General features: G+C 56.6%; 52 protein-coding genes and 3 pseudogenes (1 of these 55 running past the window's edge). 24 read left to right on the forward strand and 31 right to left on the reverse strand.

Annotation, left to right across the window (positions count from 1 at the left end; all coding sequences use genetic code 11):
* A partial coding sequence (gene ligD / locus EYC79_RS01780) for a non-homologous end-joining DNA ligase (protein WP_205654281.1) occupies positions 1-772 on the forward strand: 772 nt, incomplete at its 5' end.
* Between the two features lie 6 nt (positions 773-778).
* On the opposite strand, the gene ku (EYC79_RS01785) is transcribed toward ligD, so the two are convergent.
* Both ku (EYC79_RS01785) and ku (EYC79_RS01790) read right to left on the reverse strand, forming a co-directional pair.
* Positions 779-1,588: a non-homologous end joining protein Ku gene (ku, locus tag EYC79_RS01785; protein WP_113175552.1), complete on the reverse strand. Its 810-nt coding sequence runs from the start codon at positions 1,586-1,588 to the stop codon at positions 779-781.
* Between the two features lie 12 nt (positions 1,589-1,600).
* Entirely contained in the window at positions 1,601-2,497 is an 897-nt protein-coding gene (gene ku / locus EYC79_RS01790; protein WP_113175553.1) for a non-homologous end joining protein Ku, read from the reverse strand.
* Positions 2,498-2,699: 202 nt separating this feature from the next.
* On the opposite strand from ku (EYC79_RS01790), the gene EYC79_RS01795 reads away from it, so the two are divergent.
* From EYC79_RS01795 to EYC79_RS01805, 3 genes are read left to right on the forward strand one after another with little or no spacing between them, the layout of a single operon-like run.
* Positions 2,700-2,876, forward strand: coding sequence for a hypothetical protein (locus EYC79_RS01795; RefSeq protein WP_111851005.1), 177 nt, complete (start codon positions 2,700-2,702; stop codon positions 2,874-2,876).
* Positions 2,877-2,884: 8 nt separating this feature from the next.
* On the forward strand, positions 2,885-3,685 hold the full coding sequence (xth, locus tag EYC79_RS01800) for an exodeoxyribonuclease III (protein WP_130977020.1): 801 nt from the start codon (positions 2,885-2,887) through the stop codon (positions 3,683-3,685).
* Positions 3,682-3,906: a hypothetical protein gene (locus tag EYC79_RS01805; protein ID WP_113175555.1), complete on the forward strand. Its 225-nt coding sequence runs from the start codon at positions 3,682-3,684 to the stop codon at positions 3,904-3,906. Before xth ends, EYC79_RS01805 begins: the two co-directional genes overlap by 4 nt.
* Positions 3,907-3,953: 47 nt before the next feature.
* Here the strand turns inward: EYC79_RS01805 and budC are convergent, their stop codons facing one another.
* The gene (budC, locus tag EYC79_RS01810) at positions 3,954-4,715 is read right to left on the reverse strand and encodes a meso-2,3-butanediol dehydrogenase (RefSeq protein WP_113175556.1); all 762 of its coding nucleotides are present in this window, start codon (positions 4,713-4,715) and stop codon (positions 3,954-3,956) included.
* Positions 4,716-4,900: 185 nt separating this feature from the next.
* Between budC and EYC79_RS01815 the strand changes: the two genes are divergently transcribed.
* Together EYC79_RS01815 and EYC79_RS01820 are read left to right on the forward strand one after the other, a co-directional pair.
* The gene (locus EYC79_RS01815; RefSeq protein ID WP_113175557.1) at positions 4,901-5,698 is read left to right on the forward strand and encodes an alpha/beta hydrolase; all 798 of its coding nucleotides are present in this window, start codon (positions 4,901-4,903) and stop codon (positions 5,696-5,698) included.
* 179 nt (positions 5,699-5,877) lie between these two features.
* The gene (locus EYC79_RS01820; protein ID WP_205654283.1) at positions 5,878-6,051 is read left to right on the forward strand and encodes a hypothetical protein; all 174 of its coding nucleotides are present in this window, start codon (positions 5,878-5,880) and stop codon (positions 6,049-6,051) included.
* Positions 6,052-6,595: 544 nt separating this feature from the next.
* Here the strand turns inward: EYC79_RS01820 and EYC79_RS23995 are convergent.
* From EYC79_RS23995 to EYC79_RS23680, 4 genes are all read right to left on the reverse strand, one after another.
* Positions 6,596-6,931 carry a GCG_CRPN prefix-to-repeats domain-containing protein gene (locus tag EYC79_RS23995; RefSeq protein WP_113175561.1) on the reverse strand — a complete coding sequence of 112 codons (336 nt, stop codon included), beginning with the start codon at positions 6,929-6,931 and terminating at the stop codon, positions 6,596-6,598.
* A gap of 120 nt (positions 6,932-7,051) precedes the next feature.
* Positions 7,052-7,288, reverse strand: coding sequence for a DUF6894 family protein (locus tag EYC79_RS01840; protein ID WP_113175562.1), 237 nt, complete (start codon positions 7,286-7,288; stop codon positions 7,052-7,054).
* 84 nt (positions 7,289-7,372) lie between these two features.
* On the reverse strand, positions 7,373-8,032 hold the full coding sequence (locus EYC79_RS01845) for an SOS response-associated peptidase (RefSeq protein ID WP_113175563.1): 660 nt from the start codon (positions 8,030-8,032) through the stop codon (positions 7,373-7,375).
* Positions 8,033-8,270: 238 nt separating this feature from the next.
* Positions 8,271-8,471 carry a dehydrogenase gene (locus EYC79_RS23680; RefSeq protein WP_113175582.1) on the reverse strand — a complete coding sequence of 67 codons (201 nt, stop codon included), beginning with the start codon at positions 8,469-8,471 and terminating at the stop codon, positions 8,271-8,273.
* A 305-nt stretch (positions 8,472-8,776) separates the two neighbouring features.
* Here EYC79_RS23680 and EYC79_RS01855 point away from each other — a divergent pair, with 305 nt between their 5' ends.
* The 5 genes from EYC79_RS01855 to EYC79_RS01875 all read left to right on the forward strand — a co-directional run bounded on the left by EYC79_RS01855 (position 8,777) and on the right by EYC79_RS01875 (position 15,584).
* Positions 8,777-9,259 carry a thermonuclease family protein gene (locus EYC79_RS01855; RefSeq protein WP_113175564.1) on the forward strand — a complete coding sequence of 161 codons (483 nt, stop codon included), beginning with the start codon at positions 8,777-8,779 and terminating at the stop codon, positions 9,257-9,259.
* Positions 9,260-9,369: 110 nt separating this feature from the next.
* On the forward strand, positions 9,370-9,510 hold the full coding sequence (locus tag EYC79_RS23370) for a hypothetical protein (protein ID WP_162734147.1): 141 nt from the start codon (positions 9,370-9,372) through the stop codon (positions 9,508-9,510).
* 632 nt (positions 9,511-10,142) lie between these two features.
* Entirely contained in the window at positions 10,143-10,895 is a 753-nt protein-coding gene (locus EYC79_RS01865; RefSeq protein ID WP_113175565.1) for an ImuA family protein, read from the forward strand.
* On the forward strand, positions 10,816-12,327 hold the full coding sequence (locus EYC79_RS01870) for a Y-family DNA polymerase (protein ID WP_130977022.1): 1,512 nt from the start codon (positions 10,816-10,818) through the stop codon (positions 12,325-12,327). The genes EYC79_RS01865 and EYC79_RS01870 overlap by 80 nt, the downstream gene beginning before the upstream one ends.
* A complete protein-coding gene (locus EYC79_RS01875; protein ID WP_113175567.1) occupies positions 12,324-15,584 on the forward strand; it encodes an error-prone DNA polymerase in 3,261 nt (1,086 codons plus the stop codon). Before EYC79_RS01870 ends, EYC79_RS01875 begins: the two co-directional genes overlap by 4 nt.
* A gap of 524 nt (positions 15,585-16,108) precedes the next feature.
* Here EYC79_RS01875 and EYC79_RS23685 read toward each other — a convergent pair.
* Positions 16,109-16,219: pseudogene (locus EYC79_RS23685) on the reverse strand (AtaL-like protein); the annotation flags it as partial.
* Between the two features lie 34 nt (positions 16,220-16,253).
* Positions 16,254-17,123, reverse strand: coding sequence for an SDR family oxidoreductase (locus tag EYC79_RS01890; RefSeq protein ID WP_111850991.1), 870 nt, complete (start codon positions 17,121-17,123; stop codon positions 16,254-16,256).
* A 119-nt stretch (positions 17,124-17,242) separates the two neighbouring features.
* Here EYC79_RS01890 and EYC79_RS01895 point away from each other — a divergent pair, with 119 nt between their 5' ends.
* Positions 17,243-18,133, forward strand: a complete 891-nt coding sequence (locus EYC79_RS01895) for a LysR family transcriptional regulator (RefSeq protein WP_111850990.1) — start codon at positions 17,243-17,245, stop codon at positions 18,131-18,133.
* 27 nt (positions 18,134-18,160) lie between these two features.
* Positions 18,161-18,279: pseudogene (locus EYC79_RS24000) on the forward strand (LysR family transcriptional regulator); the annotation flags it as partial.
* A 40-nt stretch (positions 18,280-18,319) separates the two neighbouring features.
* Here EYC79_RS24000 and EYC79_RS01905 read toward each other — a convergent pair.
* The gene (locus EYC79_RS01905; protein ID WP_111851028.1) at positions 18,320-19,222 is read right to left on the reverse strand and encodes an AraC family transcriptional regulator; all 903 of its coding nucleotides are present in this window, start codon (positions 19,220-19,222) and stop codon (positions 18,320-18,322) included.
* 96 nt (positions 19,223-19,318) lie between these two features.
* On the opposite strand from EYC79_RS01905, the gene EYC79_RS01910 reads away from it, so the two are divergent.
* Entirely contained in the window at positions 19,319-20,077 is a 759-nt protein-coding gene (locus tag EYC79_RS01910; protein WP_111850989.1) for an SDR family oxidoreductase, read from the forward strand.
* Between the two features lie 39 nt (positions 20,078-20,116).
* Positions 20,117-21,061 carry an alpha/beta hydrolase family protein gene (locus EYC79_RS01915; protein ID WP_111850988.1) on the forward strand — a complete coding sequence of 315 codons (945 nt, stop codon included), beginning with the start codon at positions 20,117-20,119 and terminating at the stop codon, positions 21,059-21,061.
* Between the two features lie 222 nt (positions 21,062-21,283).
* Here the strand turns inward: EYC79_RS01915 and EYC79_RS01920 are convergent, their stop codons facing one another.
* Positions 21,284-21,532 (reverse strand): HU family DNA-binding protein, encoded by a 249-nt coding sequence (locus EYC79_RS01920; RefSeq protein WP_111850987.1) that lies wholly within the window; start codon positions 21,530-21,532, stop codon positions 21,284-21,286.
* A gap of 176 nt (positions 21,533-21,708) precedes the next feature.
* Between EYC79_RS01920 and EYC79_RS01925 the strand changes: the two genes are divergently transcribed.
* On the forward strand, positions 21,709-24,684 hold the full coding sequence (locus EYC79_RS01925; protein WP_111850986.1) for a Tn3 family transposase: 2,976 nt from the start codon (positions 21,709-21,711) through the stop codon (positions 24,682-24,684).
* 75 nt (positions 24,685-24,759) lie between these two features.
* Complete coding sequence (locus EYC79_RS01930; RefSeq protein ID WP_111850985.1) at positions 24,760-25,047, forward strand: hypothetical protein; 288 nt, start codon at positions 24,760-24,762, stop codon at positions 25,045-25,047.
* Between the two features lie 224 nt (positions 25,048-25,271).
* Here the strand turns inward: EYC79_RS01930 and EYC79_RS01935 are convergent, their stop codons facing one another.
* The 11 genes from EYC79_RS01935 to EYC79_RS01985 form a co-directional block, all read right to left on the reverse strand.
* Positions 25,272-26,378 carry a 2-aminoethylphosphonate--pyruvate transaminase gene (locus EYC79_RS01935; protein ID WP_113175584.1) on the reverse strand — a complete coding sequence of 369 codons (1,107 nt, stop codon included), beginning with the start codon at positions 26,376-26,378 and terminating at the stop codon, positions 25,272-25,274.
* A gap of 15 nt (positions 26,379-26,393) precedes the next feature.
* Positions 26,394-27,536 (reverse strand): phosphonopyruvate decarboxylase, encoded by a 1,143-nt coding sequence (aepY, locus tag EYC79_RS01940; protein ID WP_111850984.1) that lies wholly within the window; start codon positions 27,534-27,536, stop codon positions 26,394-26,396.
* A gap of 9 nt (positions 27,537-27,545) precedes the next feature.
* Positions 27,546-29,090 carry a phosphoenolpyruvate mutase gene (gene aepX / locus EYC79_RS01945; protein WP_245495167.1) on the reverse strand — a complete coding sequence of 515 codons (1,545 nt, stop codon included), beginning with the start codon at positions 29,088-29,090 and terminating at the stop codon, positions 27,546-27,548.
* A 172-nt stretch (positions 29,091-29,262) separates the two neighbouring features.
* Positions 29,263-30,045 carry a phytanoyl-CoA dioxygenase family protein gene (locus tag EYC79_RS01950; protein ID WP_111850982.1) on the reverse strand — a complete coding sequence of 261 codons (783 nt, stop codon included), beginning with the start codon at positions 30,043-30,045 and terminating at the stop codon, positions 29,263-29,265.
* 2 nt (positions 30,046-30,047) lie between these two features.
* Positions 30,048-30,803 carry a phosphocholine cytidylyltransferase family protein gene (locus tag EYC79_RS01955; protein ID WP_111850981.1) on the reverse strand — a complete coding sequence of 252 codons (756 nt, stop codon included), beginning with the start codon at positions 30,801-30,803 and terminating at the stop codon, positions 30,048-30,050.
* Positions 30,804-30,824: 21 nt separating this feature from the next.
* On the reverse strand, positions 30,825-32,144 hold the full coding sequence (locus EYC79_RS01960; RefSeq protein ID WP_205654287.1) for an aminotransferase-like domain-containing protein: 1,320 nt from the start codon (positions 32,142-32,144) through the stop codon (positions 30,825-30,827).
* Positions 32,141-33,292 (reverse strand): enoyl-CoA hydratase/isomerase family protein, encoded by a 1,152-nt coding sequence (locus tag EYC79_RS01965; protein ID WP_165456938.1) that lies wholly within the window; start codon positions 33,290-33,292, stop codon positions 32,141-32,143. The genes EYC79_RS01960 and EYC79_RS01965 overlap by 4 nt, the downstream gene beginning before the upstream one ends.
* 160 nt (positions 33,293-33,452) lie before the next feature.
* Entirely contained in the window at positions 33,453-34,166 is a 714-nt protein-coding gene (gene dpgB, locus EYC79_RS01970; RefSeq protein WP_111850979.1) for an enoyl-CoA-hydratase DpgB, read from the reverse strand.
* A complete protein-coding gene (gene dpgA / locus EYC79_RS01975; protein WP_205654289.1) occupies positions 34,160-35,248 on the reverse strand; it encodes a 3,5-dihydroxyphenylacetyl-CoA synthase DpgA in 1,089 nt (362 codons plus the stop codon). Before dpgA ends, dpgB begins: the two co-directional genes overlap by 7 nt.
* Positions 35,249-35,315: 67 nt before the next feature.
* Positions 35,316-36,461 (reverse strand): glycine amidinotransferase, encoded by a 1,146-nt coding sequence (locus EYC79_RS01980; protein WP_111850977.1) that lies wholly within the window; start codon positions 36,459-36,461, stop codon positions 35,316-35,318.
* A gap of 72 nt (positions 36,462-36,533) precedes the next feature.
* A complete protein-coding gene (locus EYC79_RS01985; protein ID WP_111850976.1) occupies positions 36,534-37,232 on the reverse strand; it encodes a TylF/MycF/NovP-related O-methyltransferase in 699 nt (232 codons plus the stop codon).
* A gap of 202 nt (positions 37,233-37,434) precedes the next feature.
* On the opposite strand from EYC79_RS01985, the gene EYC79_RS01990 reads away from it, so the two are divergent.
* Entirely contained in the window at positions 37,435-38,721 is a 1,287-nt protein-coding gene (locus tag EYC79_RS01990; protein ID WP_111850975.1) for an MFS transporter, read from the forward strand.
* Positions 38,722-38,727: 6 nt separating this feature from the next.
* On the opposite strand, the gene EYC79_RS24005 is transcribed toward EYC79_RS01990, so the two are convergent.
* The 6 genes and pseudogenes from EYC79_RS24005 to EYC79_RS23375 form a co-directional block, all read right to left on the reverse strand.
* Complete coding sequence (locus tag EYC79_RS24005) at positions 38,728-39,570, reverse strand: FAS1-like dehydratase domain-containing protein (RefSeq protein ID WP_111850974.1); 843 nt, start codon at positions 39,568-39,570, stop codon at positions 38,728-38,730.
* Positions 39,567-40,601: a methyltransferase gene (locus EYC79_RS02000; RefSeq protein ID WP_205654291.1), complete on the reverse strand. Its 1,035-nt coding sequence runs from the start codon at positions 40,599-40,601 to the stop codon at positions 39,567-39,569. The genes EYC79_RS24005 and EYC79_RS02000 overlap by 4 nt, the downstream gene beginning before the upstream one ends.
* 102 nt (positions 40,602-40,703) lie before the next feature.
* Positions 40,704-42,059 (reverse strand): preATP grasp domain-containing protein, encoded by a 1,356-nt coding sequence (locus EYC79_RS02005; RefSeq protein WP_111850972.1) that lies wholly within the window; start codon positions 42,057-42,059, stop codon positions 40,704-40,706.
* Between the two features lie 24 nt (positions 42,060-42,083).
* Entirely contained in the window at positions 42,084-42,929 is an 846-nt protein-coding gene (locus tag EYC79_RS02010; RefSeq protein WP_205654293.1) for a cytochrome P450, read from the reverse strand.
* A 1,013-nt stretch (positions 42,930-43,942) separates the two neighbouring features.
* Positions 43,943-44,294: pseudogene (locus EYC79_RS02015) on the reverse strand (IS66 family transposase); the annotation flags it as partial.
* On the reverse strand, positions 44,231-44,602 hold the full coding sequence (locus EYC79_RS23375) for a hypothetical protein (protein ID WP_162694030.1): 372 nt from the start codon (positions 44,600-44,602) through the stop codon (positions 44,231-44,233). The gene EYC79_RS23375 and the pseudogene EYC79_RS02015, both read right to left, overlap by 64 nt.
* Positions 44,603-46,017: 1,415 nt before the next feature.
* Here EYC79_RS23375 and EYC79_RS02025 point away from each other — a divergent pair.
* Positions 46,018-47,958, forward strand: coding sequence for a methyl-accepting chemotaxis protein (locus EYC79_RS02025; protein WP_111850970.1), 1,941 nt, complete (start codon positions 46,018-46,020; stop codon positions 47,956-47,958).
* Positions 47,959-49,358: 1,400 nt separating this feature from the next.
* Here EYC79_RS02025 and EYC79_RS02030 read toward each other — a convergent pair.
* Together EYC79_RS02030 and EYC79_RS02035 are read right to left on the reverse strand one after the other, a co-directional pair.
* Entirely contained in the window at positions 49,359-50,144 is a 786-nt protein-coding gene (locus EYC79_RS02030) for a cyclase family protein (RefSeq protein ID WP_111850969.1), read from the reverse strand.
* Positions 50,145-50,256: 112 nt separating this feature from the next.
* A complete protein-coding gene (locus tag EYC79_RS02035; protein ID WP_111850968.1) occupies positions 50,257-50,931 on the reverse strand; it encodes a helix-turn-helix domain-containing protein in 675 nt (224 codons plus the stop codon).
* Positions 50,932-51,110: 179 nt separating this feature from the next.
* On the opposite strand from EYC79_RS02035, the gene EYC79_RS02040 reads away from it, so the two are divergent.
* The 5 genes from EYC79_RS02040 (at position 51,111) to EYC79_RS02060 (ending at position 56,755) form a co-directional block, all read left to right on the forward strand.
* Positions 51,111-51,899: an SDR family oxidoreductase gene (locus EYC79_RS02040; RefSeq protein ID WP_111850967.1), complete on the forward strand. Its 789-nt coding sequence runs from the start codon at positions 51,111-51,113 to the stop codon at positions 51,897-51,899.
* A gap of 12 nt (positions 51,900-51,911) precedes the next feature.
* The gene (locus EYC79_RS02045; protein WP_111850966.1) at positions 51,912-53,465 is read left to right on the forward strand and encodes a sugar ABC transporter ATP-binding protein; all 1,554 of its coding nucleotides are present in this window, start codon (positions 51,912-51,914) and stop codon (positions 53,463-53,465) included.
* A gap of 15 nt (positions 53,466-53,480) precedes the next feature.
* Positions 53,481-54,518: an ABC transporter permease subunit gene (locus tag EYC79_RS02050; RefSeq protein ID WP_130977025.1), complete on the forward strand. Its 1,038-nt coding sequence runs from the start codon at positions 53,481-53,483 to the stop codon at positions 54,516-54,518.
* Between the two features lie 75 nt (positions 54,519-54,593).
* Entirely contained in the window at positions 54,594-55,532 is a 939-nt protein-coding gene (locus EYC79_RS02055; RefSeq protein ID WP_111850964.1) for an ABC transporter substrate-binding protein, read from the forward strand.
* Positions 55,533-55,705: 173 nt separating this feature from the next.
* Positions 55,706-56,755, forward strand: a complete 1,050-nt coding sequence (locus tag EYC79_RS02060) for an aromatic alcohol reductase (RefSeq protein ID WP_245495168.1) — start codon at positions 55,706-55,708, stop codon at positions 56,753-56,755.
* A gap of 575 nt (positions 56,756-57,330) precedes the next feature.
* On the opposite strand, the gene EYC79_RS02070 is transcribed toward EYC79_RS02060, so the two are convergent.
* Positions 57,331-57,671: the 3' end of a MarR family transcriptional regulator gene (locus EYC79_RS02070; RefSeq protein ID WP_111850962.1), read on the reverse strand. The gene runs 808 nt beyond the window's last position; 341 of the gene's 1,149 nt are visible here — the last part of the coding sequence; its start codon lies off the right edge, out of view — the gene reads right to left on this strand; its stop codon occupies positions 57,331-57,333.

Raw genomic sequence — 57,671 nt, forward strand, 5'->3', positions numbered from 1 at the left:
CCCATGCTCGATCCTTCGTTGTCCTGATGGCATCGGTGGGGAACAGTTCTTCCAGCGCCATGCCATGCCCGGAACATCCAATCTTCTGGAATTTGTGACCGTCTTCGGAGACAAGAAGCCCTATCTCCAAATTGACCGCGTCGAAGGACTTGCCGCCATCGCCCAGATCGGTGGGATCGAACTGCACCCGTGGAACTGCCTGCCTGATCAGCCGGAAGTTCCGGGCAGGTTGGTTTTCGATCTTGATCCCGGCCCCAATGTCGAGTTTTCAGCGGTCGTCGAGGCCGCGCGCGAGATACGCGACAGGCTGGAAGAACTGGGTCTTGTCAGTTTCTGCAAGACGACAGGTGGCAAGGGACTGCACGTCGTGACGCCACTCTCTGCATCCAGGGGTAAGAAGCTGAGATGGGAGGAGGCGAAAGGCTTCGCGCATGACGTCTGCCAGGATATGGCGCGAGACAACCCGGATCAGTACCTCATCAAAATGGCGAAGAACCAGCGGGAAGGGCGGATATTCCTAGATTACTTGCGCAACGACCGCATGGCGACGGCCGTGGCACCGCTGTCTCCGCGAGCACGTCCGGGCGCAACTGTGTCGATGCCTTTGAACTGGACGCAGGTGAGGGCTGACCTCGATCCAACACGCTTCACCGTCAGGACAGTGCCGGGTCTGCTGAAGACGAGCACTGCATGGGAGGACTACAACGAGGGCCACCGCTCCCTGGAGCAAGCCATCAAGCGACTGAACAAAGCTAGGAGGGCGTCCGCCTGACGGCTCCTATTTCCGCCTTGTTTCTGCTGCGACCGACTTCTTCAAAGCGTCCATGATGTTGATGACATTGCTCGGCTTCGAAGGTGAAGCGGGCGCCCTCGTTTTGCTTCTGGTGGGCTTCTTCTGCTGTTTCTTTTTCGCCTTGATGATGTCGAGGAGACGGTCCTGCACGGGATCGACGACCATCTTCGCATCCCAGGGCTTCGTCTGCTTTTTGATCAGCTTTCGAATGAGAGGCATCATGTCGGCGTCCGGTTTTTCATCGGCTATGCTGTCGAAGTAGCTGTCCTCGTCGCGGACCTCGTCGCCATACCGCAGCGTCCACAACACAATTCCTTTGCCACGAGGCTCCAGCATGACAGCGCGTTCTCGGCGCGAAATCACCAATCGGGAAATTCCAACCATGTCCTGCGACGCCATGGCGTCTCTGATCACGGCGAAAGCTTCCTGCGCCACCTTTTCGCTCGGGGACAGGTAGTAGGGGGTATCGAGCCAAATCCACTCGATCGTGTCCCGTTCGGTGAACGTCGAGATGTCGATCGTGCGTGTGCTGTCGAGTGCGACATTCTCCAGTTCTTCCTCTTCCAGGATGACGTAGTCGTTCTCGCCGCGGGCATAACCCTTGACCTCGTTCTCGTCTTTCACGTCCTTGCCGGTAACGGAATCCACGTAGTGACTGACCACCCGGTTCTGGGTGACGCGGTTTAGGGTGTGGAAGCGAACCTTCTCGCTCTCCGACGTCGCCGGCATCATCTGGACCGCGCAGTTGACGAGAGAGAGCTTAAGGTGGCCTTTCCAGTAGGGGCGAACAGCCATGCCGGTTTCCTCTTAACTTGCGCGGCGGCTGGGTGCCGCGGTGGCTTTTGCCTTGCCGGCAGCGTTCTTGGTTCTTGAACGGCTCGCGCCGGCATTGGCGTTGGCAGCGGTCCGGCTGGATTTGGACTTCTTGGCGCCGAGACCCGCGCTTTCGCGCAACGCCTGTAGTAAATCAACCGCTTTCGCCGCAGGGGCAGCCTTCTTCTTCGGCAGCGAACGGCCTTCGATCTTGGCTTTGACGAGTTCCGTCACCGCTTCTTCATATCTGTCGTCGAAGGAGCTGGCATCGAAGATGCCCTTCTTCTTCTCGATGATCAGCTCGGCGATCTCGAGCAGTTCCGGATCGCTCTTGATGTCCGGCTGTTCTTCGAACGCTTCCTGCGATGACCGAACCTCGTAGTCGAAGTTGAGAGTGGAAGCGATAAGGCCATTGCCGTGAGGACGAATAAGCACGGTTCGCAGGCGGCGGAACAGCACCGTACGTGCAATCGCCGCGACCTTGGCCTTCTTCATGCCCTCGCGAAGCAGGATGTAGGCTTCCGTGCCCATCTTGTCCGGCGTCAGATAGTAAGGCTTGTCGAAGTAAACGGTGTCGATCTCGGAGCACGGAATGAAGGACTCGATCGCCAGGGTCTTGTCGCTTTCCGGGACTGCGGCGGCGACCTCCTCTGGTTCGAGGACGATGTAGTGTCCATTCTCCGTCTCGTAGCCTTTGACCTGGTCGTCCTTCTCGACCGGATCTCCCGTCTCGCTATCGATGAACTCTCGCCTGACCCGGTTCCCCGTCGCCCTATTGATCGTGTTGAAAGCGATGCGCTCCGAAGCTGACGCCGCGGTGTAAAGCGCAACGGGGCACGACACCTCTCCGAATTTGATGAAGCCTTTCCAATTCGCTCTCGGGGAACCCATGGCACGCGTACTCCTGACACAACCGACGCGATTCAAACCGAATTGTCGCGCGAATCGTTCCGGGCAAAATGAATCGTTTTTCAATGACTTAGCGAGGCGCGCACGCTCGTTATGCGAGTCTCGCCTATGGTGCTGATTCGAATGCATCTTTCGGGCGCGCAGCGCGTTTGCCTTTGCAACCTATTCAAAAAGGAGGTCTTTGATGACCAAGCGAGAACTGATCGATACCGGCACCGACAAGCGTTATGTTCGCCGCGACGAAGACGGGAAGTTCAAGGAGAGCGTGGACGTCTCCCGCTCGCTTTCAGCCGACGCGCGCCATGACGCGAAGCACGATACGAAATCAGGCGAGGGGGACAAGGGCGACCGCAAACGCTGACCGCATAGGTGAAGATCGCCACTTTCAACGTCAATGGCATCAATGGTCGCCTCGCCGTCCTCCTTCGTTGGCTTGAAGAGGCGAGACCGGACGTGGTCTGCCTTCAAGAGCTTAAAGCGCCCTCCAACAGGTTTCCTCGCAAGGAGTTGGAGCGCGTCGGCTATGGCGCGACTTGGCACGGCCAGAAATCGTGGAACGGCGTCGCCATCCTCGCGAGAGGTCAGGAGCCGCTGGAAACGAGACGGGGGCTGCCTGGCGGCGAGGACGACGACCAGAGCCGTTACATTGAAGCCGTTATCGATGGGATTGTCGTCTGCTGTCTGTACTTGCCACACGGCAATCCTGTCCCAGGCCCGAAGTTCCAATACAAGCTGGAATGGTTCCGGCGACTGCATTCCTACGCGGCCGAGCTTTTGGAGCTCGGGGTGCCTGTCGCGCTCGTGGGCGATTTCAACGTCATGCCAACCGACCTCGACGTCTACAAACCGGAGCGCTGGATCGACGACGCACTGTTTCGGCCAGATGTGAAGAAAGCCTATGCCGATCTAGTGGCCCAAGGCTGGACGGATGCACTGCGGCACCTCCATCCAGACGACCGCATCTACACGTTTTGGGCATACTTCCGAAATGCATTCGCACGCAACGCCGGCCTCCGGATCGACCACTTTTTGCTCAGCCCGGATCTCGCCGACAAACTTGTAAGAGCCCAGGTCGATAAGCATGTCCGGGGCTGGGAGCACGCCAGCGATCACGCGCCGGTTTGGATAGAACTGATTGAGAAGACAGCAAAACAAAGGAGAGAAAAATGACCGACGATTGGAAGCGCGACGTTCGTACCAGGCTCGAGGAATTGGTTGATGGCCTCGTGGTGAACGGCGTCAGTTACGAGGACGCCTGCAGCATGATTGTGGTGGAGGTCAACGCCCTAATGGTGGCCCACGAAGACGACCCGGATCCCGCTGACGATGAAGCCGTTGATGAGCCGGCCAATGACTGGCCGGCGGCGGAAGAAAGACGATCTGTCGAATAGAACGTGAGGCGACCCCTCACCAATCTCCTTGAGGGGCCGCTCGATGCTTACTGGGGCGGCTGACCATTGGACGCAGACATGCCGCCATCCACAGGCAGGTTGACCCCAGTCACGAACCGGGCGTCGTCGCTTGCGAGGAATGCGATCACGGCCGCAACGTCTTCGGGCTCGCCGGGTCCTTCAAGTGCGAACCGTTCGTTAAACTTCGCAATCAGCTTGTCGTCGTCCATCATGTCTTCGGTCATGCCTGTTCGTGTCAGGCTTGGGCACACCGCATTTACCCTGACGCCGTCTTCCCCGTGGTCCATAGCCATAGCCCGCGTAAGATTGGTCACTGCACCCTTGGCGGCGTTGTAGGCGGCCATGCCCCAGTCGCCGCCCATGCCGGACACCGAGCTGACGTTGACAATCGAGCCGCGCGACGCCTTCAGATGTGGGATCGCCGCACGACTGGCATAGAAGACGCCATCCACATCCGTTGCCATCACTCTACGCCAGTCGTCTGTCGTCAGGGTGCCGACATCGCCCTCGGCGACGACACCAGCATTGTTGACGAGAACGTCCAAGCGTCCGAACTTCTCGACGGTACGAGAAATCAGGTCCTTTACCTCGTCCTCATTCGAAACGTCCGCCTCGGCGATCATAAATTGATCATCACGGAAAGGCTTGGCGACGTCTTCGAGCTTCGACTTCGTGCGACCGACCAGTGTCACGATAGCGCCTTCCTCGAGGAAACGCTCTGCCGTCGCCTTACCTATTCCTGAGCCTGCGCCAGTCACGACGACAACCTTGTCTGCAAATCGCTGCATTGAAATCTCCTTGAGTGCGCAGTGGTGCATCCGCTCGAACGGGAGATATGCGGGGGTTGTTCCCGATCCATGGGCTCGGCCGTTTCGAGGGACCATGACCATAACGAGAATGTCAGTGCCGGTTTGGCAGCGAAGCGGAACGAACATTCGGAGTGCAGGTTGATTGGATGTAACAGGAAAGCCCCATGACGCCGTCACATCTTGCAACCCTATTCTCTCTTTTCATCATCCTTGTCGGCGCGATCTCCCTCGTCGCGAAGCCGGATCTAGCGTTTGCTGCAGACAGAGGAGGCAAACTCGTGTCTCAAGCGGTCGACCCTGCCGCAAAGCCTTTGCAAATTGTGCAGGCGGAACGCACCCAGAAACAAACCGCCTCTCAAAAAGGAAGGGTTCGCGCCGATCACCTGGTGATCCTGTTCCACGGGATCCGAGGACGTGGGTCCGTTATGCAAGCGGTGGGAAATTCCTGGCAGGCGACGCTTCCGGACACGGCATTCGTCGCGCCGGACGCGCCGTTTCCACATAGGTCAGGCGGTCTTCAGTGGTTCGCCGTCGATGACCAGATCATGCGTCCTGAGCGGATCGACGCAGCGCGTCGAGCGTTCGACGGCGTGGTCTCCGAGATCATCAAACGGGAAGGGTTCGAAAACGCGCTCGGTCGGGTGGCCTTCGTCGGGGTCTCGCAAGGCGCCATCATGGCGCTGGATGCGGTTGCTTCGGGTCGTTGGAAGGTAGGATCTCTCGTCACCTTCGCCGGACTGTTGCCGTTGCCGCCGACTTCGTCTTCTGTCGAAACGGAAATCTTTATGATGCATGGTTCTGCGGACAGGACCATACCATCCGCTGCGACGACGACTGCGGCGAACCAACTCAAAGCAGCGGGGTTTGCCGTGACGTCAAAGATCTATCCAAGCGTCGGACACACGATCTCTTCGGAAGAAGCCCGAGATGCCGCGATCTTTCTTCGCGACCGTTTCAAATAGGCGCTGACAAAAAGGGGGCGTGCAAGGTCCCTTTTGGAAGTGCGCTGCCGAAAAGCGCGGTATCTATACGAGGCGTCCTTCATCGCACCACGCTCACCGCTTGAGCTTTCCTGATCATGTTGTAACCATGGCTTCGGCCAATTACGGCCAAGGAGGATTCCGGAATGTGGAAGTCAGTTTTGATTGTCGCCGCCCTCGCGACTTTTGCCGCTGCGCCGGCGAGCGCTGAGCAGTGCCGCGACGCGAAAGGCAAGTTCGTCAAATGCGAGACGACAAAGAAGAAGGTTCAGTGCAAGGATGAGAAAGGCAAGTTCGCGAAGTGCGGCACCGCCGGCGCCACGCCTGTGAACTGAGCCGAAATGGGGGTGGCGGCCTTCATTCGGGCTGCCATCAGCCTCTAGGGATTGCCGCCAGCCTCACCTTCGTCGTTTAGATCCAGGACCGGTAGATAGGCGTTTTGCTCTAACCATTCTCTGACAATAACCCGCAGCATCTCTTCACGGCTGCATCCGAGTTCTTGGGCGACGCTGCGTACGGCTTCTTCGATGTCGTCGCCCAACGTTGGGGCGGGAGAGGGGAAAGAAATCCTCATCCTAGTAGCCGCCTGGACGCAGCGACGCCGCACGACGGCCGCAAAGACTCCCATCGGCGGCTAGATCGGACGGCGAGTAGCAGTTGCCAGGATACCTTATGGGACGCTGAGTGGCGGTGCACGCCGCCATCAGACAAGAGATGAGAAAAGCCCCACGGATCGAAAAAGAACCGTTTGCATGTGGTGCTCCCAATAATCCTAGAGAGAACAGCCTTGTTTGGGAGCCTATCACAAAAGGACGCCACCCGGTGCTGGCCTTGCCCAGCGCCGGGTGGGGCCCGCTTGTTCCAGCGGGCCCAAACATATTACCAGCGATCCCGGTAGTCGTATCCGCCTCTTCGCCATTCACGCTCGCGTTCCCAAGCCCTCCGCTCGTGCCACTCCCGCCTTGCTTGGCGTTCTCGCCACTCGCGGCGCGCTTCCCAATCCCCGCGACCACCCCACTCGCGTTCGTAGCGCGGCGGGCCGTTTGGCCTGCAGAAGCCACGCGGCGACAGATGGTATCCACGACCGCAAGCATAGTCGACCGCCTGGATGTCAGTAGTATCCCTCGCCAAAGGTTGCGCCAGGGGCATCGCATTTGCGCTTGCTCCCATCAGCCCGCTTATCAGCAGCGCCGCGCCTAGAACTATATTGCGCATTTCAATCACTCCTCGTTTGATGAGGCAGGCGATTTAGCTCTCGGTCTCGTGAATGGCGCCTGAATGAATAGTGATGGTTTTGTGGCGTGAGCGCGCGTCTATCTGGGAGCGAGCTTTGCGTTACTCAAGCCGCATGACCGATTTCAAGGGAATTTCAGCGATTAACACGCCATCGCTTCGTACCACTTCAAATACAGCGCCATCTACAACCTCATCCCTCAGAATCTTTTCTGCGAGCATTTCTCGCGCTGCCTGGGCAGCTTCGCTCCGTGCCTGTTCATCGTTGGACAACATCGCCCCTTCCGTATCAGCAGAGTAGTCACCGGCTTCTCGGATATGAAAAAAATAGAGCGGCATATGACGACGTCCTCCTGCGTTGGTCCAAGTCGAACGGCAGGCGAGAATGATGGTTCCGAGTTCGCTCCTATTGGCATTTTTGGTTCACAATAGCGTTCCTTGCGGCGCCGCTTCCTCAACAGGCAAAAGTATCAAGCGTTCTTCGGGTAAGGGTCGCTGCAACGCTTTCGCCTCTTCCCATGGTGCGTTCATCCAAACGTCTACTTCCTCACGTGTTGTCAGTATGACCGGCATTGCCTTTGGATGGATCGGCTTGACGATGTCGTTAGGCTCGCAGGTCAGGAAGCCGAAGAGCTCGTGGCGACCGTCGCGTGGGTTCTTCATCGATCCACGTACGCCATGCCATTCGGTCCAGATGCCGGCGAAGAAGGCCAGAGGCTCACTGTCATCGATCGCGAACCATCGCTTCGTCTTCCTGGGCTTGGTGTCTTCCCACTCGCAGAACCGAGTCCACGGAACCATGCAGCGGCTTTCGGGTCTCAGCCATCGGCGCCAGTGAGGCGAAGTAACGTTGCGAATGTTGGTGACGCCCGTATCATGCCGATCGCCAAGAATGTTTGGCGGCGTCGGCATGCCCCAAGTGAGCCCGACGAGTTCGCGCGCACCATCGCGCTTGCGGATGACTGGGGCAGGGCGGTCTGGGTAGACTTCCACAACCGGCTCAAGGTTCAGCCGTTCGCTCATCGCGCCGGCGATGTCTCGCATGGCTTCCTGATTAGTTCTGACCTGATAGAGATTGCACATGTGTCACCTCGGCGTTTTGGCTATGGACAACTCAACGTGATCCTTGTGGTTGCACTTGCTGCATCGGAGAAGCTTCTTAAGGCCGTCAAGCGCCCTCCCTAGGGTCGTTCTCGACGTGCTCAAGTCGGCGCCCTCGTAATCGAAGCAGCCCACGGTAATCCAGACGCCGCAGCACCTCGCGGCCGGGACATATGACAAAAATCTGCTCGTCCTTCAGTGCCGACCGCGTTGATAGCCTTCAGCGGGCATCGCGTTCCTCGCTCGGCATCCATCCTCTCGTGTATCCCGCACTCATGGCCGCGGTTGCCAATGCAAGCTGCTCGCGCAGGTGCCGCACGTCCTCCATCAACGTCTGGATGGCAGCTCGGTGGTCCCCATCATGCCATGCGACGAGGTGGGCAACAGGATCTGCTACAGAATTTTTCGACGTCGGGCGCACGTTCTCATCTCCGTTTTCGAAGTTCAATTTCCGAATGTTGTGGTCGGAAGCAAGCGCGTTTCGTACCATCTATGTTCTTTTTATGTTCTTGTTAATGTAAGAGTCAATAACGATTCAATTGAGGGGCGCGGGTCTGTCGGAGTTCAACAAATCGGCGTCGACACCCGGGCACCCTGTCGTTCGCCTTTGCCTTTGTAGCGCTGAAGGGATAGTGCGCAGGGCGCTGTAATCGGTAGCTCTTGAGCTATCTCTTTCACGAAACGAACGGACTATCTCCAAGCCTAGGCTCAATCTGGAATTATGACATGATGAAGACAACCTCGCTCGTATTTGCCTTGGCGTTCACTCCCTCGCTTGCTGCACCGGCCGATATTATCGGGCGGGCATCCGTCATCGACGGCGATACGATCGAGATAAATGGCGTGCGGGTTCGCTTCGAAGGCATCGACGCACCTGAGAGCCGGCAGACGTGCGAGAACGCTGCCGGAGAGGCGTATAGGTGCGGTCAGGCGAGCGCGAAAGCTTTGGATGCCTTCCTGGCCAAATCGCGCCCCACGATATGCACGGCGACTGGTACCAGCTACGACCGGATCGTAGGCTATTGCGTGCGCGCCGACGGGACGGACGTCAACACTTGGATGGTGCGCAATGGGCACGCCATCGACTGGCCGAAGTACTCTGGTAGCCGCTACGCCTCTCAACAGTCGGAAGCCCAAGCGGCGCATGCCGGCATATGGGCCGGCGCATTCGACCCTCCCTGCCTTGTACGCGGCGCGCGATGCGATTGAGGCATGGCGGCGCATGATGGGCTAGCCGGGTTGCGCCACTCTTGAGGCGGTGGTTGTTTGGGACGTTCTGTCGTTGGTTCGGTTGAATGGTCAGCAAAAGGAGAAAAACCATGAGTGACAAGAAGCCAGACCCATCAAGCGATGCCGCCCGCACCGGTGAAGATGCAGATAAAGATCGCGAGGAACTCAAGAAGAAAGCCGAGAAAGGCATTGAAGACGCTACTGGCAAGAAGCCGAAGGGTGAAATCTAACCGAATAAATTGGGGTCAAGGCGAAGTCCTGCAGTCCGAACTATGTTCCTCATTCTCAATTTCGCACTTCTGGCAAAGAGTCGGGCGGCTAGCCATCTGCATAGCGACTGAGACATCGAAACCCCATCTCGCAGAGGTCGCCGTCGGGATGGCATAGACGGTCGCAACCCATAGCCAGGCGTCGGCGGAGCCTGGAGAAGCTCACACTGGCGCCGAACTTCGCAACAGCCGCTTTTCGTTCGAAGCTATCAACGTGTTCACACCGGATACACTCGATTTCGATGGTGGGCAGGCGGACGTCCTTCAGAGTGTAGCTGCGCTCGCTGTCGGGCGTCGGTCTGATTTTAGGCGTCTTGGCCACTACACCAACTCCCTTCGGGATCTCTGAGAACTTCGGATATCCACATCCCTCCATGATAACAAAAATATTTTCCACGAAAGGTGCAATGTAGAATCTGCTTACGGTTTTGATTCAACTTCACGAATCTGCCGTGTTGCTAATCTTGAGCGATGATTCCTGATTTTCAGGCATCTTGACGCCGAGCAAGATACGGAACAGAAGGGGAACAATCAAGTTCTAGCGACATGATGTCGTCCCTGTTCCACTGCGATTTCGGAAGGATTCGTAACCGATGTCGGCTGCCCGCGATCAAGTGATTACTGGTCTGCGAGAGCGCATCTCTTCCATTCAAGGAGAGGGCGTGAAGAAGGCAGGGTGCCTAGCTTTCGGCGTCGATGAGATCGACGCAATCCTTCCGGGAGGCGGCCTGGCGTATGGCGCGCTGCATGAATTCGCGGGCGGCGGTTCTGGAACCGTTGACGGAGCGGCCGCCGCGCTGTTCGCAGCCGGCATTGCCGCACGCACGAAAGGTCCGATCGTCTGGTGCCTGACGAGGCCTGACCTTTTCTTCCCCGCGCTCGCTCAGGCGGGGCTGCATCCTCGCAGAGTAATCTTCGTCGAAAGCGACAAGGAAGAGGACGTCGCTGCTAGCATGGAGGAAGCCCTTTCATTCGGAGGTCTTGGCGCAGTTGTCGGGGAAATGGTCAGACTGCCGATGGTCGTCAGCAGACGCCTGCAGCTCGTCGCAGAACGTACAGGCACCATGGCGCTCGTGGTACGGCGGTGGCGAAGGCAGACCGAGGCCAGTGATTTCGGTCAACCGACCGCTGCCACGACACGGTGGCGCGTGGGTTTACTTCCTTCAGAGTCGCTCCCCGTCCCAGGCATCGGGCGGCCTAGGTGGTATTTGGAATTGCTCAGGTCGCGTGCGGGCGAGTGTAGAGAGTTTTGCGTCGGAGCGTGTGATGAGCAGGGTCGTATCGATCTATTTTCCGGATTTGGCCACGGACAGGATCAGGAGGGACGATCCCTCGATACCGGGTGAGCAGCCGATCGCTGTGATTTCAAAGAGTGGATCCAAGCGATGGGTATCCGCGGCCGATGGCGCCGCAAGGAAGATTGGGGTCCGTGTTGGGATGCCCGCCGCCAAGGCGCAGGCAATCTTCCAGGGTCTTATATTGGTTGATGCTGATCCCGCCGCGGATGCTGTCGCACTCAATCGTATCGGTTTCTGGGCGCTTGCGCACTATTCGCCGATCGTTGCAGTCGACGGCGTTGACGGTCTCGTCATGGATACCGAGGGCGCGGATCATCTTCAGGGCGGGGAGGTGCCGATGACGACCGGTATCGTGAACACCTTCCTGTCGCGAAAGCTGACGGCGAAGGTTGCCGTGGCAGATACCTGGGGAGCGGCCCACGCGTGTGTTCGGGCCATCAACCGCGACACTGTGATAGTGCCTCGCGGTGAAATAGTGCGCGCAGTCGAGAAACTCCCGATCTCTCTGTTGAGGCTCTCCGACAAGATCGTCCAGGATCTCCGTGTTCTTGGCTTCCATTCGATCGGCGAACTGGCGAACACGCCGCGTGCGCCTCTGGCGCTTCGTTTCGGACCGGAAGTCGGCAGGAGACTGGACCAGATTTTTGGTCGAGTATCGGAGCCGATCGATCCCATAAGGACGGCGGATCTTGTCGAGGTCTCCCGTTCTTTCCAGGAGCCGATCGGAGCGGCGGAAACGATCGACAAGTACGTCGGCAGGTTGGTGGTCCAACTTGTGGCGGAACTAGAGAAGCGCGGACTTGGCGCGCGAAGGACCGATCTCATCGTCCACAAGGTAGACAACACCATTCAAGCAATACGCGCCGGAACTGCGAAGCCCGCACGCGACGTCGGCTGGCTGACGAAACTCTTCAAGGACCGGACCGAGAAGATAGAGCCAGGATTCGGTATCGAGAGACTTGTTCTTGTCGCCGTCGCGGTCGAACCTTTGGTCGAGGAGCAGAGGGCATCATCGCTCGTCGAGGAGGAGCATGGCGACATCACTCCGCTGATCGACATCTTTGCGAACCGTGGGCAACGGGTATATCGAGTGGCGCCCGTCGCCTCCGATGTTCCTGAGAGGAGTGTCCAGCGGGTCCCGGCCATTGCGGACGCTGTGGAGACTGCGTGGGTAAGCCATTGGCGGAGACCCGTGAGGTTGTTCGACCGACCGGAGCAGATCCAGGCGATCGCTCTCATGCCCGACTATCCGCCAGCAAGCGTGACGTGGCGCGGGAAGCGCCATCGCGTGAAGCGAGCCGACGGCCCAGAACGCATTTTCGGCGAATGGTGGATGCGGCCCACGGAACTGGAGGCCGTGCGGGACTACTTCGTCATAGAGAATGATGACGGCGAGCGCTTCTGGATTTTTCGCTCTGGAGACGGGATCGACCCGGAGACGGGCTCGCATAAGTGGTTCATGCACGGAATTTTCGCATGAAGTACGCGGAGCTTCAGGTCACGACGCATTTCAGCTTCCTGCGTGGAGCTTCCTCGGCGCATGAACTGTTTGCGACGGCAAAGGAGCTTGGCATCGACGCCCTCGGCGTTGTCGACCGCAACAGCCTGGCTGGAATCGTGCGAGCGCTCGAGGCTTCTCGCGAGACAGGGGTGAGGCTAGTGGTAGGCTGTCGGCTCGATCTGCAGGACGGCACGTCAATCCTTGTCTATCCAACGAACAAGGCAGCCTACTCGCGGCTTACCCGCCTGATCACTTTGGGGAAGGGCAGAGGCGGGAAGGACAACTGTATCCTTCATCTGGATGACCTTGCCGTTTACGCCGAAGGGATGGTCGGCATCCTCATGCCAGATCTTGCCGACGATGTCTGCGCCGTCCAACTTAGGAAGATGAACGAGATTTTCGGCCGGCGAGCTTACGTGGCGCTCAGTCTTCGGCGCAGGCCAAACGACCAGATGAGGTTGCACGAGCTTTCGAACCTTGCGGCGAAGTTCAAGGTGAAGACGGTCGTCACCAACGACGTTCTCTTCCATGAGCCGTCGCGAAGACAGCTTCAGGATATCGTCACGTGCATCCGCACGAATACGACCATCGATGACGTCGGCTTCGACCGCGAACGTCACGCCGACCGCTATCTCAAGCCCCCAGAAGAAATGGAGCGGTTGTTTCCGAGATACCCCGAAGCGCTTGCTCGGACGATGGAGATTGTGAGCCAGTGCACCTTTAGCTTGGAAGAACTGACATACGAATATCCCGAGGAGGCGCTGATCGACGGGATGGACGCCCAGCAGTCGCTGGAGCACTGCGTCCGCGAGTGCATCCCCAACCGTTATCCGGAAGGCCTGCCGCAGAGCGTGCTGCGAGCCGTCAGGCACGAGCTCGATCTGATCAAGGAGATGGAGTACGCGCCGTATTTTCTTACGGTCTACAGCATCGTTCGCTTTGCACGCTCACGAGGAATCCTATGCCAAGGAAGGGGATCGGCGGCGAACTCCGCAATTTGCTACATTCTTGGCGTCACGAGCATCGACCCCGAAACCAATGATTTGCTCTTCGAGCGCTTCGTTTCCAAGGAGCGTAACGAGCCGCCAGACATCGACGTCGATTTCGAACACGAGCGTCGGGAGGAGGTGATCCAGTGGATCTACAAGACATACGGGCGCGATCGCGCGGCGCTGGTCTGTACGGTGACGCGCTACCGCGCCAAGGGGGCGATCCGCGACGTCGGCAAGGCTATGGGTCTGCCGGAGGACGTGACCAAAGCCCTTTCGTCAGGGCTGTGGTCGTGGTCGGAGGAGGTGACGGAGCGCAATGTGCGCGAGCTGAACCTCAATCCCGACGACTACCGTCTTGTGATGACGCTTCGTCTTGCTCGAGATCTCATGGGTGCTCCTCGACATCTCGGCCAGCATGTCGGTGGCTTCGTCCTGACGCGTTCGCGACTTGACGATCTTGTTCCGATAGAGCCTGCGGCGATGGAAGACCGGCAGGTGATCGAATGGGACAAGGACGACGTCGAAGCGCTCAAGATGATGAAGGTCGACGTGCTGGCACTCGGCATGCTCACCTGCATGCAAAAGGCCTTCGATCTTATTCGAGAGCATAAGCACGAGGATCTCGATCTTGCCAAGGTCCGGCAGGAAGACGGGGCGACATATGCAATGATCCGCAAGGCCGACACGCTCGGCACTTTTCAGGTCGAGAGCCGGGCGCAGATGGCAATGCTGCCCAGGCTCAAGCCCAGAACGTTTTACGATCTCGTCGTTCAAGTCGCAATCGTCAGGCCTGGGCCTATACAGGGCGATATGGTCCATCCCTATCTTCGTCGTCGGGAGGGCAAGGAGCCTGTCGAATACCCGACGCCAGAGCTTGAAGCGGTGCTTGGCAAGACGCTTGGCGTGCCGCTGTTTCAAGAAAGCGCCATGAGGGTGGCGATGGTCTGCGCCGGGTTCACAGGCGGCGAGGCGGACCAGCTTCGCAAGTCGATGGCGACCTTCAAGTTCACAGGAGGGGTCTCACGCTTTAAGGATAAGCTCGTTAGCGGTATGGTGCGGAACGGCTACACGCCGGAGTTTGCCGAGAAGACGTTCTCCCAGCTTGAGGGTTTCGGATCTTACGGTTTCCCGGAGAGCCACGCGGCGTCTTTCGCGCTCATCGCCTATGCAAGCTGCTTCGTGAAATGTCATTACCCGGACGCTTTCGCGGCAGCGCTCATCAATTCGCAGCCAATGGGCTTTTACGCTCCAGCACAAATCATCGGAGACGCCCAGAAGCATGGCGTCGAGGTACGGCCAATCTCCATCCAACATTCTCGATGGGACTGCACGCTCGAAGAAATTCCTGGCAGCAACCGACACGCCATCCGGCTAGGCATGCGCCAGGTTGCCGGGCTAGCCGCTCGGGATGCCGCGAGGATCGTGGCTGCCCGGATCGAGCGGCCGTTCGCGAGCATCGACGATGTCTGGCGGAGATCGGGGGTCTCATCCGAGGCGCTTGTCCAACTTGCCGACGCAGATGCATTCAGGCCGGCATTCGGTATCGAGCGACGGGACGCACTCTGGGCGATCAAAGCGTTGCGCGACGAGCCGCTGCCTCTCTTCGTGGCGGCCGCCGAACGGGAGATGCAGACGGTCGTCGAGCAGCAGGAGCCGGAAGTTGAACTCAGGCAGATGACCGAGGGGCATAACGTGGTCGAGGACTACCAGCACGTCGGCCTGACTCTGCGCGCGCACCCTTTGTCATTCCTGCGGCCGGATCTTACCGCGCGCCGGATCGTCACATGTGCGGACGCGATGAATGCTCGAGATAAGGCGTGGGTCTGCGTTGCCGGGTTGGTTCTCGTCCGTCAGAAGCCCGGTAGCGCTAAGGGAGTGATGTTCATCACGATCGAGGACGAGACCGGCCCAGCGAACATCGTCGTTTGGCCGTCGCTTTTCGAGAAACAGCGTCGTATCGTGTTGAGCTCAAGCATGATGGCGATTCACGGCAAAATCCAGCGAGAAGGGGACGTAGTTCACTTGATCGCGCGGCAGCTTTACGACCTCTCTGCCGATCTGTCATCTCTGTCGGACCGCGACACCGGGTTTCGGAATCCCAGTGGTCGTGGCGATGAGTTCGCGCATGGCTCTCACGGTGGAGGAGATGTCCGGGACAGGCCAAAGCCGAACAAGGTGCGTGACATCTTCATCCCCGACCTCCACATCGACACTCTTAAGGTCAAGAGCCGGAATTTCCAGTAGGGTGATCTAGCCGTTTGATCGTCAGCCTAGTGAAGATGTCCACTGTTTCGGCGGTTGAGGCTTCTTTCCGTCCGGTAGCATTCGTTGCAAGTGATCGTGAACGACGTCTGCACTGAATGGCTTTCTCACGAATGTTGCACCTTCCGGGAGGTCGTCCACCTTGGGCATGATCTGTCCCGATGCGACTATGATTCCAATTTCCGGCCAGGACGTTGCGCTTTTTTTGGGTGATAAGCCATCGAGCTTGCTCGGCGGCATCTGCACGTCGGTAAAAAGGGAGTTGTACGCTGTCGCACGCTGCTCCAGGATCAATAAAGAGTGCTCGGGCTAGCCGCCTCCAGCACTCGAAATCCAGCGTCTTCCAGAATATCCGAAGCGTCCGTTCTTACGAGCGCATCGTCGTCTATACGGTTGGGTTGTCCGGGAGTTTCGGGTTCGTGATGACCACAGGCGTCGTGCTAACGTTTGCTGCATGCACGAGGAGACATGTCCTGCCAGCCAGACCGATCATAAGCCCGCCGGCAGAAAAGGCGCGCATCACGCGCCTTGATTTCGAGGCCAGCCCATATCCGCGCGCGGGACAAGATCAGTTCCCCCTGGGGATTTACTGGAACGGTTGCGGTGGAATAGATCATGATCTTCTTCCTCGTTGTCGAGGGTTGGCCCGGTTCAGGCAGATGCGGCAAGTCGCGAGGCTAACTCGCGATAGCTGTGCAGCGGGCGGCCTAGGATTTGCGTCAGACGCTCGATATCGCCAGCGTTCGGAACCATGCCGTGGCTGACGTAGCGCTCAGCCATCAGGCGCATTTCATAGGCCATCCATTTGGGCATGATATTGGCGAGGTTCTGTTCGAGGCCGGATGGATCATCGCCGCCATAGACGACAGGACGATCCAGAATATCAGACCAGATGGCTGCGAGGTCCGAGCCGGTCAGCGTGTCCGGGCCGACCAGATTGATCGTCTCGCTCGGCAGCTTTTGGGCGGCGCGGTCGCGACGAACGAGCTCGGAGGCCGCCACTTCAGCGATATCCCTGGTATCGACCATGGCGACACCCTTGCTACCAATCGGCATCGGGTAGACAGCGTAGTTGAAGATGACGTCCTTGATCATGACCTCGTTGTCGATGAAGTATGCCGGTCGCAAGATCGTGGCGCTAAAACCCATCGCCTCCAGCATGCGTTCCGCGCCAAACTTGACGGCGAAGTGCGGCACATTCACAGCGCGATCGGCATCGAATACGGAGAGGTAGACGACACGTTCGACGCCGGCTTCGCGCGCAACGTTCAAGGCGATGATGGCCTGGGTGAATTCGTCACCGGCAACCGCGTTCAGCAGGAACAGCGTGCGGACTCCATTGAAGGCGCGGCGGAGCGCGTCGAGATCGAGCATGTCTCCCTGCACGACATCGACGTTCGAGGCAAAATCGGCCTTGGCGGGCTCACGCACGAGGACACGGACGTCCGCATTGCGTGCGATGAGCTGGTCGACGACATGGCGGCCGACACGGCCAGTGGCACCGGTTACGAGAATAGTCATTGGGGTTCTCCTTGGTTGCTGTGAACGACTTAGGTTTCGAAGACACCCCGACTATGGCTGGTTCACATTCAACCCAATAGACGCTAAAATAGACGCATCGTCTCACTGGTGGAACACTCATGGATTTGACTGCCCTTGTTGATTTTGTCACCGTTGCCCGCCATGGCGGCTTCGGCCGCGCTGCCCGCGGCTCCGGCCGCCCGAAGGCGACGCTTTCCCGCCGGGTCGCTGAACTGGAAGCAAGCCTCGGTATACGGCTGTTCGAACGCGGCTCACGGATGCTCAAGCTGACGGAGGAAGGGCGGGCGCTTCAAGAGCGGGCGGGTGCTCTGCTGATCGAACTAGACGAGACTGCCGCCGCCATTGCTTCCGGTGGCGACAAGCCGCGGGGCAGGTTGCGGATCAGCGCGCCATTGCTGTTCTCCCAGACTGCCATGGGTAAGCTGGCTGCCGGCTTCTCCCTTAAATATCCAGAGGTGCGCTTGGAGGTGACGACGGAGGATCGCCCTGTCGATATGGTGGAGGAGGGATACGACCTCGTTATCAGGGTGAACCCCGATCCAGACGAGAGCCTGGTGGGCCGCGCCTTCCTGCGTGACCGGTTGGTGGTCGTGGCGGCACCACACCTCGCATGCGACAGCGGCGCCGCTGTGCCAGTCGTCATACGCGGCACTCTGGATCAAACAAGGTCTTGGACAATTAACACTCCGACAGGGCAGATCAGTCTTCAAATCAATTCCGTGCTCAGCCTTTCCTCAATGACCATGGTGCGCGATGCGGTGCGCATGGGCGTCGGCGCAGCCCGCCTTCCTCTGTCTTTGGTAAGCCACGATCTCGCTGAGGGGCGACTGGTTCGTTGGGGAGATGTCGAAGGGCCGGAAACGGTGCTATGGGCGCTCTACCCATCACGTCGTCTCCTCAGCGCGCGGGTATCTGCCTTCCTTGACTATCTCAAGCAAGCCTTCCCATTGGGGACTGCCGATGAGCTGGCAGCCTATGTCGCGGAATAACTTTGCAGGCGTGACGCTTCTCGCCGGGGCGACATCAAAGGATCGGAGATCGCGCTCTGGGCGCTTTATCCGTCGCGGCTTCTCTTGAGCGCGCGGTCTCTGCCTTGCTTGATTTCCTGATGCAGGCTTTGCCAAAGGACAACCCGAAGAACCGACCGCCCAGATCGAGGGTGAAGGTCGGACGCTTTAAGCCGCAGCAGCAACCGCCCGCGAATAGGCGCCGGGCGGCATTCCCGCATGCCGACTGAAGGCGACGCTGAAAGCGCTTGTCGATCTATAGCCCACGCGCTGGGCGATGTCGGCGATGGCCATATCTTGGCGAAGGAACTCTTTTGCTAGTGCCATGCGCCATCCCGCCGCATATTCCATTGGCGCCACCCCAACTTCCTTTCGGAAACGATCGAAGAAGCTCGAACGCGACATAGCAGCTTCCTGGGCAAGCGTCTCCACAGTCATGCTGCGACCCGGGTCTGCGTGGATGCGTCGCAAGGTTGGCGCCAACAGCGGATCGGCCATGCCCCTCAGGAGGCCCGGCGGCGCCTTGGCACTTGCAGCCGATCGTATTGCATCGATGAACAACACTTCGAGCAACCGGTGAAGGACCATCTCGCGCGCGACGCGGTCGGCCCTCGTCTCCTCGTTGATCATGCGGACCAGGGCCATCAGTCGATCTTCACCCTGAACATGGATTACTTCTGGCAGCAGCGATACAAGAAGAGCCTTGTCGTCCGAGCCGAACGTACAATGCCCGACCAGTGCTTTGATCTCTGCCGGTGCTTCCGGGTCGCCGAGGCGAAATACGCCTGGGCTGGTCTCCAGACGCTGGGGAAGGGCGCCCCGTGGCGGCGGTTCCATGCTGCTCATTGTGAACGAGAAGATCTTCGGAACCAAGATGAAGTCACCCGTAGTGAGCACCATTGAGTCACGACCGGCAATCGTCATCAGGCAACGGCCCTCGACCACGGCGCAGTAGAAGGGATTCCCGAGCTCCGTTCGCTCGACCAGCCACTCGCCACCTCCCGTAACCAGCTTTGAAATCGAAGGGTTTGGCTTGAGTAGCGAGACAACTTCGGCGACGGGGTCGGTCATCATTCGGACTTTCGCTAAACACTATTGGACATTCGCATATAGCAAGTCCGGGCGATCAGGTCCATCTTCAGTTCATCAAATGTCAGGAGACGGAACATGCCAAAGATCCTTATCACCGGTTGCTCGTCCGGTTTCGGCCTCGCTATCGCGCAGAAGTTCGTAGATGCCGGATGGGACGTCGTCGCGACCATGCGCACGCCGCGAAACGACCTCCTTCCTTCAAACGACAGGCTTGAGATCCTGCGACTGGATGTCACATGCGCGGAGAGTATTGCTGAAGCGGTAGAAGCCGCCGGCACGATCGATGCTTTGGTCAACAACGCCGGCGTCGGCATGCTCAATGTGCTTGAAGGCTCGGAGATGTCGAAGGTTCGCGAACTGTTCGAGACAAACATCTTCAGCGCCATGGCGATGACGAAAGCCGTTCTGCCGCAGATGCGGACCCGTCGCTCAGGCGTCATCGTCAACGTCAGCTCCGCCGTCACGATAACGCCATTGCCCGCGCTCTCGGTCTACAGCGCCAGCAAGGCGGCCCTCAATGCTTTCACGGAGAGCCTCGCGCTCGAAGCCGCGCTGTTCGGCGTCCGCGCCAAACTTGTCTTGCCTGGCTCGGCGCCGACGACCGGCTTTGGCAAGAACGCAGTCTCCCGCATGGGCATGGAAATTCCCGAGCCATATACCGCCTTCGTCGACGACTACATGACGAAGCTGCGTTCGGGCACCGAGGTCACGACAGCGGAGGCGGTTGCAGAGGCCGTCTGGCGGTCTGTGACAGAGATCGACGCGCCGATGAAGATCCCCGCGGGGGCCGACGCGGAAACCTCATTTCGCGAAGCGGGTCATTTGCTCGCATGAACATCACCAATCGAAATCTACCTTTGAAGGTCCCGACCCATGAACAATCTGATCAATCTCGCGAAGCATATTCCGACGCCTGAAGCCACTATCACCGTGGCCTACACGCCGATCCGTCTTTCGATGCCCGGCCGTCAGCCGCTGGAATTGCGTCTGACCGCGCCCGGACTAGGCGACAAGCTCCCGATCGTGCTGCTGTCGCATGGCTACGGTCCCTCGAACTATATCCCGTCCAAGGACGGCTATGCACCTCTTGTCCAGTTCTGGGCGGAGAGAGGGTTCGTCGTCATTCAGCCGACGCATGCGAGTTCGCGGGTCGGTGGCTTGCCGTCTGATTCAACCGGCGCACCCTTCTTCTGGCGTGAGCGTGTCGAGGAGATTAAGTCGATCCTCGACCAACTGCCGGAGATCGAGAGACAGGCGCCGGACGTTGCTGGGCGGATGGATCACGCACGCATTGGCGCGGTGGGTCATTCCTTTGGCGGCCACACGGTTGGGCTTCTGCTCGGCGTACAGGTGGACGGTGAGGATTTTTCCGATCCACGCATCTCGGCTGGCGTTCTCCTGACAACACCAGGACGCGGGGGCAAAGACATGACGCCTGAGAGTGCTGCCCGGTTTCCCTTCTTCGACGTCAATTTCTCGACCCTGACGACACCCAGTCTCGTCGTTTGCGGTGATATGGACAATCCGCATTTTACCACCCGCGGTCCTGAGTGGCATGCAGATGCATTCCACGATGCACCAGGCGCTGAGGCAATGCTGATGATGCACGAGGTCGGGCATGGTCTTGGCGGCATTGCAGCTCTCGACGCAAAGGAAACAGAGACTGAAGCACCAGACGTGCTGGAAGCGACACGACGTCTTACGCTCGCCTGGCTTCAGACAGCGCTTGGCGCGGACGAGGGCGCTTGGCCGAGAGCTTGCCTCGCACTTAAGGGTGAGGCCGCAACGCTTGCGACGGTCATGGAGAAGCAGCTTTAACCGCCGCGGCAGTTGGCTCGGTTGAAGCCGTGCCAATGATGAGACACCGGGCGCCACGTGCTGGCGCTCGATGCACTCGACAACCCGAGCCTCCCGGTCCCGATCTACCCAACGCTGATCGATGTCGAGGGGGAGGTAAGCCTCTCCCTCATCTCGTCCCGATCAAACCTAGACTGATCTGGAATGCCCCGCCCGCCATTGCGCGGCTCTCCATGTCGGGGGTCACTTGTTCAGTGCATCCTTGAGCGCCTTGGCAGGCGCGAAGGTGAGCTTGTTGGAAGCCGCGATCTTCATGGCTTCGCCAGTTGCAGGATTGCGCCCTTCGCGCTCAGGCGATGCCTTCACTTTGAACTTTCCGAAGCCAGGGATCGAGGTTTCCGCGCCGGAGCTTGCTGCGTCGGCAATGGCGTGAAAAACGGCTTCGACGATTGCCTTGCCCTGAACCTTTGTCAGGCCGTTGTCTGGGGTCAGAACAAGAGCAGTCCGAAATCGTACGCTAAGGCCGAACGAAGCATGAACAATGCCATAGCTCGGATTTGGGGCGTTCGATCTCTGTGGATTGCCATCGATATTCGCTGGTTTTGATTTCTCTGTCCGGCCCGACTCGACAACGCTAAGTGCAGATTGGTTATGAATGGAGTCGGGCTATGGCAAAGCGCAAGCTTCTCAAAGATCAAGATCGCCGAAAGCTTGTCGATATCCCTGTCGACGAGGACAGCTTAATCCGACACTACTCATTGTCACCGGCCGATCGCCTGGAGATAGAACTGCGCAGACGTAATCACAACCGGCTTGGCTTTGCCATTCAGTTATGTCTGATGCGATACCCGGGTCGAGTGCTGGGGGCAGAAGAAATTCCGCCACGCGCCATGCTTAAATATGTTGCTGATCAGATCGGCGCCGCCCCGGAAGCATTTTCGCTCTATGCACGCCGTGAAGAAACCCGTCGGGATCACACAGCACGGCTAATGATGTATCTGGATACGAGAAGCGCGACGCTGCAAGATCGCCGCGCCGCGCTATTGTCTGCAATTCAGGCGGCGGCGACGTCCGACGACGGTGCTGCGATAGTCAGTTCGATTGTCGTCGCGTTTCGTGAACGCGGCGCTCTTCTACCGGCGATCGACACGATCGAACGGATTGGCCTTGCCGGCCGTGCGATAGCCCGCCGTTGGGCAGAGACAACTCTGATTAAAGACATCCCGCTCGATACGCTCCGATCATTGGACCGGCTGTTAGAAGTGGACCCGTCGATCGGCCAGACGCGCTTCCATTGGCTACGCTCGGCGCCAGAAGCGCCAGGTGCGTCGAATCTGGTCGGGCTGACAGAGCGGATAGCCTTTCTGCGGCAGCTGGAGATCGATCCGACGTTACAGGCGCGCATATCAGCAGGACGGTGGGGCCAGATGATCCGGGAGGGTAACGCAACCCCGGCCTGGCTTGCCAACGACTTCAATGCCAGCCGTCGCCACGCTCTGATTGTGGCTCAAGTCATCAAGCTTTGCCAGAAGCTCACGGACGACGCGGTAACGATGTTCATCAAGCTGATGGGTAAGTTGTTCTCGCAAGCCAACAACCGAAAGAAGCAGCGGCAGATGGACTGCAGAGCGAACACCGCCAAAGCGCTGCGCATGTTTCTCGATACGATCACCGCGCTGCAGTCCGCCAACAACAATGGTCGGAATGCAATGGATGTTCTCGACCAAAGAGTCGGCTGGGATCGACTGCTTCGGATGAAGCCTGAGCTCGAGTCGATGGTCGACGACAACGAGGCGCCGTCGTTGATCGTAGCGGCCGAGCAATATGCGACCGTCCACAAATACACTGGTGCATTCCTTCGGGCATTCACGTTCCGCTCGGCGCGCCGCCACGATCCACTTCTAGCGGCAATTGCGCTGCTTAAACGGCTTCATGCCGAGAAGCGACGGACGCTCCCTGATCGCGTCCCGCTCACCCACCTTAGCCAAACTGACCGGCGGCTCATCTTCGAACGAGAAAAACCTGATCGCCGACTCTACGAGATCGCAACGCTCGCTGCTTTGCGAGACCGGCTTCGATCTGCGGAGATATGGGTCGACGGCAGCCGATCTTTCCGGCCCATTGACGAGCATTTGATGCCGCGAACAACATTCATCACGTTGAAGGAGGAGGATCGTCTCGGATTAGGCGTCCAAGCTGATGGCGCGCAGTGGCTTGCCGAAGCGCGTCAAATGCTCGATTTCAACCTGCAGCGTCTGACGCACAGGGCACGATCCGGAAAGCTCGAAGGAGTTCGTCTTGAGGCCGGAACGTTGATCATCACACCAACCGCCAGCGAAATCCCTGCGGCCGCCGAGGCACTGAATGCCGAGATCAGCGATATGTATCCGTTGGTCGAGGTTCCCGATCTGTTAAGGGAAGTGCATGAATGGACCGGCTTTACGGATCAGTTCACGCATGTTCGGACCGGCGACGTACCAAAAAATGTCTCTGCAATGCTCGCTGGTGTACTGGCGGATGCGACGAACCTCGGCCCGAAGCGAATGGCGGGCGCATCCAAGGGGATCAGCGCTCACCAGATTGGGTGGATGCGCACATTCCACGCTCGATCTGAGACTTACCGCGCAGCACAAGCGTGTATAACCGAAGCGCACACCCGGCATCCGCACTCCCGCCTTTGGCGCAATGGCACAACGTCATCGTCCGATGGCCAATTCTTCCGTACGAGCGACCGGGCCGCAAAGCGCGGCGACATCAATTTGCATTACGGTAGCGAGCCCGGATCGAAATTCTACAGCCATCTGTCAGATCAATACGGCTACTTCAGCATTTTGCCCATCAGTCCCACCGAGAGCGAGGCGGCCTATGTGCTCGATGGGCTATTCGATCAGGACACTGTCCTCGACATCCATGAACACTTTACCGACACAGGCGGCGCGAGTGATCATATCTTCGGGCTCTTCGCCTTGATCGGAAAGCGGTTCTCACCGCGACTGCGCAATCTCAAAGACCGGAAGTTCCACACGCTAGAAACGAGCGGTGCATATCCGGCACTGTCGAACCACATCGGCGCGCCGATCAATACCAGTCTGATCCTCGATCATTGGGACGATCTGCTCCATCTTGCAGCGTCGATTACGACGCGGTCCGTGGTGCCGTCTACGATCCTGAAGAAGCTTTCTGCGTCTCCGAAGCAAAGCCATCTCGCAAAGGCGCTCCGCGAACTCGGTCGGATTGAGCGTTCGCTCTTCATGATCGAATGGTACTCAAGCCCGGCACTACGGCGGAGATGCCAAGCCGGTCTCAACAAAGGCGAGGCCGCCCATAAGTTGAAGCGCGCTGTCTTTTTTCACGAGCGAGGCGAGATCCGTGATCGGTCGTTCGAGAGCCAGGCATTCCGCGCCTCTGGTCTCAACCTCGTCGTCAGCGCAATCGTGCACTGGAATACAGTCTATCTCGACCGCGCAATCACACAGCTGAAGCGAGCGGGCCGAAATATTCCTGATACTCTCTTGAAGCACATCTCGCCGTTAAGTTGGGAGCATATCAACCTTACCGGCATCTACACCTGGGATGCCGAACATCAGATGTCCAACGGATTTCGACCGCTCCGTCTGCCAGTCGGGCTACGGCGGGTCGCATAAGTTCTCGATCCGTTCGCCCTTAGCGTACGATTTTGCACTGCTCTTGTTCTGACCCCTGGTACACTCGACCGGTACATGTCCGATCGTCCCGCCGGAATCGAAGGGAACGTAGCTCAGTCAATTGTGAAGGAGCATTTCCATGGAGATAGGGCGGCATTCTCGGGGGAATCCAAATCGAACCAACAAGACTTTGAAAGCGAGATGACTTTCACCGACCCGTCTGACGTGAAACGCACGCTTTTTGCGCATTGGCACGGAAAGATCAGCCATAAGTTCTATCGTCTGCATTTCGAATGGCCTGTTCCGGCGAAACAGACAGTGCTCAAGGTTCTCTACATAGGACCAAAATTAACAAAATCATGAGGCAGAGCGCTGTAGCGGGTTTTCGGATGCGACTAGACATCGAGGTGAATTTAGCGTTCGCCCGAGAGAGTGGTTTGTCAGCCGCGTGCGCGTGTAACGCGTTGATCAGACTAATCTTTGTAGCCAGCGCGTTACATAACTAATAGAGAGGTCGACGGTTCTTATCCGTTCTATGAGGCCAACCCCATGAACCAGAATATTCTGCTCGTAATCGCCACCGGCGTTTAGAAAAAATTTTTCTTGGCCATTTTTGCCTCCGAGACTGCTGTCAAGAACCTTTCCATGACATGGTGGTCGATAGCGCCGATACATCCCACTCGAAAACTGTCCACGGCCGTGGTCTTCCCCGGGTAAATAAGAAATCCCCGCGACAAGAGACTCTCATAGAACGTTCGAAAGACAAATGTCTTGTCAGAAGGCGTTAAAAATGTTGCGATTATAGGTGCCTGAACGGCCCGCGCTAAAAGACTGACAAACCCCAATTTTTGCATTCCAGCGAGAAGAAGGTTCATGTTGCGTTGGTAGCGGTTAAGCCGCGCGGGTGGACCTCCTTCTTGTTTCAATTGATGTAAGGCTTCCACCAAGGCCGCGACGACTTGAACTGGAGGAGTAAAACGCCATTGTCCAGTGGCTTCGAACGCTGCCCACTGGGCGTGTAGATCGAGGCTCAAGCTTGGGCTAACGCTGGCCGCGTTGGCAATCAACGTACGCTCCACGACTACGAAGCCGACGCCTGGTACGCTTTCGAGACACTTGTTGCTTGATGCAACCAAAGCGGCGATTGGGCTGATCGTTACATCGATTGGCAATGCGCCGAAGCTGCTCATCGCATCTAGGATCAACAGCCTCCCAAAGCGTTCAACGATACATGCGATTTCTTCTAATGGGTTCAGCACCCCGGTTGTCGTTTCGCAATGTACGAGCGCGACGTGCGTGATTTCCGGGTTGTTGCGTAAAGCAGCCTCGACGTGATCAGTGTCGATCGGTCGATCCTCAGGACCGCGGATGATCTCAACTGGAATACGCAATCGACGAGCTATTTCTACGACTCGTTCGCCATAGGCTCCGTTCACAAGCACAAGCAACCTGTCGGTGGGACCGACGAGGGTGCCTATAGCGGCCTCAACGGCCGAAGTGCCCGGTCCACCTATCGGGACGGCAACGTGAGTATCTGTACCGTTCGCTAGGCCGGCGAGCATGAATCTCAGTTCTGAGGTCAGGTTGACAAAAGCTGAATCTCGCGAACCCCAATCCCGTTCCATAGCTTTTCGGACCAGCGGCGAAGTTGTAAGAGGCCCAGGTGTCAACAGAGTCAGATTTTCATGTGCCACTTCGACCTCCACAGATCAGATTTCATGATGGTCAGCGAGGAAAGCCTTGAACCTTCTGGCAACGACCTCGGGCGGAAGTGCTGGCCGTCCGAGTTTGGATATCGAGCCCGATGCTATCCGCATGTGAATGCAGGCTGGTCCGTCAATCCTTGACGCTGCCAGGAAAGCCTCTTCAAACCCATGGATGTCGGCACAGTCAGCAACGAAGGCATAGCCGCAGGCCGTAGCTACCGTCGCGAAGTCGACTGGAGAGGTAGCCTGTCCACCGGTAGAGTCATGCACGCCATTGTCTAATATAATGTGCAATAAATTGGATGGTCGCGTTGCGCCGATCGTCGCTAGCGCTCCCATTTTCATCAGAACCGAACCATCGCCATCCAAAACTGCCACTCGCGTTGTGCTGTTTAGCGCTACGCCTAGCCCAACTGAGGACGCGCATCCCAACGCACCAACCATGTACAAATGTTGCGGGCGGTCAGCCAGAGTGAACAACTCCCTACCGCACTTTCCGGTCGTAGCGATCACGGCCGTCGTCTGATCGACCAAACTCAGGAAACGCTCCAGGACAGCCATGCGTGAAGGGCGTTCCCCTGTCGGCTGCCATCCAACGCGTACACCTTCGGAGCGGTGAACAGCGGGCATACGCGGTGCTTCACATCGCTCCAAGGCGCCATCGGCAGCTACGAGCGCAAAAGGCAAATCTGTGCTGCTCATATGAGCGCATGCTTCGTCCAAGGCTATATGAATTGATTGCGCCGTCTCGGGAAATGCACCGTGGGGAATTTGCATAAGACTAAGCAGTTGTTGCGTGATCGTCCCCATCATCGCATGTTGAGGCTCGTCTGGTATCCCCGGTTGACCTCGCCAGCTCGTGACGACCAGGACGGGAATGCGAAATGGAATGTTCAAGGAGGTCAGTGGATTTACGGCGTTTCCTAGTCCTGAGTTCTGGCACAGAATTGTGCCAGGACGGTTAGCCAGCCAAGCGCCGGACGCGATCGCAACCGCTTCTCCTTCGCTACTTGCTCCAACGTAGGTAGCATCCGGCCGCGTCAGCGCCCCGTTGATCAACGGTGCCAAGGAGCTACAAGGCACCCCGACATAGAAATCGTGTCGGCGAGCCTTTGCGGCGGAAAGGAAAGTTTCTGAACTAATCATTCCTGGCCTTCAGACAAAGTTGCGGGCGTCGGCGAGATCGACCAACGTGTTCACGTCCACCCAATCTGATGCAAAATACAACACGCGCACCGAACGATACTTGGCCATCCGTGAGAGGAGCAAAGGCATGTCAGCTTCTTCCAGCAGTCCCTCATCTTCCACGCGGTCCAACTCCTCGCAAAGCCAACGGGCACCAATGGCGCTGAAGCGAACCAGACCGATCCACTCACCAGTAATCTGCGAGTGGGGAAGACCACTGTGGATATGCTTTAGACTGACGAACGAGTCATCTAGGTCGGTAGCGATGTAGGGAAGGTCCCCAGCAACATAGTCGCGGTCCCTTGTTATAGAATGCATTGGGCCAGATAGTCCATCGACTGCTACTACGATGTCGGCATCGCAGTTGAGCACTGCATCAAGGATGTAGCGGCGAAAGAGAACGTCGCCATACATGACTACAGTCTCGCCCATCAGATGCGATCGAGCGCAGGCCAGGGAGAAAACCTCATCCGTCTGGTCATACCTATCATTATCGATAGTGACGATGCGTGGATCGTCGATGGAATTCTTTCGGTACCCCCGTACGACCGCTATCTTGCTCAAGCCTGCATCTTGGAGCGTCGAGACCAGCCGGCTCAGGAGAGGTACTCCACGTACATCGAGCAAGCATTTCGGGCGATCCTCGGTAAGCTCAAGGATCTCGCCCCGAGTTGCAGCCAGCACAATGGCCTGGGGAATAGCTTTGGCGGGAAGGTAACGTCGTTCGGCAGCATCGAGTTCGTCATTCCCGGATAAACGAAACAGCTCGTCCACTGGTACGATTCGATCCTCAATTTGCACTAGGGTTTCGTTGACTCCTATGTTTGTTGCAGCCTGTTTCATCGCCGAGACCGCCGCTCGCAGCAGGTGGTTGGCCCAGATGACGGTGGATATTTTCGCTTCACGGAACTGGTCGGTAGGTGTCGCGTAGTATTTCGTAGGCACGATGATCAGAGGAGACCTGCCCGCCCACTCCTTTGCAAAGCTTAGGACCTCGCTGGCAGTTCTCTGCTTGGAATGGATGAGAATGGCATCCGCGCCCGCTGCATGGTAAGCTTCAGCCCGCCTGAGAGCTTCTTCCATTCCCCTACCCGAGATTAGCGCTTCCACGCGGGCAACGAACACAAAATCATCATCAGTTTGGCTGTCCTTGCCTGCCTTGATGCGACCACAAAACTCGTCGATTTCTGCCAGCGGTTGTCTTTCGCCAACAAACGAGTTGGTCTTGGGAAAGAGCTTGTCCTCTACGCATATCCCTGCGACACCGCGTTCGCATAGTTTGCGCACGAAACGACGAACATTGTTGAAATTACCATGGCCCGTATCACCGTCGACAAGTATGGGTAGTCTGGTGGCGTCCGTCATATACTCGAGTATTTCCAGAACCTGGGTCCAGGAGGCCTCATTGCTGTCCCTAAGCCCGAGGCTGGTGGATATAGTCAATCCGGAAGCCCAAATACCCCTGAAACCTGCCTCTTCGACAATTCGGGCGGACAACCCGTTGTGGGCTTCCATTAGGAATTCCAGGTGTGGAGACTGTATGAGTTGTCGCAGAGCGGCAAAGGATGTCTGAACCCTTGCTGACGTTGTCTGGAGCGATCCGTCGCTTTGGCCGGCAGATGCCGCGTTTACCCCGTATCGGTCATGTACGTCGATTTGAGCAGGAGGCGGTATGTTCATCTTGCGGTCACACCTTGAATGTGTAAGTGGTATTTGCTTCCCGCTCTATGTCCGGTGGGAAACTCGCTCGCTTGTCTTCGAAGTAGGCTTCTCTGTGATCTCCCTCTGATCTCAGGTTGTAGGTGAGGTACAACAACCGCCTCTTGGTCTCCGACAGATTTGGTTTCGACGCGTGAAGTGCGAAGCTGTCGAAAAGCAATAGGTCGCCTGGCTCTGTCGGTACGGGAAAAAGCTCCACCCCTGCCAATTCCTCTTCTGCTACAGGACGCCACTCCGGTGCAATGAGCTTCTTCAAGCGTGGGATTTGCGCCATCTCCAAGCATCCGTTAGCTGTTGTCGCCGCATCGAGGCAAACCAACGCGGTAATGAATAGAGGTGCATACTTGGACCAGCCTGCTTGCTGATCCTGATGTACGTCGAACCCGGCGCCCCCGCTCATTTTGAAATTGATCTTATCCTTGAAGAGACAAGCGTCGCCTCCCAGGACTTGTGAAACGGCCTTGACTAAGCTGCTTTGACGCACGAGCTCATCGAAACCAGCATGACGAGGGCAAAAGTTCTCGATGCGTTGGATCACCAGAGCGCCAGGGTCCAGCAAACTAGGCTCGTGGTACACCATGTTGCCTCCGGCAACCTCGGGCATACCGGTCACTTCCTCAGTCCAGGAAAGAAGATCGGATGTCGTCTTAGCATCGAAAAACCCAGGGACTAGCACCCATCCGTGACTGTCGAAGAATGCAACCTGCTCCTTCGACAGGATATGGTCCGTCGTTTCAGAACTCTCGAACATTGCTAAATCTCCAAATTTGGCAGGATGTCACGTTCGGCGCGCTCAACGTCATCGTCGAAATCGATCTCGGTCCAGAACTGAGATGTAATGTCGGCGGCGCCGAATTTGCTTGGGTAGCTGATAATCAGGTCCCGGATCGCCTCCTCATACTCTAAGGAGGTCTCACCCCTGCTGATGTAGTCGTCAGTGCGCCGGGCTAGTTCACCCGACATCGCACCGGAAAAAAGAAAGAAGCCGACAGACTCCCCGAACCAATCGTAGGGGTTTACCGGCATCTTGCGGAAGTCCACTATGTCTCCGCCGCGGAAGCATACCTTGACGGGCTCGTCTCCCGGTTCGATGTTTCGGTCCAGCAACAAGCGATTTTCTGTGACGTCGTCGAGCAATGCGGGAATCATCGCCGCGCCGTAAAGGACATCTCCATCCATCAAGAGCACGGGATCCCCGCGGCTCAGTTGAGCCCGCTGATGCCATAGAGATACCATGCTTCCGAGGAGGTAATCCGGATTATGAACGAGCTGGATCCGCGCAGAAGGGGCTATTCGTTCGATCTCAAGGGCGATCGCGTCGGCTTGGTATCCTACGGTGATCGCAATTTCCGCTATCCCGTTAGCCTCTAGTGCCGTGACATGTCTTTCCAATAGGGTTCTGCCGGCAAATTGAAGAAGTACTTTTGGTCCTCGCCAACTTGCCAAGCGCCTGCCGGAACCGGCTGCCAGGATAATTGCACGGTGAGGCTTCTGTTTAGGTGTCGCCATGTTTGTCTCCTTGGAATTGCACTATGGGTCGGACCCTTGTGTTGCGGAGGCGCACGCAGCTCTGAGGAAACTTGCCAAACGCTCTGTTCCCACCTGGATTTGCTCTCTGGTTAGGTAGCTGCAGGAAAGTCTGATCTCGTTGCGCCCGCCGCCGGCTGGATGAAAACTGACCATAGGCGTCCAGATAACGCCGTACTCACCGGCCGAACGTCTTAGGAGGTTTAGGTCTACTTCAAGTGGCACCTTGAGGCGCACGAAGAACCCCCCTTCCGGCCTCGTCCACGCGATGGTGGGCCACTCCGCGACCAGCGGCGATAGCTTGTGATCGAGTGCATCAATCAACGCCTGCAAGTTGGATCTATAGAAATCAGCCTTGGCGCGTCCCAAGGCTCTAATGGAGCCTCCGTGGCGCAACAGCATGCCCCCGGCCACGGCTTGGCAGATCGGGGAGGTGTTCACGCTTATCATGCTCTTCAAACGCCCGAGCGCGTCCGCCAAGAACTCGTCTTTACCATCTGCGTTTCTGGTCCTCTGGTCGGCGACCACAAAGCCGACGCGTAGCGCTGGACTGCCTATTTTCGAGAAGGTGCTGATCTGTACTACCCGGTGCTCGGTGTCCAGCGCCTTCAGACTTGGTGTCGGATCTGGAACTCCCGCGGTGAACGCGTAAGCGGTATCTTCGACAATGAAAAAATTCTCTTTGCGAGCCAAAGCAAGGAGCTGCTCCCGCGCTGACCTGCTTATTATCGTCCCGGAAGGATTGGCAAAGTCGGGCGCAACGTAGAGGGCTCGTATGTTGCTGCCTTGACTGCGGGCATGGGCGACGGCACCCGCGAGTCCAGCAAGGTCGAGGCCATTATCAGTCTCGTCTATCGGCACGGTATCAACACCTAGAGCCTTTGCCGCGCCTATGATACCGACATAGCAGGGAGTAACCACGGCCAACAGGTCCCTTGGGGAACGGAACAGCGCACGAAGCGCTAGCGCCATTGCCTCTTGGGCACCGACCGTAACGACAATGGAGCTAGGTGCAACATCGATACCCTCGTCCATCGCCAGCGCGTCAGCGATCAGTCGATTCAAGATTCCTTTGCTCGGGCCGTAGTCGTATAGAAGGTTGCTTGCATCTTTCGCAGTGCATCCGGTTTGCTCGATCAAATGTTCTTCGAAACACGCCAGACATTCAGGTATGGAGAAGTCATCGCGGAACGCGTGATTAGGCGCTCCCGGGCCAAATGAGATCGCGCTGGGATACTCGCGCATGATCTCGTTCAGGAAATTCATGGAGCCGAACACAGGATCGTTTAGAACAGGATGTACTTCCAGCACGTGGTTCGTCACTGCTGCACCCTCTCAGTGGTCGTGCCGCCATGGTTTTCGAAAGCTTTGGCCTTAGCAGCCACGTCCGGTGAACACATCCTTTGCGCTTGAGTGAGTCCGAAGTCGGCGAGGTACTTGCGAAGCTCCTCCGGGCGTTCGTCGGCGCGATTTAAAAAGACACGATTTACCAGCGCTGCCTCCTCGCTGAGCAACGCCGCTGCGCCCAGAATCACAGCGTCCATTTCAGCGGAAGGAACAACTTGATCGCATACGAGGCCGGCCTCCGGGCCGGTGGCCTTCACTGTTGAACCGCCTAGGATCAGGCGGCGGGCTAACCTATGCCCTACAGTGCGGCTCAGCCGGAAGTTGGCCAGTCCGGGCAGGAAGCCCTCCCGGGCTGCAGGCAGGTTAAACCAAGAGTCCGTCGCCGCTATGACCCAGTCGGCTACTAGGAGTAGCTGCATTCCTCCACCAATCGCGAAGCTGTCAACTGCCGCGATCCATGGTTTTTCAACTCGAGCGCCATATGCGCCGCGTTTCCCCTCCAGCAAGATGCCCCTGTGCAGTTTGCTCATGAGGCCAAGCTCCCTGGCGATGAGATAGTCGACGACCGGAATGCGGCCTTTGGCTAATTCTTTTAAGTTCAACCCGGAGCAGAACACCCGTCGACCTATGTACTTGGGGTGCTTCATGTGGGCGCCACGAAGAACCCCGACTCGGATTTGGTCGTCCATGAGCACGAGGTCCACTGCGGCTTCGAAGTCCCTCAGGAAAGGCAGGTCTTCTGCATTGAGGCTCGTGAAGTTATGGAAGGTGATGTGGCCCACGCCGTTACGTCTCTCGACACTCACGCTGTCCAAAATCACGTTGCCACTTCGCTTGAAACCATCGATTAGCTCATGCGCACGGCGCGTCGGGCGGACCATAGAAGCCATGAGGTGGTTGCCGACGTCAGGTACAGACAAGAAGGCCTGAAGCAGTGCAGCCTGGTCAATTTCCAATCCCAGCTTGTCAGTCTGCCGCCGTCGTCTTTCCTCCGCCATTTCTGCGCTCGTCGGTACTAGGTCAGGAAATCGCTCGGCGCAGGCCAACACCAGGTCCTCGACGCGCAAGTTGAGCCGTTTATCGCTTGTTATCGCGTGGTATACCTCCCGAGCGTGAAGAAGCATGAAACCACGTCTTAGGGCCCTAAATTGGCTTGCGTCGCGAGAGATGGGCCCGTTACGGAGTTGCCGCAAAATATTGGTATCTGCCGTCAAATTCCCAACGAACGGATCCGGCGAGTGATCCGGGTAATCACCGAAATGCGCACTAGATGGATCAACCGGTTCAGTCATTGTCGTTTATCGTCGTTCTTTTAAGCGTACGATCACACGCCGCAAGATGAGTCCCTAAAGCGTCCTCGTATGATGTCGATATCGCCTCCTGGAGCAGCCTGCGCCTGATAGCTAAGTCGGACGTGGAAACATCGGTAAGCTTGGCAAGTTGGTCAGCCAAAACCGTGTCGATGTCCGACATGGAGGGATCGACTAGACCGAGCTCGATGCAGCGGGAGCGGTCAATCTGCTGCTCCTGGAAAACTATCCTACGGGCTTGAGCCAGCCCTACCTGCTGAGCGAGACGATACATGGCCATTCCAGGCCAGAACTGACCCTCGCAACGCGGCAGCTTCAGTTGGAAATCCTGAGATGCGATCCGACAGTCGGCGACGAGCAGAAGATCAAGCGAAATGCCTCCGCAGACCCCGTAGGCCACTGTGATACCAACGGCGTCGAGACGCTCAAAGCGTCTGACTGCCCGTTCCCACCGTCCGGCGGCATGCGTGGTCAGGCGTGTGCCAGCAAACGAAACGCTGCTATCGGGCTGCAATCGCACAATTGCCACACGAGGCTCGGGCAGAGACGAGATGTCGGTGCAAAGACGGTCAAGCTTCTCGGTGGCTCGGACTAGGTCGTCACTACACTCGAAGGTCAGCTCGACGACCGACTGCATCCCGGGCGTTGCGGATTTCGATAACGTTCCTACCAGCAGATTATCTACCATTGCAAAAGCGCCGTCTCGATAGTGGAACCTGGGCCCATCGTCATCATCACTCCAGTGTCTCCAGGCGATACGGAGCCCTCAAGATTGAGCCTCTCGTACGAGAACAGAAAGGAACCACTTGAAAGATTTCCATGATCGCGAAGTACTCCAAGTGTGTGTCGTACATCTGAGCGGGTAAGACCGAGATTGACACGAACGGAGTCGATGACTTTGCGACCGCCTGAATGGATGATCCAATGGTCAATATCGGAAGGAAGAAGGTGTGCTGCTTCGAGAAGCCTAGTGATTGGATTGATGGCATGGGCACCAACGACGTAAGGAACGTCCTGCTCGAGCGCGAACGAAAATTTCCCGTGCCCCTCATGCCAATCTATACGCATAGCGTCAGAGGCTTCGGGAATGATGTGACTGGCAAAATTCATCAGCGACGGCGCGTTCAGGCTGGAGCCGCCCCTGCCGCTGATCAAAGCGACAGCAGCCGCACCGTCTCCGAACAAACTGTTGACCACTGCAGACGACATCTCGTCATCGAATACATAAAGTGCAGAACAGACTTCTATGCATATCATCACGGCTAATTCGCCCGGGTGGAGTTCAGACCAGCCGGCGGTAGCCCCGAGGCCATTCAGACCTGCATTACACCCCATTCCTACAACGTCCAGGCGCGAACAATTCGTCGATAGCCCCAGTTCCTTGATCAGCAGTGCACTGAAGCCAGGGACGATGAAGCCTGTAGACGAGACGCAGCAAATGTAGCGTACGTCATCAAGTTCGGCGCCCGCCTGTTTTAGACACGAAGCCAAAGCCCTCGTCCCTATGTCCAGGCCGACAGTCACATGCTTGGAAATGAGTTCTGCTTGTGTCTCAGTCCGCAAGGAGCCGTCTTCAACACTCGGCAAGCACAAGTTTCGTCGATCGATGCCGCCATTGACAAAGACCGAGCGGATTCTCCGATCCTGAACATCGAATGCCTCCAGGATATCGGCTTGACTGTAAGAACTGGCGGGAACCGCCGTCCCCACACCTAAAATCAGGGATTTCTGGCGGGGACCTCGGCTTGCTGTAACATCGTCGTAGGTCAAGTTTTTCACCTGATGCCTCTTCATTGCGAAGCGGGAATTGAGAACCTTTCCAACCAATTCGGACGGTTCAGTCCAAGTAGTTCTCGGCCGCTCCTTCCCGGACGGTATCGAGGGTGAAACAGTGAAATCCTCCGCCGAACAGACGCCGATGTCGGTGGCGAACGGGGACTACTTGAAACCGATTCGCCTCAAGCGTCTTGATAAGCTCGGGATACGCCTCGTTCACCAAAACCGTGTCTGGCGACACCGATAGCACGTTGAGATCTATGTAGAGGCTCGTCAAAACTAGGTCGTCGTTGTCGTAGGTAGGATAGTTGTTCTCGTGCGGGTCAGGTGCCACGATCATATCCCAGGACCTGAGCTTCTGTGGCAGGAACTCAGCCACATCGAGCGAACGGACGAGTAACTTCCCCGGAGCCAACGCCAAGACCTTGCTGTCGATGTGGCTGTCGCTGAGGCGGTAGACGCGATGAATCCGAAAACGTCCTTCAAGATGGCGTTCGAGCCAATCACAAGCCAAGCTGTGGTTTTCGGTGGCGATGTTCACAATCAGATCCTTGCCCAACCGGAGACATTGAGCGCCATCCCACATCATCTCGATACCAACGTCGTACGGAGATGCCCGAGGATTTTCGATCGGCTCCATCGGCCCGCCTGCAGTGCTTAGAGCATAGGAGGGATCGAATGACCTGTCGGTCATAAGAGGACGTGGCATGACGGTCCAGCGAGCGCCTCGGCGGAAATACTCTGCAAATATCGGCTTCAGAAATTGAGTCTCGAAATAACGTGACCTGAGCATCGGGGGAGTCTCGATGACCTCATCCCCTACAACAAGTGCGATGTCTCTGACGTTGAGCGGAGGAACGACGGCCGCAGTCCAGCCCAGCGTGCTGACATCACCGGTAGTGGCGGCGAGCGACATAGGTCGATGAACCATGACGCCTAAAGAAGTCAACGTATCGGCGATACCTTCAACGTCTTCGCTCAGCTCATCGAGGTATCGGCGTTTGATTTTGTATTTTTCGCGTCCTTGATCTTCGCTTTTGTTTGAGACGCCCGAAAGTCGAGGATAATACCATTCCGAACGGTTCTTGAGGTTGTCATGGAAGAATAGATCGAAAGACAGCTCGCGTTCATGCGAAACGTAATTCTCAGCGTTTCCGACGATCACTTCCTTCAGATTCGACCATTCGTCATAGGAATGCAGAGGCATATTGGCTCCATGTACAGTGGATGTTAGGTGCCGTGAGTTTAAGAACGGCTTCTAAGTTCATGCGACGAGTTGCTACTTCGACGCGTCGAATACTAAGAAGGCTCGTCCGCACGGGGGGTACGTGTTGAACTCGACCAAGCGACGCCCGAACCGGTTGGCGGCCTGGAAGAGGGCTTGCTCGTGCCACAGCCCTGACGCGGTCAGGTTGAGAAAGAAGTCGTCGAGATACAGCACACCGCCACTAGTCATACGTGGCAACAATGCACGGAGCGCGGCCTCGATAGACGACTCCAGATTGCAATCGATCACGCCCACGACAACTGGCTGAGCTGGCTCTCCATCGCGGTCTTCTAATTTACGAAAGTCGCCGACGACGAGTTTCGCCCGATCGTTGCCTAGTAACTTCTCCAGAAAAGTACGGACTTCTGCTTCGTCGCTCTTATAGTCACCTGGAGCAATGAACGGTAGGCGAGCAGCCTCGCTAGGTGTCATAGAGGGTTCACCGGCGAAGTTGTCGAAGCCCACGTACCGCCGGATGAGTCCTAGATGATCCAATATGTAATGAGCGCCGATCATCATCTCGGCGCGGTAGAGGCCAAACTCGACGTAGTCGCCCACGGGCTTGTTCATTGCCAAGTATCCGCGGATGTCCAAGAAGAATTGTACCTTGCGTTGCTGCCGATGTTGATGATCAAGCCTGTCTGCAAGCTCAGCGATTTCTGCCGACAAGGTGTCAATACTTGTGGACAGATCATCAATATGCGTACGCATAGGACAGTTCCTCAATATAGATCCGCATCCAGTATGAATAATAGCCTGTGTATTGTGACGCCTGTGTGAAGCCTGTGAAGCTACTTCTACCGGCCGGGGGTAGGGTCGTTACCCTCATGTACTCCAGTCATACTGTTGTCATGGGGCAAGTGATAGCAGAACTACTCTGCTCGGGTTCGGCGTGTAGCTAAGGTCTTTGTTCATGACTGATAATCCTTCTGAGAAAATTGCTTCTGGCCCAGACGGCGCCGCGAGGAGGCTCCTGTTCGTCGACCTGCGGCCACTAAAGGCGTCGACGGAATTCCGGCGCTTGTGGATAGGTCAATCCCTTTCCGGGATGGGCAACCAGATGACGAGAGTGGCGGTCGCCATCCAGGTCTACGAAATGACCCAATCGTCGCTCGCGGTAGGCATGGTCGGTCTAGCGGCCGTGGTCCCTGCGATACTCTTTGGACTCTGGGGTGGTGTGATCATCGACAGGGTCGACAGGCGCAAGGTTGTATTAGTCTGCTCGACTGTCTTGTGCGCCACTGCCGCCTTGTTCGCGACGCAAGCATTGTTTAGGACCCCCCTGCTTCTACCGCTGTTGTATGCGCTTGTTGCCGTTCAGGCGGCATTCACGGCGATCGATGGTCCTGCACGGCGTTCGTTCATCGCGCGACTTCTGCCGGCAGATCTTATCCCCGCCGCCGCATCGCTGCTTCAGCTATCCTTCCAACTCAGTCTCCTGGTCGGCCCTTTGGTAGGCGGATTGGTGATTGTACAGTCCGGACTCGCAGCTGCCTATCTTATCGACGCAGTCACGTTTCTATGCGCCCTGTACACAGTCTATCGCATGTCCCCCATGCCCGTTGAAGGGGGAGGCAAGATATCGGGTCTCAGCGCGGTTATCGAGGGTATTCGCTTCGCGGCGACAGAGCACATCCTGGCCGCTGTGCTCCTTGTGGACCTGTGTGCAATGGTTCTAGCCATGCCTAGAGCTCTGCTTCCGGCGATAGCAGTGGAGCAACTCGGTGGAGGCGCGGACCTTATAGGTGCTCTCTATGCAGCTCCGGCAATCGGCGGGCTGATCGCGGCGGTCCTTTCAGGTCCTCTGTCTTCCGTTCGGCACCAAGGCATGGTTATCATCGCCATGGCTGTGGTCTGGGGAGGTACCAACGCAGCCTTGGGCTTCGCTAGTTCCGGTTGGCTTGCCATCAGCCTGTTGGCGGTCGGCGGGGCAGCAGACATGATCGGAGGCGTATTCAGGGCGACACTTTTGCAACTTCGAACTCCCGATCATATTAGGGGTAGGGTCAACAGTCTGGCTTCCGTCGTGAGCACTGGCGGTCCAAATCTTGGCGACGTACGAGCGGGCTTGCTTGCCTCCGTTGCGACCTCCGGGCAGAGTGCTTTCATCGGAGGCTTAGCGTGCATTGCAGGGGTAGTGCTGGTATCTATGGTTAACCCTACATTCCGGCGGCTAGCGGTCGGGTTTGGACGGACATGAGGATCGTCATCCCTGATCAGCACTAGCTATCGTCGTCGCCATACCTTGGTGGTCGTAGATCGCGGTAGTCACAGTGCTTCCAACTTTCTGCACCATGTCGATACGGGAACCGGGATGGTCGGTTAAAACACGCAGGTTCCGATATTCGAAACGCCTTGGACCCCCGCTGTTCGCCTTCGCGCCGATGTTCAGCAGTACCGTAGCCTGCAGGGGACCCTGCACGACTAGGCCGTCTACCTTCTCCACCGAGGATGAATAGCGTCTGTCGAAATGGATCCGATGCGAATTGAAAGTCAATGCGGAGTACCTAAACAGGAGCACCGGGTCGGGATCGAAACGAATGCTGGCTGAAACGAGGCCGGGTGCCGGCTTCGGCTCTTCGGCTGAGGCACCCTGATGGGACTGGCGATCTATCAACGCCAATGTTCTCCATTCCTCAATGCAAAGTCTCTCCTCGGTCTTGTACTCGACTTTGAGATTGATGAGGCAAATCGGGCCTCTGCGACCCGCCTTTGTATTCACCGTCAAGACCCTTTCGTCCCGTCTGACCGTAGCCCCGATAGGGATTGGCGAATAGAACTCGATATTCCCGCCTGCCCAGACCCTGTGCGGCAGATCGCGTCGTGTCGGTCCTAACAGTCCGGGGGTACTCCCGTCCTCCGTTAGTTCGTCCTGCGTCAATATGTCATTTCCGATACACCAATGGTATCCAAGAGGTGCGGTTCGAGGATCTACAGCTGCGACATATTCCGAGAGGGTCGCGACGAACCGGTCGACCGATTGCTGAGTCACGATATCGTCGCTCGACCGACTTCGCCCGACATACGCAAATGGATCGGTATCGTTCATGGACGATGGCCGGTCGTGAGCCCATGTTCATAAGGCAGGTCGGTTATGGTGCTGACATTGAGAAACCCTACGTCGCGCATAGCCGACTCGTAGTCATGTGCCGAATAGGCCATCCCACGTCCAGAAGCCAAAACATTCAGATACAATGCAAGCCGAGCTCCGAACACACCAGAGGTCTCGTCTTCGGATGACAAAAATCCGTAGATCATCACCTTTCCGCCTGAAGGAAGAACATCGAAGGCCTTCTTCAGCAACGTCCGAATCTGATGTTCATCGAAGATCTCTAGGACGTGGCTGAAGAGAACCCCGTCGACATCAGCTGGAAATGACGCCTCGAAAAAATCGCCAGGTACGATACAGATACGCGTGGCTTCGGATGTTTCGCCGTTCGCTAGTGCGGCCACCGTGGGAACATCTAGGATTGTGATGCGTAGATGGGTATTATGACGGACCAACGCCATCGCCGTAGTACCGTCTCCTCCTCCCACGTCAAGCAGGTGCCGGGTCGCAGCCAAATCTACGTTATCGAGCAATCCTCCCATCGACTGTAGGGTGAATGCCGACATGGCTCTGTGTAAGATCCCTTCCAGTTCCGGATCAACCGCGAGGCGTTGATAAAGCGTCTCTCCCTCACCGGGGAGAAGATCTAAGGCGACGTTGCGACCTTCTCGCATCGACGCCGTTAAGTGCTGAAAGGCGGGGTAATAAATCCGTTGCCAACCGCTTAGGATGTGTTTCCAACTCTCAGGGCCGTCGAGAACGAAGAAAGCTTCTGCCAAGTCGGAATTTCTATAGATGCCGTCGCGCCGGCTAATCAACTCGGTAGAGCAAAGCGCGAACATCAGGGCGCGAAGCTGAGGTCTTGGGATCCCGATGCGCTCTACCAACGCTTCCAAATCTAGACCGCCGGTGAGGGAAAGGTTTCCGAATACGTTCAACTCATAACCGGCGACTATCGCGTTGAATAGCGCAGGTCCATTTACTATGAGCTGGAATCGATCAAATATCCGATCGTCGGTTACGTTGGCCACAATTCATCTTTCCAGTTGGGATTGAAGTTCCAGCGACAGTGCATATGCCCTGAAGTATTGTTTCGGGACCATGCCTTAGCTTAGGTAACCACTGCTTCGTATTCACTCGAATCCTTCGATGGGAAGCGGCGGCAGACGTGCGTTGGTATCGACAGCGAACAATTCCGCCAAATGGCGTTCAATTTGTCGAGCGGACAGAATATCCGGGGCAGCTATGCAGTACATCACGCCTTGCGACTGGGCATTGTAAGCATTCGTGAATACAACGCCGGTCCGGGTGTTTGGGTCGAAGGCCAAGCCTGCTTCGAACACGCTATCGCGGGCGGCCCCAAAGGATCCTACTCTCCAGCCGTCCGGCCATATCCGCTCAAGTATGATGCGATCGTGGCCAAATCCGCTTCCTATTATGCGATCACCGATGATGGCGTAGATATGGGTGGAGCCGGTGACGCGTCCGTTATATTCAGTGAAAAATACTTCCCCCTGCGGGGTCACAATTGCATCTGCACTCAGACGTCCTCGAAAGCCAAGCGTTGCCATGCATTCGGCGAGGCGCATGCCGTTCGACTCTATCAAAGCCATGGCATCTCCCTCGAAGCCGACAGGAGGCATCACCTGTGCGCAGGCAAACGGCGCAGAGAGCAACTCGCCGGTACCTCCCAAGGTTACCGATCCCTCCTGGATGGAAAACTCGGCGAATGCAGCGCGACTATCTCGATGGTATCTCTCTACGACCACCCGATCGCCGCGGCGGCCGCACAGCTCCTCCCAATGTGCCTCTACATACTCAGCAACCGAATAGTCGGTCGGCGTTTGGACAACAGCGCGAGCACCGACGGGATCGAATGTTTGTCCCGAAGTAAAAATAACGTTTCCTGCACCGCCCGTCATGTAATCCTGCTTGACAATGACGGTATCCGAAATATCAAAAAGGCTCTTGATGGCCTTGTGTAGTTCCTGGTGGCTTTGGCAGACCGCGCCGTCAGGTATAGGAACCCGCAATCCGGCGGCGATCGCTCGGAATACTGACTTGCTGTTGACCAGGCGTCCGCCATCTTGCGAAAGGAAGCTTAGTCCAGGCATCGCATCGCTCGCGTCGATTGATCTAGCGAAGTCCGCCAGGGCCGCATCGGGCCACAGAGCAAAGATTTCGTGGACGTTCCGGCCCGCCATCGCGGTCGATAATGCAACTTTGAAATCCGCATTGGTCAAACGTTCGACGAAAGGAACTCTCCGGTCCCCTACAACCTGGGGTGGTAATATCAATATAGAAAGGGATTCTAGATCCACACCGATGAGCTTAGTTGCATAGTCCATGAAGCTTCGGTCGGCGGCCGACGGCAAAATCAGGATGTCACCGTCGCTAGCAAACCATATTACACGCTGAACCCACCAGCCGGGCCAATCTTCGCTAGCTCGCAGATTGTCGCTGAAACCGTTTGCAATTAGTATCTTCAAAGATTCAAACCTTATTAGTTCAGATCACCAGGTGACTGGGAGGGTTTCGACACCGTGAAAGCCGGCATGACTCAAAGGGACTTCTGGCTCGGCTACTGTGAGCCGAAGCGTTGGAAACCGCTGGAACAGCTTTGCTAGAGCAATTTGAAGCTCAAGCCGGGCCAGATGTTGACCGCTACATTGGTGTATTCCATAACCGAATGCGAGATGCTTGTTGGGCGACCGCTGAAGATCGAATAGGTGTGGTTTGTCAAAGGAAGCGGGATCTCTGTTAACCGCCGGCAAAGCAACAGTCACACTATCCCCGACTTGGATCAGATGATCGCGGATTACGAGCTGTTCGAGTGCAGTGCGAGGCACCCCATGATGGAAGATCGTCAAGTAACGAAGAAGCTCCTCCACAACTCCGCTAATTGAGTCAGGCTGAGACGTAAACACTTTTCGCACATCCGGCCGTTGTATTGCGAAGAACGCGCTAAGCCCGATAGTTCCCGCGACGGTCTCGTGTCCTGCTGTCAGCAAAAGGACAGACAAACCGACTGCTTCGTCTTCGGACAGGTTATGGTCGTGAGCCATCTGGCCTAGAAGGTCATCGGCGCCGGAATGGCGTTTCGTCTTGAGGATCTCGCGAATAAGACCCTCGAGTTGGTGCATGGCGTCGGCCGCCTCAGCCGCACTTGCGGTCAAGCTAAACAAAGACCGGCTTGCCTTCTGGAATTCCGTGTGGCGTTCGTACGGCACACCAAGCAGTTCACAAATGACCAGCGTTGGAACTGGCAGGGCGAAAGCACTGATAAGATCGACAGGGGTTTCGCGTTTGGCCATGAGATCCAGCTGCAGATTTATGATTGCCTCGATTCGAGGCGTCATCTTACGTATACTTCGCAAGCTAAGCCGTTCGGACACAGTTCGCCTAATGCGAGTGTGCTCGGGGCGGTCCATATCAACGAACCATCCGGGAAGTGCTGGCTTGCCAATGAAGGGCGCGGCGCTTGGTCTGAGGACTGGCGCCCTTTTGAGCTCCGAGCGCGCGCTGAAGCGATCGTCGCTTAGAATATCTCGGGCAACGTCCGCACCAGTAACAAGCCAGCCGACGTGCCCATCTGGATAGACTAGCCGGCATATCGGACCGGAGTCGGTGGCAATTTGCGACAAGACTGGAGGTGGATCAAAAGGTGAGAGGCGATCGGTAGGGTATTCTACGGGATCGTTCGAAGCCTTCGCGGACTCTGCCACTTCGCCGATAGACGACAATGGACAACGCTCTGTCATACTGGATCTCCCAGATGTTTGGTTTCGAGGCTTCAGAACCCAACGACACGGGATCACCAGTATAATTCTTTTGTTACATCTCAGTGACGAACATAAATCATTCGGGGGCGGAAGACCGTCACCGAACTACAGCGATTTTCCAGCGGCACATTGGACTGGCGGCGGAAAGGCATCTGGTCAAGTTCATGGACATCCTTGGTGTCCGCGGTCACTTCTTGCCTTAATTGAAGGGACGGCATGATTTCCTCATGCTCCCGACCTCGGGCGGAACAGCTGGAGAGAGGAGACAAGGACTACCGGAGCCACCCGATGGGCCGCACCGGATTTTTGATGAAAATCGCGCCGGTGCTGCAAGCTGTGGCCTGAAGCATCAAGACCGGTTTAATGCTCGTGGGAGAGAGGGGTCAGAGCAGGATGCTGGAGGTGACCCCGCGAGCGACGCGGCGGATTGTTTGGAGCTCCGCCTCAGGGAGATGACGGGGAGGGGGATTGGGGCGGTGGGACTGCTTCAGCCGCAAAGAAGAAAGCTATACTTCTATTCTATCGCAATCGCCAAGCTTAGGCCGTTCAGGCCTTGAGCTCGACGGCATAAGGGTGGGCGAGCGTCGCTTCAGCCATGCCTGGGGATCGGCGGAATTCATCTTTGCAGTCTGCAACAGCGTCGCGATTGTTTCCCATGTTCTGCCGCGGTCACTGCCAGCGAAGAGACTGTTTTTCTTGTGATCGCCTGCGGTCTGATCGCTCGCTCGACTATGTTGGAGTCATCTCGACACGGCCGTCCGTCAGGAAGCGTTCGAATATATCACGACGCTTTATCGAGTACCGAAGAGCTTCGGCGAGTTTGGATTTGCCTGATACGCGCGGCAAAGTCGCCTGCCACAGAGTGAAGAGGTCTCGTATTATCGCCGCCGAGCGTTGTTGTCGGGCAGCGACACGCGCCTCAGGGCTTTGACCACGGACGGTATCCGCCATCGTTTTCTTGGCCATTCCTTCACCGAGCAGGTGGCAATCGCAAGAACATCTATAACGAAGAGAAACTTCAACACGCAATGGGTAGAGGTCACGCCGATTGCGATGGAAACATCGGTTATGTTGGAGCGTTCAGCGAGCGCCCGACGTACCCGCGTGGAAATCCACACCGCATCCTCCGGTGTTGGCAAAACCAGCTTGCCATGCCGTGCCATCGTCCGCCAAGTCGGAAGGCTGTTCGCTCGCAATCCATAGCACTGCGCAAAGTCATTGACCGTCGTGCCAAGCTCAAGCTTTCGCAAACGATCTTCGCCTTGACCTCATCAGGCCAATATTAGTCTACCTCACGTTAAGGCTTCCACTCCAACGTACTCTCTGTCGAGAAATTTCCGTTCTCCATCCGTGGAAAGCCAATCACAGGTCAGGCCGGTGGGAACAATGCGGGATGGGAACACCGGTTACCCTGCATCGCGGTGTTTTGCGTATGTCTAAAAAGGAGATGCGGTCAAAAGCCTACAATAATGCTTAGCGCGGACGCTCTGAATGCCACACCGATACTAGTTTCATCAGCGTAGTTTCTGCACGGCCTTCGTCCCACTCGTATGCCAACCTCAGTCCTCTTATAGACAATGAAGCATTCCGAAAGTTAGGAGTCGAGGCTCGAAAAATGCAGGTTCGCGGCTCATGTTCCATCAAGGTGTTAGGCTTTTGTTGGTTCCGGAATTTTTGGATTTCAGCCGGCATGCATTCAGAGGGTCGACCGTTCGATTCCTTTCAAGGCGTAGGAGGCCGAAAAGCCGCCCCTGTCGCACGAGAGTTTTACGGGAGGACATTATTCACCGACGAAGTCGGTCGATATCGAGACCGTGCGCCATTCGGAAAGGATGGCAGCGTCCTGTGCATGCTTTTTTTAGATCGCTGCGACCGTGTCACTGCCGAACGGCATGTGTGTTCTGATTGGTCATGGCGAAGGCTCCCAAAGCTACGGGGTCAGGCGGCAAAGGCGGTCAGGCTGAGAGCTTCACAGACAAGTTTCATGGTGGTGTCTCCAACGGTTCCCGATATCCGAGAGAGCAAGCCCCGCAGTGGGCGAAGCCCGCTCCCGTTGGTCTGCCGGGCTAGTCATGGGTCCGGACGGCTGAAAAACGGAAGGTTTGGCGCGCAATCGGTGAAAGCCGTTTTTCTGACGGCCAGACAGGCGAAGCCTGCTTGCCCATTGGCGAGACCGGAGGCCATCGTAGAGCGGGGAAACAGACAGGACGAAGGGCGGCAAACTACGCGTCTGCACCATGCGGCAGCGAGCGCCTGGTGGCGATCACCGTGGGAGCGTAGCGTCCGTACAAGCGATCGTTACCGGGAACGGCGGAAACGGCTTAAGGCTTCCGTGGCAAAGGCATAGAGCGCGGTTGCTGAAAGCGATGACCTCAGTAAAACCGGGCAAGCAATTATTTATTATTATAATAAATTATCCACTCGTGAACCAATGTCAAAACCCATCCTCTTTTGAGGCGTGCCCAGCTTGCGGCGGTGGCATTGAAACAGAAATATCTTTGGGGCCGCATGATGCGGCCATGCCTGTCCAGCAGCACGAAGTTCTCTGCGGCTAATCTCCAAGCTTGTGTTTACTGCTGCCGGACTGCGCAATCGTGCGATGATTATTAGTGGTTCCGAGCGCCTGGCACGGGAGAGCGCGGTTCTTATTCACTCTAGGTTGACAATGTCTTTTCTCCGACACGTACGCATTCGCGGCAAGATACTTGCAGTAATTCTTCCACTCACCGCTTTCGGACTTGGTGCTCCGAGCGTAATGGCGTATTTCTACAAGTCTGCCGACACTGACTATTCCAACTTTATTGCTAACGACAATGGCGGGGCACTCGATCTTTCGAGCGCCAACGGCAGCCTCAACACTCTCTCCGCAGCTGCTTACCAAATGATGGCATACGATGCTGCGACTGCTGGATTCGCTACGGCAAAAGAGCGTTACCTCAACAGTGTCAAAGTAGTGCTGAGTAGGTTCGAGACCGCGAAAGCTGAGCTTCCCGGTTCGTCCGCGGAAATCGATCAGTTCACCGCTCGCGCAAAGGCTGCGATTGCCGCAGCCAACATTGCCGTCGAACTCGGAGCAGCAAACAACGATGCGGATGCGACCGTTCAACTGGCCAAGGTCGATGCACTCATTACGCCCCTATCCAAGGACATCGGCAATTTCGTTTCTGACAAAACGCAAGAGATTGTCGATAAGAGTAACGAGCTAACCGATCAGACCAACTCTACTATTCTTGTCTCTTTGTCCACGATCGCGGCAGTCTTCCTACTCGGGATAATTGGTGCTCTGGTGATCATCTCCCAAGGCATCACTACTCCGATCGCGAAATTACGAGAACGTATGTCATCGCTGGCCGTGGGAGAAACCACCTCTGTTATATACGGAATGGACCGCCGCGACGAGGTTGGACAGATGGCGGCCGCTGTACGGGTCTTCAGGGATAACGCGGTTGAGCGCCTTCGCCTAGAGCAGGAAACCGAAGCCAATCGATCGATGAGCGAACGCGAACGGGTCGAGCAAGAGAGGCAGAAGGCCAAAGAGGCAGCTGACGTCCAGTTCGCCGTCGATAATCTCGCGTCGGGCCTATCTGCGCTGAGCGAAGGGGATGTGTCCTTCCGGATCAACGAGCCATTCGCTGCGTCTCTCGACACCGTTCGTTCTAATTTCAATGCGTCGGCAGAAAAGCTGCGGGATGCGCTGACTGATGTGGCCCAAAACGCCCGAGGCATTGACGCTGGTGCAAATGAAATCCGTTCTGCGGCAGACGATCTCGCTAAACGTACTGAGCAACAGGCCGCAGCCGTTGAGCAGACGGCTGCTGCACTGGAGGAAATCACCGCTACCGTCAAAAACAGCACGATTCGGGCTCAAGAGGCCAGCGATCTGGTCAGCCGTGCAAAACAGGGTGCTGAACAGTCGGGAGATGTCGTTCGCCGCGCTGTTATCGCCATGGAGCAGATTGCCAAGTCGGCCCATGAAGTTTCCAATATCATCGGTGTCATCGATGAGATTGCTTTCCAGACAAACCTCCTGGCGCTCAATGCAGGTGTGGAGGCAGCACGTGCCGGCGAGGCTGGCAAGGGTTTTGCCGTGGTCGCACAGGAAGTGCGTGAACTTGCACAGCGATCGGCCAATGCGGCGAAAGAGATCAAGGCGTTGATTACTACGTCAAACGTGCAGGTGAATCAGGGCGTGCAGCTTGTGAGTGAGACCGGCAAGGCACTTACGACAATCGTGTCGGAAGTACAGGAGATCAACCGGCATGTGATGTCGATCGTAGAATCGGCGCAGGAGCAGTCGTCCGGACTTCACCAGATCAATACGGCCGTCAATCAGATGGACCAGGACACGCAGAAGAACGCAGCGATGGTAGAAGAGACCACAGCTGCGACGCACAGTCTTGCCCGTGAGGTGAACTCACTCAACGAACTTTTAACCCAGTTCAAGCTTGGAGAAACACACCACCATGGCCATGCTGCGGTTCGACCTGCAATTCGCAGCGACGGACCCGTTGCTTCCCCTGCACGCATGCTGGGACGCAAGATCGCATCCGCCTTTTCCCGCAACGCAGCTCTCGATACCAGCAAGGACGGATGGAGCGAGTTTTGACGGTTTGATTTTTGTATCTGCGACCGGGGCAGTTTCCTCGGGTCGCAGATACAGTGTCACCAACTGTCTGATGCCCGGTGAGGTAAAAGGACGACATCATGAGTGCAACAACTCCTGTCAACCCTGTTAAACTTGGAGATGATGCCCTGGAAAACGCTCGCGCAGCAGGGCATGACCCGAATGAAGAGATGATCACACTCTTTTGGCGTATCGCGCGGGGAGAAGCGTCCTCTCAAGAGATCCATTCCTAGGCAGGTGATGCGCGACGTTACATGGAGGCGAAGTCATTGGATCAATTCATGGGCTTGACCTCAAGGGACCCCAGCCTTGCCAAGGTTGTAGGGGAGGTCCAATCTTTACTAGTTGAACTGCGTGAAAAAGTGGCGACGCTACTCCGTAAAGTCTCGCAAGCGGACGGTATTTCAGACTGCGAGGATCCGTAAAATGAGGATTAGAGTGCAGCAGGCAGGCCTGCAACGGGATGTATGTAGAGGAGATTGAGGATACACAGCTTTGTCCCTCGCGCCGTCCTGCCGCGCCGTTTCTCCGGTTACCGAGGCCGACGTTCACCGGGTGCGACAAAGTAACGTCATGAGTTTCGTTATAAATACACGGTGCCGATGGTTTGATAAGCGGCAGAGCAAGAGGTAGTCTCTACGCCGCAATCGATCATGCCGGCAGCTACAACGAGATCGGACGCACCTATTCCGAGCTCATGGATAACTGGCTGGCCTCACAACCCCGCTATACAGTTACAGACGATCCCTCGCTCTAGATCTACGACGTTCCACACATCCAGAAGAGCGCACAATAGTTATTGAAGCTGAGTATTCTAGCGCCGCTTACGCGAGGCGTTATGAGAGATCGGTAGCAAGCTCACGCAACGTCATCAGTAAAAAGGCCTCGGCACGACGATGCTGTTCAGGACCCCTCTGCAGCCCAGTTGATCGCATTGTCGTCGGTGATGTAACTCACCACTTCTTGGCACGAGCTTTCGCGTTAGCCGACCGACTTTTCATCGTCGCCTGATCCAGGCATCATGATGTGTGTAATAGCAACGAGTTTCGTGGGCACCCTCGGGTTAGATTATCTGCTTCTTCTCGAGCTCTACCGGAGCTTCATCACTTGACGGTAAGCCTTGCGGCCGAGCCGCTCTCGCTTCAGAAAATTGAAGAAGATCTTGGCACGGCATTATTATGGCAGTTAGAGTCGGCTCAAATTCGCGGGCCTCATCCTCTGAACGGGCCTTTACAAGGGCTGGATCGGACGAACGCCCTGGCCGGACCCCTCGTTGCGCACAAGCGCTTGCAGCAAGGAAGAACTGTCCCAAAGTGATTGCAGAAGGCGAGATGTTTGGCGCCGCGGTGAGGCGGCGCGTCAAGCAATGTTGCAGCTATTTGTTACTGGCTAATGAGGCCGATGGCACGGCCCATGCCACCTGTTGCGCCTTCAAATTTATGCGGAAGAAAAATAAAGATTGCACCACGCGTTGGCAACTTACCAAGGTTCGTTAGGTTCTCCGTTGCAATCATCCCGTAGCCTAACGCAGCCCAGTGTGGGGTGTAGTCATCCTGCATCAGCCCGATGCCGCGACCGTCAATCCCGATATGTTTTACGCCACGTTCGTGAAGAAGTTCAATTCCGTCGGCGCTTGGTGCAGGATGTGATCGATCGTATTTGAAGCCTTCAGGATAAGGCTTGAAATATTTATCGGACCAGTCCGTACGAAAAAGCACGATGTCTCCCGGGGAGAACGCGCCATTTTCCTTTTCCCATGCTTCGAGGAACGCCCTGTCGATGGCGGGGCTCTGGGCAAGATGGGTCGTTTCGCCCTTTGGCACTGTGTCGATCAGCGGACGAACATCCACAACCACGGCTGGGCCGATCATTTCGTTGAGATCGAGCTGCTCGATCGTGACACTGCCGAATTCGTTCGCATGGGGCAGACCCGTATCGGGCGCAGGGATCATGTGGCATGGCGCGTCGCAATGGGTGCCCGTGTGATCATCATGGACCTGAACGTATTCAAGAAATTGTCCGCGCGGCCACGTGTAGTGGTTCATCATATACTGGCCGAAACGCTGACCTTCCGGCGGCGAGGACGGTTGATTCTCTCCTGTGAGAACCGAGAGATCAACAAGCGTCGCGCCTTTGATCAGAGATAGGAGCAGGTTAGCGTTTGACATTGACGGTACCGAAGTTCGAGTTGAGATGCCCGGATTGGACAGATCAACCGGCTTGTTGTCAATGGTTTCTCATAAGAAAAATAAAATTTCTTAAAAGAGACGATCTAATCCATCACTCGTCTTTTTTCTTTGACCTCTTCCCGAGTCTGGAGCTTAAAACCTCTCTGAGTGTCTGTGCCAGGTTGGGGGTCGCGCTGGAGCACATAACAAGTAATTTTGCCGGCTTGTCTCCTGCTGCGAGATAGGCGTGTCCCATCGTGCTGTCGAAGTAGGCCGAGTCGCCCTGTTTCAGGAGTGTCGGCTCGTACAGCTCTGTTTGCAGTTCAATACTGCCTTCGAGCACATAAATATACTCCTCGCCGACGTGGTTCCAGAGACCGCCGACCTCATTTATCGAGTGCGCTCTCACCTCGATCATCATTGGGATAATGCGTTTATGAGCGATATCTGTGCATAGATATGTATAGGTGAAATAATCATCGCTCATCACCAGCCCGGAGTTGCCGTGAGAGACACTTCTGCGGCCTGTCAGCCGACGTAGATCTCCTCCCTTCGCGTTGGATCCGGAAACGAGATCACCAATCTCGATACCTAACCCAGCACAAAGCTGCAGGATTGATTGATATGAGGGCGAGATGAGATCGTTCTCGATCTTAGACAGCGTGGATTTGGGGATTCCTGTCCTCGTAGCCACATCGGCGAGGGTCCAGCCATGATAACCCCGACGTTCGCGCAATGCCTCGCCGATGGAAGGCGTCCTGATGTTAGAGGCTTTTTCTGACGTCATTTTCTGATCCGAAACCTTTATTAATTTCGCTTGTCAATCCTAAGGACATTTCTGGGAGCAGTTCAGGCACTTTCGATTCACAAAGCGAAATGTGACTTTCACGATGTTTCTTAATTGACATTGAGTTTCTTAAATGAAACTATCGATCTCAATTAGGCAACAGTGAGGAAACACCCAGGATGAGCCATTTGTCAAACAAGATTGTCTGGGTCACGGGTGCGGGGAGTGGCATTGGCGAAGCGTCTGCCATTGCGCTTGCCGAGGCGGGAGCCGTTGTGGTTCTGACCGGACGTCGGATGCACGCGCTCGAAGCGGTTGCGGAGCGGATTGCCGTTGCGGGAGGTCGGTCGGTCATCATGCAAGGTGATCTCACCGATGCCAGCCAGGTGCAAGCTATCGCCGACTCGATCGTTCAGCAGTTTGGCAAGCTCGATATCCTAGTCAACAATGCCGGAATTAATATCCGCGACCGCAGTTCCGCGGACCTCAAGCCTGCGGGGGTCGATATACTGCTCGCGACCAACCTTGCCGCAGCATTCTACTGCGTTACCAGCGTGCTTCCGATCTTTAGAGCCGAGGGTGGTGGGTTGATGATCCACACCGCGTCTTGGCTTGGACGCCACAGCCATAAATTGGCCGGTGCGGGATACAGTGCGACGAAGCATGCGGTGGTGGCCATGAGCCATGCCATCAACATGGAAGAGTTTTCAAACAACATACGCTCATGCGTGCTCTGTCCGGGGGAAGTGGCGACACCTGTTCTTGAAAATCGACCGGTCCCTGTTCCACAAAGCGAACGGGACCGAATGCTTCAACCTCAAGATCTTGCAGACATGGTCTTGATGGTCGCCTCACTGCCAAGTCGGATTTGTGTCAACGAAATCGTCTTAAGTCCGACCTGGAACCGCATGTTTCTTTCTCAGGAGCAGTCTGGCCTTGTCGCGCCCCGACAAGATGCGGTCGCGTGAGGGATAGCTGAGATGACGGCTGGCGCCTCGCAAAGTGTTCATCGGACGGTATCAAATCCATTGCTGCAGATGCGCAACATCACCAAGCGATTTGGTGCGTTTCATGCGCTGAACGGCGTCAATCTTGATGTGTATGAAGGAGAAATTCACGCTCTGATGGGTGAGAACGGTGCCGGCAAATCGACTTTGATGAAAGTCCTCTCAGGCGCGCACAAAGCTTCGTCTGGGGAGGTCCGGGTCGATAGCAAGCCGGTGACGATCTTGGGACCTGCCCATGCAAGCGCACTCGGGATATCCATCATCTATCAGGAGCTGGCGTTGTCGCCAAACCTGACCGTTGCCGAAAACATGCTTCTTGGACGTGAACGGTCAGTCATGGGCGTCTTAAACCGCGGTGCTATGCAACGGGCCTGCGAAAGCGTTCTTCGCGATCTCGCCGTTGATTTTGACACTGGAGACAAAGTCGCCAGCCTGTCGCTCGCGCAACGACAGCAGGTAGAAATCGCAAAAGCGCTCCTGTCGAACTGTCGGATTCTCGTCATGGATGAGCCTACAACATCCTTGTCATCGACGGAATGCGATCGACTTTTTCATCTCATTCGTCGGCTACGCGATCAGGGTCTTGCGATAATCTATATCAGTCACCGCATGAGTGAAATCTACGAGTTAAGCGATCGCGTGACGGTTCTTCGAGACGGCAGCGATGTGGGCTCCATCGAACGGTGCGAACTCTCAGAGGAGCGTCTTGTCCAGATGATGGTGGGCCGCGATCTTTCAAGCTTCTATCAGAAGGTCAGGAATGTCTCGTACACGCCGGGTCTCAGGACTTTGGAAGTCAAGGGAATGTCGGATGGACGTAAGGTACGTGGTGTTTCTCTTGATCTTCATGCGGGCGAAATTCTGGGTCTTGCCGGTATCGTAGGTGCTGGCAGAACTGAGCTGGCGCGCCTTATCTACGGAGCAGACAGGAAAACGGATGGCGAAGTCATTCTAGAGGGTCGGTCGCTGAGTATCCGCGGTCCCCTGGACGCGATTGCAGCGGGTATCGTCTATCTGACGGAAGACAGAAAGGCGCAAGGCCTGTTCCTTGACATGAGCGTGTCAAAGAACATCAACATCGGCGTGCTCGATGAAGATAGCCACGGATGGGGGATCCTCAGCGCCGACAAAGCTGCTGAAAGGACACGGGCAGCTATCCTGGATATGAAAATTGCAGTGGCCAGCCCTGAGGTTAACGTCGGCTCGCTATCGGGCGGTAACCAGCAAAAGGTTCTGCTGGCACGACTGTTGCAGACCGATCCCAAGGTTCTCATCCTAGACGAGCCGACCCGAGGCGTCGATATCGGTGCCAAATCGGAAATCTACAGAATTATCGAGGCGCTGGCCGCGCGCGGAACAAGCGTGTTGGTCATTTCCAGCGAGTTACCTGAGCTCGTTGGTATGTGTGATCGAATCGTCGTTATGCGCGAAGGCATAATTGCAGGAGAAGTCGGCGGAAGCACCGGGATTGCCATCGATTCCGAGGCGATCATCGCGATTGCGACAGGCTCGAACAAAAGACAATAATAGGGAACGACTACAATGACAGCTCTAGAGACAGGCCAGGGTAGCCCCGTGATGCGGCGGCGACCAAGCATAAGATCATCTTTTCACGCGTTGGGAATGCTTCCGATCCTTGTGCTGATCGGCGTACTGTTTCAGATTTTAAGCGGCTACGCCGATAGCGGCAGCCTTTCGGAAGCTTGGTCATCGGGTCGCTTTCTGTCTGCCCAGAATCTCTCCATCGTAGCGCAACAGGCGTCGATCAACACAGTTCTCGCAGCGGGAATGACGTTCGTCATCTTGACGGGAGGGATCGATTTATCCGTTGGCTCCGTTCTCGCAGCCTCAGCGATGGTGGCCGTTTTGACATCGCTGTTACCGGACGGATACGGATATTTGGGCGTGCCGGCAGGCATCGTGCTTGGTATGCTGTTGGGGTTTGCAAACGGTGCCCTTGTGGCCTTTGCGAAATTGCCCCCTTTCATCGTGACCCTTGGCACGCTGACCGCTGTGCGCGGCCTGGCGAGACTTCTCGGGGCAGACAGGACCGTCTTCAACCCGGACCTGCCATTTGCATTCATTAATGGCAATGCCGTTATGGGAATTTCCTGGCTCAGCGTCATCGCTTTCGTCGTCATCCTCATCTCTTGGTTCATCTTACGGTTCACGGCGCTTGGGGTCCGCATCTACGCTGTCGGCGGCAATGAGGTTGCAGCACGTCTGTCAGGAATAAAGGTCTCGGTCGTGCTGCTTTTTGTCTACGTCACCTCCGGCATGCTTGCCGGGCTGGGTGGTGTGATGTCGTCGACGCGGTTGCTGGCGGCCAATGGCTTGCAGCTCGGGCAGGGTTACGAACTCGATGCTATCGCCGCCGTCATACTGGGCGGCACGAGTTTCGTCGGCGGTGTTGGCACGATCTGGGGAACGTTGATCGGCGCTCTGATCATCTCCATGCTCTCCAACGGCCTTATTCTTACTGGCGTCTCCGACGTCTGGCAGTTCATCATCAAGGGCCTCGTCATTATTGGCGCCGTCGCTCTCGATCGCTATCGCCTGAAGGGTTCCGCACGGACTTGATCAGGTCGGTGCCAGCAAAACGCTTCGGCCGTTTCCTGGCCTCTCAACAGCCGACAAGTAATAAGGGAACATACGATGAAACGCATTCTTCTGACCGCAGTCTCGCTTCTCGCGATCGGCACCTCATTCGCGTCCGCCGCCGAACTAAAATCGATCGGCATTTCGCTCGCGTCGCTCGGCAACCCATTTTTCGTTGCTCTGGCGAATGGTGCAGAAGCAGAAGCAAAGAAAATCAACCCTAACGTCAAGGTCACAACCGTCGGCTTTGAGCAGGATTTGAACAAGCAGGTGGACCAGATCGACAGCTTTATCGCCGCGGGGGTTCAGATGATCTTGCTTAACCCGGGCGACCCGAATGCACTGGCTCCCGCGATCAAGAAGGCGAAGGACGCCGGGATCGTAGTCGTTTCTGTCGACACAGCGGCGAAGGGGGCCGACCTGACCGTTACCACGGATAACGTTAAGGCGGGTGAGGTGGCCTGCAAGTTCATCGTCGAAAAGCTTAACGGCAAGGGCGACGTTATCATCCAGAACGGCCCGCAGAATTCGGCCATTATTGATCGAGTGAAAGGTTGCAAGGAGGTGTTCTCGGCCACTCCTGGCATCAAGGTTTTGTCCGACGATCAGGACGGCAAGAGTTCCCGTGACGGTGGCCTCGCTGTTATGCAGTCTCAGTTGACCCGCTTCCCGAAGATCGATGCCGTTTTCGCGGTCGCCGATCCTCAGGCCATCGGCAGCGCCCTGGCGATCAAGCAGCTCAATCGCAAAGACATCATCATCGCGTCTGTCGATGGAGCGCCCGATCTGGAGGCGGAGCTGAAGGATTCTTCAAACCCAGCGATACAAGCGACCGCAAGCCAGGACCCATACATCATGGCTAGCACCGCGGTAGAACTCGGTTACAAGGCGCTCAACGGGGAAAAGCCGGAAAAGCCGGTCATTCTGCTTGAGCCTAAGCTCGTAACGCGTGACAATGTTTCGCAGTACAAGGGCTGGGAAGCCAAGCGGGATTAAACCGCTGTTGCTGGCCTCGTTCGGTGCGAGGCCAGCAACAGATACTTGATGATCTCAACAACGAGACCCATCCTCCGGACTCTGGTGAGTCTGGTCATCTCATCGACAGTTCAATGCCGTGAACGCTATGTCCCGCTAGAGAAGTTGATTACTTTTGCGGATCAGCGTCCTTGATGGCCGGACCGCAGTTCTGCTGCAGTATCATCCGTGTACCTTCTTTCTTTCATACTCCATCCTTGCCAAGTAGTGGCGACACTGAATTCCTGAAGGAAAAAAAGATGAATCAGACAGCTTCGAACGTGAAATCACGGAATATCCTGGTGCTGGGTGCTGGAGAACTCGGCATGCCGGTCCTGCGCAATCTTGCGCGTCGCGCAAAGGACATCGACGACGCGAAGATCAGCGTTCTGTTGCGGGCGAGCGCCGTAGAGTCTGCTTCACCCGCCAAGCAGCGCGATATTGCTGAAATCCGGGACTTGGGGATCGAGATCGTCTTTGGTGATCTGGTTAAAAGTTCAATTGACGAATTGGCTTCTCTGTTTTCGCGGTATGACACCGTCATTGGCTGTACAGGCTATGCAGCTGGCATCGACACGCCGATGAAACTGGCAAAGGCTGCTCTGCAGTCAGGGATCCCGCGCTACTTTCCGTGGCAGTTCGGTGTTGATTTCGAAGCAATCGGTCGAGGTGGTCCGCAGGATATCTTCGATGCGCAGCTTGATGTGCGTGAGCTGCTGCGCTCGCAAAACAAGACCGAATGGGTGATCATCTCCACGGGCATGTTCATGAGCTATTTGTTCGAGCCAGAATTTGGTGTCGTCGATCTGGAAAACAGCACGGTCAGGGCCCTTGGCAACTACGACAACGCTGTCACAGTGACGACGCCCGACGATATCGGCGTGCTCACTGCTGAAATCGTGTTCTATGAGCCGACTATTGCCAACGAAATCGTATTCCTGGCGGGGGACACGGTCACCTATGGTCAGCTCGCTGACAAGCTGCAAGCGGGTTTGAAAAAGCCCATCAGCCGGTCCGAATGGACGGTGCCAGTCCTTATGGAAGAACTGGCAAACGATCCGCAGAACATGATGCGCAAGTATCGAGCTGCCTTCGGTATCGGGCGAGGCATGGCATGGGACAAGGCCGGCACGTTCAACGTACGAGAAAACATCAAGGTCACGGATGTTTCCGATTGGATCAACGCGAACTTGACGTCTAACTGAGGAGCTCAAGGTGCGGCGGGGAGTGCGATAGTTTGCTCTCCTCCGTCACGCTACGTCGCAATCGCCAACTTCAGCAGCGGCTGGTCTTTCATACGAATGAGAAGACCCATTCGCAATTCTCTCAGTTCGTATCCTACTCGAGGCGGCATCTCTATCAAACCATATCGCGTGAGAAGGCCATCTGTTTCGAGTTGACGTAGGTGCGGGTAGCATCCGTTCCTGCCATCACGCGTGCCGCGTGGCGCTCCTTCAGGGTCTGACGCCTACTATTGTGAGAACGAGAGCTTTTACATCGCCATCTATCACGCCAGCAGCAATCCCTCTCTTGAAGAGCAGGCCCGCGCCCTTCACCGCCGTCTAAACCGTAGCGTCGGCTACAACTCAGGACTCTCAACCGCATCGACTACTCCTTCGCCGAGCACGATGGAATAGTAAGGGCTATCCTGAATGGACGTGGCAAGGAACCGGGGCAGGCGCTGTGGAATCATGCGATGATCCAGGCTAATAGCTTCCATGATTTCTTTGCGGGCTGCAGAGGGCCAAATTACGAGCAGCCATATAATTGTCAATTCTACTCAAAGGAGCGATGAAGAAAACACGAGGGCTTCAAGCCCTGCCGACTCAGCTGCTCCCAGATCACTAAGCTTTGATACATCCACAGTCACCAAGCCATTATCTGCGCCATCATTCTCTGGTAGCGCGGAGACAAGCCCTTCCACAAACGGGGTGGCAGCGGCTAAGGGGCCGGCTACGATGATATGCGCCGGCGAGAGAATGGCGAGCAAACCCGCAAGAGCTGAGCCCAAAGCTGCGCCCGCGTCTCGGAAAACGCGAATGGCTCGTCGGTCACGGGCATTTGCCTGTCTGATTGCATGGGGAACGCCAAGACGCAGACCGTCCTGGCCGCTGCCGTCCA

Origin of the sequence: Agrobacterium cavarae (genome assembly GCF_004310285.1) — a bacterium.
In the GTDB taxonomy this organism is placed as follows: domain Bacteria; phylum Pseudomonadota; class Alphaproteobacteria; order Rhizobiales; family Rhizobiaceae; genus Agrobacterium; species Agrobacterium cavarae.

Bases quoted from the DNA above. Each gene is read 5' to 3' on its own strand.
- EYC79_RS02030 (WP_111850969.1), bottom strand. From the start codon at position 50,144: ATGTCAAACGCTAACCTGCTCCTATCTCTGATCAAAGGCGCGACGCTT.
- EYC79_RS02055 (WP_111850964.1), top strand. From the start codon at position 54,594: ATGAAACGCATTCTTCTGACCGCAGTCTCGCTTCTCGCGATCGGCACC.
- EYC79_RS02035 (WP_111850968.1), bottom strand. From the start codon at position 50,931: ATGACGTCAGAAAAAGCCTCTAACATCAGGACGCCTTCCATCGGCGAG.
- EYC79_RS23995 (WP_113175561.1), bottom strand. From the start codon at position 6,931: ATGCGCAATATAGTTCTAGGCGCGGCGCTGCTGATAAGCGGGCTGATG.
- EYC79_RS01910 (WP_111850989.1), top strand. From the start codon at position 19,319: ATGCCAAAGATCCTTATCACCGGTTGCTCGTCCGGTTTCGGCCTCGCT.
- EYC79_RS01855 (WP_113175564.1), top strand. From the start codon at position 8,777: ATGATGAAGACAACCTCGCTCGTATTTGCCTTGGCGTTCACTCCCTCG.
- EYC79_RS01805 (WP_113175555.1), top strand. From the start codon at position 3,682: ATGACCGACGATTGGAAGCGCGACGTTCGTACCAGGCTCGAGGAATTG.
- EYC79_RS01965 (WP_165456938.1), bottom strand. From the start codon at position 33,292: ATGCTTCTTCACGCTCGGGAGGTATACCACGCGATAACAAGCGATAAA.
- EYC79_RS01875 (WP_113175567.1), top strand. From the start codon at position 12,324: ATGAAGTACGCGGAGCTTCAGGTCACGACGCATTTCAGCTTCCTGCGT.
- EYC79_RS01890 (WP_111850991.1), bottom strand. From the start codon at position 17,123: ATGACTATTCTCGTAACCGGTGCCACTGGCCGTGTCGGCCGCCATGTC.
- EYC79_RS01865 (WP_113175565.1), top strand. From the start codon at position 10,143: ATGTCGGCTGCCCGCGATCAAGTGATTACTGGTCTGCGAGAGCGCATC.
- EYC79_RS02060 (WP_245495168.1), top strand. From the start codon at position 55,706: ATGGCCGGACCGCAGTTCTGCTGCAGTATCATCCGTGTACCTTCTTTC.
- aepY (WP_111850984.1), bottom strand. From the start codon at position 27,536: ATGATTAGTTCAGAAACTTTCCTTTCCGCCGCAAAGGCTCGCCGACAC.
- EYC79_RS01845 (WP_113175563.1), bottom strand. From the start codon at position 8,032: ATGTGCAATCTCTATCAGGTCAGAACTAATCAGGAAGCCATGCGAGAC.
- EYC79_RS01985 (WP_111850976.1), bottom strand. From the start codon at position 37,232: ATGCGTACGCATATTGATGATCTGTCCACAAGTATTGACACCTTGTCG.
- EYC79_RS02025 (WP_111850970.1), top strand. From the start codon at position 46,018: ATGTCTTTTCTCCGACACGTACGCATTCGCGGCAAGATACTTGCAGTA.
- EYC79_RS23370 (WP_162734147.1), top strand. From the start codon at position 9,370: ATGAGTGACAAGAAGCCAGACCCATCAAGCGATGCCGCCCGCACCGGT.
- EYC79_RS01930 (WP_111850985.1), top strand. From the start codon at position 24,760: ATGTCCGATCGTCCCGCCGGAATCGAAGGGAACGTAGCTCAGTCAATT.
- EYC79_RS01840 (WP_113175562.1), bottom strand. From the start codon at position 7,288: ATGCCGCTCTATTTTTTTCATATCCGAGAAGCCGGTGACTACTCTGCT.
- EYC79_RS02050 (WP_130977025.1), top strand. From the start codon at position 53,481: ATGACAGCTCTAGAGACAGGCCAGGGTAGCCCCGTGATGCGGCGGCGA.
- EYC79_RS01795 (WP_111851005.1), top strand. From the start codon at position 2,700: ATGACCAAGCGAGAACTGATCGATACCGGCACCGACAAGCGTTATGTT.
- EYC79_RS01980 (WP_111850977.1), bottom strand. From the start codon at position 36,461: ATGCCTCTGCATTCCTATGACGAATGGTCGAATCTGAAGGAAGTGATC.
- EYC79_RS01815 (WP_113175557.1), top strand. From the start codon at position 4,901: ATGACGCCGTCACATCTTGCAACCCTATTCTCTCTTTTCATCATCCTT.
- EYC79_RS01870 (WP_130977022.1), top strand. From the start codon at position 10,816: ATGAGCAGGGTCGTATCGATCTATTTTCCGGATTTGGCCACGGACAGG.
- aepX (WP_245495167.1), bottom strand. From the start codon at position 29,090: ATGGAAGCCCACAACGGGTTGTCCGCCCGAATTGTCGAAGAGGCAGGT.
- EYC79_RS01925 (WP_111850986.1), top strand. From the start codon at position 21,709: ATGGCAAAGCGCAAGCTTCTCAAAGATCAAGATCGCCGAAAGCTTGTC.
- EYC79_RS01895 (WP_111850990.1), top strand. From the start codon at position 17,243: ATGGATTTGACTGCCCTTGTTGATTTTGTCACCGTTGCCCGCCATGGC.
- budC (WP_113175556.1), bottom strand. From the start codon at position 4,715: ATGCAGCGATTTGCAGACAAGGTTGTCGTCGTGACTGGCGCAGGCTCA.
- EYC79_RS02045 (WP_111850966.1), top strand. From the start codon at position 51,912: ATGACGGCTGGCGCCTCGCAAAGTGTTCATCGGACGGTATCAAATCCA.
- EYC79_RS01905 (WP_111851028.1), bottom strand. From the start codon at position 19,222: ATGACCGACCCCGTCGCCGAAGTTGTCTCGCTACTCAAGCCAAACCCT.
- dpgB (WP_111850979.1), bottom strand. From the start codon at position 34,166: ATGGTAGATAATCTGCTGGTAGGAACGTTATCGAAATCCGCAACGCCC.
- EYC79_RS02040 (WP_111850967.1), top strand. From the start codon at position 51,111: ATGAGCCATTTGTCAAACAAGATTGTCTGGGTCACGGGTGCGGGGAGT.
- EYC79_RS01955 (WP_111850981.1), bottom strand. From the start codon at position 30,803: ATGGCGACACCTAAACAGAAGCCTCACCGTGCAATTATCCTGGCAGCC.
- ku (WP_113175553.1), bottom strand. From the start codon at position 2,497: ATGGGTTCCCCGAGAGCGAATTGGAAAGGCTTCATCAAATTCGGAGAG.
- EYC79_RS01990 (WP_111850975.1), top strand. From the start codon at position 37,435: ATGACTGATAATCCTTCTGAGAAAATTGCTTCTGGCCCAGACGGCGCC.
- EYC79_RS24005 (WP_111850974.1), bottom strand. From the start codon at position 39,570: ATGAACGATACCGATCCATTTGCGTATGTCGGGCGAAGTCGGTCGAGC.
- ku (WP_113175552.1), bottom strand. From the start codon at position 1,588: ATGGCTGTTCGCCCCTACTGGAAAGGCCACCTTAAGCTCTCTCTCGTC.
- EYC79_RS01950 (WP_111850982.1), bottom strand. From the start codon at position 30,045: ATGTTCGAGAGTTCTGAAACGACGGACCATATCCTGTCGAAGGAGCAG.
- EYC79_RS01915 (WP_111850988.1), top strand. From the start codon at position 20,117: ATGAACAATCTGATCAATCTCGCGAAGCATATTCCGACGCCTGAAGCC.
- EYC79_RS02010 (WP_205654293.1), bottom strand. From the start codon at position 42,929: ATGACGCCTCGAATCGAGGCAATCATAAATCTGCAGCTGGATCTCATG.